Genomic DNA, 57,671 nt, shown 5'->3' on the forward strand with positions numbered 1-57,671 from the left:
TCTGGGACCTGTCTGATGAGTGTGCTATATTCAGATTTTCGCCGATTGTCGGAGATTGTCTGGATTAAAAGTATCAGAACAGAGAAATAGAAATTTTCCCAATCTCCCCATCTGCCCCTCTCCCCATCTTCCACTCTCCTCATCTCCTCATCTCCTCATCTCCCCCTCTCCCCCTCTCCCCCTCTCCTCATCTCCCGCTCTTCCACTCTCCTCATCTCCTCATCTCCCCCTCTCCCCCTCTCCCCCTCGCGGAGAGAATCTCCGCCGGATTTGGTATAAAGGGCTTCAATTCTTTTGGTTCGTACTGAGCCTTTTTTCTCTTGACAAGTAGATACACTTGTATATGCCTGCGGAAGGAACTTTTGCAGACATCTCGGCATCTCTATCCAGAAGTAAGTTATTTCCTAGGACATATGGTAATTTTGTCAAATCATTGTTACCTTTTGTAATATAGACTAAAGCCAGATGGGAAATCGGGCATCCCGAAACCAATGGTCGATCGCTGAAACAACTTACAAATCTGGTTAATCCAGGTGTTCACTTTTAAGTCACCTTTACTTACAGAGGAGTCAAAGTCATGAGCCAACCAGCAGAATTGTCTTTGGAACAGCAATTTAGCCTGTGTTCCTTCAAAACACAGGTAAGTGACATGAGCCGTGAACAAGCTCAGGAGTTTTTGGTCAAGCTTTACGAGCAAATGATGCTACGAGAAACCATGTACCGCCATTTTCTGAAACACCACTGGGGTTTAGAACCTAACCCAGGCGTTGAATAACCAAGAGTCGCAGTCGGCGACCTCCGTCTCTTACTCTGTTCCCTCAAGCGGAAAGGAGTTGGGGGTGATGGGGCGTCACTCGAAGGCAGAAGGTAGAAGGTAGAAGGCATCTGTACAGACGTGAGGAAAATTTGACAATTCCTTTGTGGATTTCACTGAATGTGGAAGTCGAGGTAAGCAGTTTGTCGATCGACACCACCGGAGATCGCAAAGATAATTTATCGCGCCTCGACTCGAAAATTGGATAACTCTTAATAATAAGTGTTAATTTTTTAACCCATTAAAATTTTTAACTATTAAATATATTTGTCTTTAGTTGCAGCGGATAAGGTTTGACCGCAATGGCGCTAGTCGGACATCTGAGCGCGACATCCGACTAGCAAAACCTTCAATTTTCACATCAAACCCTAGAACTCGCAAATGTGGACTCTAGAAAGAGTTATTCCCCCTGACGTTCGAGAGTTGCTTCCATTGTACTCGTCAAGTAATGACCAGACATGATGCCGCTAGATTGGTAGTAGCGGTTGTCATCAACCCGGTGAAGGGTATCAAAACCCGTCCGCCGCTGGCGTTCGTCTCCCAATACCCAATAACGCTGGACGATCGACTGGGGAGCAATCCAACCTTCGCCCTCGACGCGGGCGAGTTCGCTGTGTTGGAGTACAAAAGTATACTGCCGTTCATCGCTGTTGAGGTGTCCTCGGTACTGCAAAATAATCTCTTCGCGATCGCCTCCAGGAAATACGAGCTTGGTCACCATACTGAACCAATCTGTTCGGTTCCAGCTCACTAAAGTTTTGCCTTTAACCGTAATTGGCACGCCATTGCGCTCAATCCAGCTTCCTTCGAGCGTCCATTGGCCAGATTCCATTAAAAACGTGTGAGCCACAGTGCTGTTCCTATGCTTTTCCTGCTGGCTACAATGCTGGTGCAACAACGCACAGCCGTTGTCCCTCAGACTCTATGCTATCACGCCCAACTGTGCCAACAAGAGTTAATTTCTCCTAAAAGTACCGATGTCCGGGCACCAGTCACTTGAGGCAGATTGCCGGGAATGCCCCGAACCCGCCATGCGGCTAAAACCGCGAAAGCGATCGCCTCTTTAAAATCTACATTCAAGCCTGCCTCAGAAGTAGTCAACACTTGCACTGGATGCAATTGAGATTGCAATCGGCGTTTTAAGTAGAGATTGTGGCTGCCGCCCCCGCATAGTAAAACTCGATCGGGCATAGCCGGTAAAAAAGTTTGGTAACTGTGAACGATCGAGGCAACAGTCAGTTCTGTCAGAGTAGCCAGCACGTCAGCAGGACTGAGGTTGTAACCTTCGGCCTCGACCAAACACCTGTCAAAATAGTCTACACCAAATAGCTCTCGCCCCGTTGATTTCGGCGGTGCTTGGCGGAAGAAGTCTGATGCGAGCCAATCCTCGACTAAAGTTTGACAGGGAGTGCCCGATGCCGCCCAAGCTCCACCTGCGTCGATCGTCTTAGTGCCGCCTGAGAAGTGCTGTACTGCCAAATCTAACAGGGAATTCGCCGGGCCTGTATCCCAGCCGGATATGCCATCCCCAAGACTGAAAATCTCAGACTCGTCATTTTTTCCCCTTTTTCCCCTAGCCGGAAGATAGGTAACATTGCCAATTCCCCCCAGATTTTGGATGCAGAGGCTGAGGTTGGGGTCCGCCAGCAGGCAGGCATCAACTATTGGCACTAAGGGTGCTCCTTGACCCCCGGCAGCAATGTCTGCCGATCGAAAGTTACTCACCGTAGTAATTCCTGTCAATTCCGCAATTAGCGCGCCCCGCCCCAGTTGCAAGCTGTAGCCCATTAACGCACCGGCGCTGTCTTTCTGGGCTTTCCCAGGAGGTCGGTGGTAGACGGTTTGACCGTGAGAGCCGATTAATTCGGCTTTATCATATTCTGCTTGAATTGTCAAGGCCGCCGTGGCAAATTCTTGGGCGATGGCATCATCTAATTCCGCTAGTTCAGCCATTGACAAAGCTGAGCCACTGCAAACCGAGAGAATTTGCGATCGCAAATTAGCAGGATAAGAGAAAGTCTTGCCGGCCACCAATTGCACTTTCAAGTCTGTTTGGGAACCGACGACATCCACCAAAGCAGCATCAATGCCATCCACCGACGTGCCGCTGATCAAACCGATAACGCGGGTCATTCAATTTTAGATTTTAGATTTTAGATTTTAGATTTTAGATTGTTCACTTTTTCGATTTTTCGATTTTAGATGGTCGGGTGCGATCGGGCGATCGAATATTATTTGAGGTCGATCGTCACGATCACCACAGTAATATTATCGCGTCCACCTTTATCCTTAGCTGCTTGAATTAAAGCATTTGCAGCGCCCTCGCAGGCGCGAATCGACTTCAGAGGCGAAGCTATCAAAGGATCGGAAAGTTCTTCAGTCAAGCCATCGCTGCAGAGCAGCAAGCGATCCCCAGGCTGCACGTCCACCGGCAAAATATCTATCTCCCGCAAATCATCGCGGCCCAAACACTGGGACAAAACGTGACGCCAAGGATGAGTTCGAGCCTGGTCAGGAGTTAGAGCCTTTCTTTTCACAGCCTGAGCCACCCAAGTCTGGTCTTCAGTAATCTGTTCCAAGCGAGAGCCGTGCAGTCGGTACAAGCGAGAGTCCCCGATATTAGCGCACCAGGGTCGGCCCTCATCCCTAAACATTAGAACCACAGCCGTAGTTCCCATATCAGCACGCTCCGGGTGGTCGAGCTGATCCGTCAAAATTGCTTGATTGGCAATTAAAAAAGCCTTTTCCAACAACAGCGGAGAATCCTCTGGCCCTTCCCAATGTTCGAGCAAATAAGATTGAATCGCCTGAGTCGCAATCCGGCTGGCTTCTTGACCTCCGGCGTGTCCTCCCATTCCGTCGGCCACTATGAAAAATCGCCCGTCAGAGTCTATGTAGTACGAATCCTGATTTACGGAACGAACTAGCCCTGTGTCTGTCTTACCTGCGAAAGAGCGTTTCATAGATTGGGTGATTGGACTCATCGAACTTGAAAGCTTGATTTAATGGGGTGCGATTTTTTATTCCAAAACTTAAATCCCGAACAAACTTGAAATTCTGCAGCCCGCGATCGCGAGTTTTGGAAAAATTGCACTTCCTTGACCTCATATTGTAGATCGATATGATGGTAATCCCGTCTTAAAATTTCGGTAAATCCAGTAAATTCAGCAGCACCTGCAAAAAAAACTGGATTTATACCCAAAATCAGAGGTTTGGCTGGCGAAAAACTTAGGCAGCAACCGGGTTTTTAGCCTCAAAGCGCGTAAGGGTTGTAAATTTTAGCAATCTGTGGTATTGCAGCCAAAACTTAACATTCGATGTCAAATTTTGGCTGGCGAGAAATCTCAAACCTGAAATTTCCAATCCCAAATTGGACAATTATGACATCCTGTCTAAACGATCGATCCGCTTGAACAAACGCATAAGAGCAAACCCTGCACCCGCCGCCAGCACGGCAACAGCGACAGCCGGCCAGACTTGATTGCTGACAAACAAAATTGTCGCCGACAAAGTAAAAGCACTCATCAGCAAAGCATAATTCGTGCCCATTTGAACGCTGGTCATGCGGCGGATCAATCGCTCTGTTTCGGCAGAACGGACGCGAATCCGTAAATCTCCCTGTTCGAGTTTGTCAATAGTCTCCTCAATCCGGCGGGGCAAACCCAAAGCACTCGAACTCACCTGAGCCGCCTGACGGCCGATTTCGTTAAAAATGCTGCTACTTGTATCATGGCCATTTCCATTAGTCATAAGCTGCATGGCAAAAGGTTGTGCCACCTCCATAAAGTTGAACTCGGGATCTAAACCTCGGCCCACCCCTTCGATGGTGGAAAAAGCTCGCATTACAAAAGTAAAAGTAGCTGGGAAGCGAAAAGGTTGGTCGTAAGCAATATCGTAAAGGTCATCGGTAATCGCGCTCACAGACTGATTTTCAAAAGGCTTGTCCATGAAGTTATCCAGCATATACTGGATGCTGCGGCGCACCGGACTCATATCACCCGTAGGCACCAAAGCTCCCAAATTGATCAGAGAATCCATAATCCGCTGTCCATCCTTGGAAGCAATGCCGTAGAGCGTCTCCATCAGTCCTTCGCGGACGTTCGACTGGATTTGCCCCATCATGCCAAAATCGTAGAAAATCAGACAACCGTCAGCACTAACAGCGATGTTGCCGGGGTGTGGGTCAGCGTGGAAAAAGCCGTCGTTGAGCAACTGCCGCAAATAAGCTTTTGCCCCCAACTGAGCGATTAATTTACGATCGATACCGGCCGCTTCCAAAGCTTCGTAGTGGCTGATTTTAATCCCTGGCAGGTATTCCAAAGTCAGCACTCGCGGAGCCGCGTACCGCCAATAAACCCTCGGCACCCGCACCCAGTCACAGTTGCTAAAATTACGGCGAAAAGTATCAGCATTGCGGCCTTCATGGAGATAGTCAATTTCCAGCCACAGAATGCGACAGCATTCCTCATAAATCCCCATCCAATCTCGACCGCGGCCCCACTTAGGATGGTTTTGAAAGTAGCGGGCAATTCCCTTAAGAATTTGCAAATCGATCTCGAACAGCTTCCGCAGTCCCGGTCGCTGTACCTTGACCACCACTTCCGGACCCGAATGCAGTTGAGCTTTGTGTACCTGACCCAGACTGGCAGCGGCCAGGGGCACCGGGTCAAAGCTGCGGTAGAGTTCTTGAACTGTCTTGCCCAAATCTTGCTCAACAATTACCTCTAACTGCTCGTAGCTGAAAGCAGGCACTTTATCTTGCAGCTTAGAAAGTTCCTCGACAAACTCTGCCGGGAACAAATCGGCGCGGGTAGAAAATAACTGCCCCACTTTAATGAAAGTTGGCCCCAAATCCAAGAGTGTTTCTCGAACCCAGATAGCTTGAAAGCGGCGTCTGGCAACTTTCTTTTCTTCAGTCACGCCTCCCCAGTAGCTCCAATTTTTGCTGTCGACCCAGAGGGAAGCCAGCCAGAGCAAGACAAAGGCCCAAATGTCGAAGAAGCGCCGCTTTCGGGAGTATTTTTCGCGATTCCAGCGATAAGCTTTACTTTTGTAGGATTTACTAGCAGTTTTTTGCTCATCGGCTTCGCCAGTGTGCTTGGGGGAGCGCTGGCGATTAACAGAGTCATCAAGGAGAGCAGACACTTGGGTTCCCAAATTGCTTATTTTATGTTGTTGCTTTGATTGAAAGTAGGAGCGCAGGAGCGCAAAGCAATGCGCTCACGTAGTAAATAATAGTTGTGGTCGAGTCGATCGCTAGGGCAAACTGCTGCGGTAACGCTGTAATTCCGATCGCACCAGAGCCACTTCGGCGCGCAGCTCGTCAATAGTCGCTTGCAAATCAGCGGGATGGATGTCTTGAATAGTTGTGGTGCTTGCAGTGCCAGTTCTGGTCTGCATCGCCTCATCCGAAGCACGATTTGCCCGTTCCACAACTCGATCGGTGAACTGCCGCAGGCGTTCTCTTTGTTCGGCGTCAAATTTGCCGAGTTCAGAGAAAGCGTTGGTTGCTGCGCTTTCTAATTGCTCGTACAGTGCTTCGGCAAGTGCTCTGCCTACAAAAAAAGCATGAACTGGGGGTTTACTCATAAAAAGTCTCTGTGCGCTTCCGCAACAAATTATAACTTGCTTGTCCCCGATGATGCTTGCTCCCAAAGGAAGGAATTTTGGGGGAATTGACACTCCCACCCCGAGTGTCGGAGATGGGATTCTTGAGATTTAGAACAGTCTAACGCGCCACGGCGTAGCCCAAAAGGGTCGCTTAGACTGGCTCAAATTCGAGGTTGGGGTTGCTTTGTACCAAAATGTTGGCAGCTTGGCAGCATTAATACGCGACCTCACACCACCTCAGCGCCGCGCACATATTCTAACATAATTTAAATCAAAATAGGAAACAGTCCTGCATTTTTTTGCGGGCATTTGGATTGCAGAGGGAATAGGAAATATTCCCTAAACTCAGACGGCGACTGTTGGGATTTCCAGATTCGACGGAAGTTTTTGGAAGATAGTCGTTGGCTAGGTTTGGCTTTATTATCTCAACTACTGAGCAGATATTTGCTGAGTCATAAAACCAAGTATTTGTCCGCACTTTTAACCAACAAAAACCATACTAATTTGTCGCAGGTTCGGGAAAAGGCACTGTGGGTTCTGCCACAGGGGGTGGTGAATCAGGTGCGATCGAACTATCTGAATTGTTGCCACTGCGGCTTGGTATCGCAGGCTCAGGCGATCGGTCGATCGGCGACGCTATTACTGGCGACGGGGATGCCGACGGCGGCAGGGTTTCAGCGCTAGCACTCTCAGGGGCAGGCGAGGCGGGTGCGGCGGGCGGTTCTGCAGGCAGGGGCGCAACTTCGGGTACTGGTGCAGCTTCTGGTTGGGGTGCTGGCTCGATTTCGGTTTGAGGCTCTGGAATGGGGGACTCAGAAGGCTCCTCTGCGGGTTCGGGCGTCGGGGATGGCTCCGGTTCCGCTGCGGGCTCTGGGGCGGGAGTTTCCTGGTTTGGGGACTCAGAAGGTTCGGCGCTAGTTTCTGAGGGCTCGATCTGTTCGGGAATGTTGCTGCTGTCTTTGGGGGGTTTGGGACGCTTGTTGAGTTCGATGGGGTACAGAGGGCTGCTTTCGACAGACGGCTGCCCGAACATCGGCCCTGACAAATCGCGGGATTTGAGCAAATCTTCGAGAGAGGGGAAGGACTCAATTTTGGGCCGATTGCTGAGACTGGTGGTGTTGTAGTGCGATGCTAGGTCAAAACCCATCCAGCCTGCAATTGCAGCCGTTACGACAAACGCCACAAAAGTCAACTGCGGCGGGGGAGGTGCGGGCAATCTTAGACTTTGCTTGCCTTTTCTTTTTACTGATACTCGCTCTGTTTCTTGCAGCATGGTGAGCCAATTTTCCACTGTCTGAGGGCGGTTGTGGGGGTCGATTTCGAGTCCCTGAAGGATGGCTCGCTCGATTCCCGGGCTGAGGTTGGGCTGAAATTGCCGCAACTCAGTCAGGGGAATACGATCGCGCAGGGGTGCTGCTACGGGCGCCACGCCGGAGAGTAAGTAGTAGAGGGTGGCTGCGATCGCGTAGATGTCAGTGGCCGGTGTACATTTACCGTCATAGAGGTATTGTTCGATCGGCGCGTACCCGGGGGAGAGCAAGTTAGTGTGGGTTTGTTTGGTATCGGCGGTAAAGCCGCGGGGAATTCCGAAATCTATTAACATTACTACGTGAGAATCGGCTCGCCGGATAATATTTTCTGGCTTGATATCTCCGTGCAGCAATCCGCTGTGGTGAACTGTACTTACGGCTGAGGCTATCTGCCGAATATAGTGCAGGGCCTGGGCTTCTGGCAGCGGCCGATCGGTTTCGACTATTTGGGCAAGAGTTTGGCCGGGAATGTAGTCCATTGCGATAAAAGACTGTCCGGCTTCTTCAAAAAAGTCGATTACTCTGACAATGTTGGAATGCTGACACCGCGACAGGCGTTGGGCTTCGGCAATAAACTGCTGCTGAAATTGGGCAGATGCTGGGTGTTGGCGCAGACTTTCGTTGAGGGTTTTGAGTACGACGGTTTGGTTTAAATGGGTGTGGATAGCTCGGTAAGTGATGCCGAACCCTCCTATCCCTAAAGTCGCGTTAATTTTGTATTTGCCCTGTTGCAGGACTGTTGCTGGCGCTAAGTTCATCTTCAGTTGATGCCGTTTCCCAAACTATGCTACCGCCTTTGGGTTATTTCGCAGAGTTAGGGGTGAAGTTCGAGCGATCGGGGCCCTAGTTTGAGCTTTAGCTCTGCTATATTTTTAATCTTGGCATCCCCACGTCATTTTATCGAAAAAATGGGTCTAAAACCCCGTGCTTCTAGCACGGCTTTGGATTAAAATAGAGATGGTTGAAATCCCCAAGGTGGGCGGTTGTGAAGCGACTTTTAGTCGGCACCCTCGAACCTGAAAGCTCTTTAAAAGCACAAAGAAGGGTAGCGAAAACCTTGTAAAACACAGCTAGAGAGTCAACGCATTCTCAATACCAGAAAATCCCTAATTCGGTTCAGTCAATCCAGTAGGGCGGGGCACGCCCGAACTCGCTTGTCGTATCCTAGTACGCTTTTGGAGATAGACCCTAGGCGGGTTGCTGCCGTCGCAAAGTAAACGATTTCTTAGAAATTCTTTGTAAATCCTTGTAAAACCTTATATTATGTATTGAGAACAAAAATACCACCTAGCGATGACCAGATATGTCACACCGCGAGAAGCTTGCAAAATCCTGCAAGTCTCAGACAAAACCCTTAGAAACTGGGAGCTTGCCGACAAAATATCAGCAATCAGAACCCCCTCCAACCAGCGACGCTACGACATCGACAGCGTTCTCGGAACCGGACACGACCGAATTACAGCCATCTACGCCAGAGTCAGCAGCTACAAACAACGAGAAGACCTTGACAGGCAAGTCAGCTACCTCCAAAGTCTCTACCCGCAAGCTAAAGTCTTCAAAGACATCGGAGGCGGACTCAGTTTCAAAAGAAAAGCGCTGCTTGCCCTTCTGGGACAAGTCATGTCAGGAGATATCTCAACAGTTGTGGTGGGACACCAAGACAGACTGTGCCGGTTTGGCGGCGATCTCATCAAATGGATCTGCGAGCAAAACAATTGCCAACTCATGGTTCTGGGCAGAAACGAGCTGTCTCCAGAACGAGAAATGGTTGAAGATATCCTTGCCATCATCCACGTCTTTAGTTGCCGACTCTACGGCTTGCGAAAATACAAATCTGCTATCAAAGAAGATTCGAGTTTACCCGGAAGCCAAGCTAGCAGCCAAATGGAGGACTTGGATTGCAGCAAGTAGATGGTGTTACAACCAAGCAATTGCTATCCTTAAAGACGAAAGAATTGGTAAGTATGACTTAAGAAAAAAGGTAATGGATTCGGCTCCCAACTGGGTTTCCGAGCAACCTTACAATCCGCGACAAATGGCAGTGTTTCAAGCTTTTGAAGCGCATAAGGCAGCTAAAAAGACAATCATGAACGGCAAAATTCAGAAGCCTTTTCGATACATCTGAGACTATCAGGTTTCAAACGTCTAATTGGAAATTGGGGACTTTTTATCCAACTTCTACTAAAGGGCTAACCTTTAAAGCCTCGGAACCTATCATCGAGGTAATGCAACAGGAACCAACACTCAGCTTGATTAACAGGCAATGGTTTATCTGCTATGCAATTGATGTACCAAAAATCAAGCCGATTGATAGCGATTTGGTTATAGCCTTAGATCCTGGCGTTAGAACTTTCCTTACTGGTTTTGACGGCAGTGGTTTTATCGAAATAGGAAAAAACGATATCGGTCGCATCTATCGGCTAGCAAGACATCTAGACAAATTAATGTCCCGCATAGGGGTAAGTAAAGGAAGGCAATTCAAGCGGCTGAGGTATTGCCTGTAAGCATTCTCCCGACATTTGTAGCCCATAGCCATAAATGCTTCAATCGCTGTTCGGGTTACACAGCAAGGCCTGGAGGCAAGCTCAAGTTCTCCGAAGGGGGGAACTTGAGCTTAAGTTGTCACAAATGGGGTCTTCCTAGTAACTAGAAGCGATCGATTAGCAATTAGCAAATTAGTAATTACTTATTCTTTGGTTTGAAAATGTCTGTTAAACAATCACATTACGAGACTTTACTAGCAGAGTACAGCGAATCTTCCGCAGCGATCGCCCTGCTGAAAAAATATCGGGTTTACATGGAAATGATTCCGAGTATCCGCCGCGCCCATGAGAGTTTAATCACAATTCCTTTGCCAATTGCGCGCTTGCGGGACGGGGTTTCTTATGCGGGAAGCAGCGGCACTAGCATATCGCCCGGACAGGCAGTTTGTTTGCCCTGCGATTTGGCGATTTTGATGTGCGATCCTGAATGGAAAGTTAAAATTGGAGTGGAAATTTTGATTTTCATTCATCGTCCGGGCGAAGAGTTTTCTGAGTTGCTCGGCCGCTGGCGGCAGTCTCAGGTTTGGCTGGATAAAGGTTACGAATGGGTGATGCCGCAGCGCTACAGACATATTTACAGCGATGAAGCTGAGGCTGTTCATCCGCTATTTGTTTTGTTTGAGGAAACGCCGGAACTGGTTCAACGGGGTTTGATGGCGGCTGGTTTGCCTTTTGTGGTGGAAAGTTTCGAGTCTGGGAGTGAGGAAGTAGAGGAGGAAGAGTTTCTGGGTAGCGGGGAACTGGGAAGTATTGGTGAAGAGAGTTTTGATTTGTAGGGTGGGTGCGATCGCCTATAGCCATCGTATTGCTTGAAGTAAAGTAGATTTTTTTTAACAAACCGCAGAGGGCGCAGAGGGCGCAGAGAAAGAGAGAAGAGAGAAATATTGATGTTTGCGAATCCCGAATCGGGTTGTTATATGCAGATATTCAAAAATATTTTGGGTGGGGAAAGGAATGTTTCTGCTCCATAGGTAGATCGTATTTCAAACAATCGAATTAATCTATCGCTTTGGCATTTGTGACCCGCCCAAAAACGGATACAAACCCCCGATGTCGTGGAGAAATGAAAATTTTAGACGAAAGTTCAAGCTCCCAAATTCATGGAGTAAATCTCAAATCTCAAATCTCAAATCTCAAATCGAATGACCCCTCTAGCTGGGTTCAAACCTTGACTTTTATGCTGGTTGCGTCGCCTAATGTAAAGGTGTGGGTTGAGATTTAGCCCTCGAATGAATGTGCGATCGGTAATTTGGACGTTCGTGCTCAGGGGTTTTTTGGAATTGCGGGTATGGACGACGCCGAGTGTGACTCGATCGCGATCGCAAATTCCCGCCACTTCCAACATGATATCATCGGCGTGTTCCATATTTTATAGCTTCAATAAATCGCCGGTGCTATCTAACAGTGCTTCCACTTCTGCATCAGTCATTGCTTGGGCTTTTGGTACGTCATTCACGGGGCTTTCTTGAGAGCGGACAATTTTTTATGATCTGTCAATAGGGGACAAGTGAAGAATATATTTAGATTGTGTTTGGTTTTAATATAGCCAGGGCTTACGCAACTGTCACATACGATCGCGCCAATAAGATCAGACCAAAGAGATACCTAGGGAAGGACGTTTGAGTTGTTAAACTAAATAGTTAAATTTTCTAGGTTCACAACTATTGGTCACTAATACCCGCAAAATATAGCACTTCAGTTGTTGTTATTCCTGTTTGGAATCTCAGCTATTGGTAACAACAACGTCTCCTTAATTTCCTCACGCACTTCATGACTTGTATTAACAGAAGCACTATTGAAACATTCCATCAGAAATAGATGAGCTTCGTGATACTGATGCAACACCTCATATTGCTCAGAATTAAACTGCCAATCATTACCTATATTACAGTGCTCAACTATCGCAAGCTTTAAGTCCTCGAACCAGACTTGACCGTGTTCATTCCACCATTCCATTACTCGTTCTAATTCTTCATATTCCCATTCTTGATTAATGCTGTTCTTATTTTCAGATGGTAGTCTATTATTGAGTTGACTTAGTGCTGCCTGTAATCCTTTTGTGTCAGGATGAATACAGCAATCTATTACAAGAGCTATGTCTCTGGGAATAGTGAAATATAGGGAATCATATTCTATAGTTTTAAAAGGTCCTGTCTCCTTTTCAACCGTAGCTAAATATCGAGTATCAAAAAGGAGACGAGGCAGAGTACAATAAATCTCTAGAACAGGAGCAAGCTTACGATCTTGTGGATTGATATCGGCATTTCTAAAGTATGAAAGCTCATGCTTAAAACAGATGTCAATGGAATGACAAAGAGCATAAGCATCAGCCTCATTACGAGTCGGAAAAAAAAAGTCATCACAGTCCAACTCACTAAACAAAGCATGATCAATTAACAGGGCTATTTCAAAATAAAATGTTCTAACAGCATACAGTTTGTGACTTACAGAAATTGCACTTGATTTCTGGCTAACCCAGTTTAATAACTCCTGCAATTGCATATCTTCGGCTATGAGACCATCAATTTCTTGTTTTATCAACTGTAAGAGTTTATCGGCACTTGGCAACTGTTCAGCCACAAGTAAAAAGACCTCCCGCCAACCTGAAGCAAGAATGTGACTTGCCAAACTGTCCAAAGCTGATGTTTCCGAATTTTTAACAATTTCTATAGCCGTGAAATACTCTTGAAATGTCAAATGAGAAAAAGAGTATATTTTCTGCGCCCGTTCCACTAATAATCCATGCTGCGCCTCAATTGATTTTAGCACCGCTTCACTATCTAGCTGCAACGCCTCTAGGTCGTTTTGAGAATCCGGGCGATTGCGGATGTAATCAAAAATATACTGTTCTAGTTGTTTCTGTTTAAAGAAATAGTCTCCCTGCTGAAATGTCGTTAGAGCAATTTGACTGAGTAAATCTTTCTTATGCTGCAATGAGAGATTTTTATAAACCTGCTCTCGCTCAATCTTTCGCGTTTCATCCCATCTTCTCAGCAGAATATCTACTCCTTCTTCATAAAGTTCTGAACGTAAGCCGGGAAATTTGGCTGAGCCTTCAAACACCAAACATAACAGCGTTAGCAGTAACGGATTTGTTGCCAGTTCTCGAATCCGGTTGTTTTCCCTAAGCTGTTGAATAAATTCCTCTGATTTCCCTTCTTCCTTAGCTTGAAACCATTTTCGGGCAAAGGTGGCTATCTGCTTGTCATCAAAATCTGCGACTTCAACCTCTGTAAACTTATCAAAAGTATAATTTTTTGCTGCAATCCGACAAGTCATTACAAAGTGATTCGTGCGAAACTTGTCAGAAAAATCGCGAACTTGCTTGATAACACGGTTGTTATCCTCATCTTTTACTTCATCTAAACCATCGAGTAAAACCAGTGCCTTACCGTGCTTGAAAAGGACAGCTATTTGGTCAGCAGAAACATCACAATCAGAAAACATCTGGGTGATGTATTCCAGTAAGCTAGGTTTTCCTTCAGTTTCTGCAAACTGCTTGAGCGTGAGAAAAATAGGAAGGCGATGAGCTTGAAATTTACCTCGATCGCACTGGATTGCTAAATATTTTAAAAATGTGGTTTTTCCTGACCCTGGCTTACCCAGCACAATCAATTTTGAGTATTTGTCAACCGCTTCTAGTCCTAGTATTCGTTTATCAGTTACTCTGCCAAGTCCGAAGCGATCGAAGTTTTTTGGGTTACAGTCTTGCAACAGTTCATCAATTTCGCGCCGCCGATGACTGGTAATTTTTTCCAGAATATTGACGTTGGTGTAGAGGTCACTTACGTCAATGGGTTGTGACATGGTGAGTAATCGCATTGTACCGCATTGGTCTTGAATCATCTCGCGGCAATTCTGGCGCACCTCTTGCACCAAGTCATTTAACTCATCCTCTGACAGATTAGAAGTTGGAGAGTCCGAAGCCTTGCATTTACGATATTCAGCAGTCAGAAAATTGAGCAAGCGACCATATTTACCAGGGCCTTTACCGTTGATACTGAACTTTTTGTAAACGTGGCTCATGCGAGTGGTAAGCGCACTGTTGCTGATATGGAGTTCTGTTGCTATCTCCAACTCTGTCTTGTTACTGCTAAACCAGATTACAAAAGCATCCTCTTGCTCTGGCGAAAGCGCATACTTACGAGCCATCTCAATTAAAAAGTCACGCGGCATTGACATGGACTAGCCTCTCTATTACCTGAAAGCGAATTCAGTATCTTCTATCTAGCCTTAAATCACAGTTAGGGCTGCTCTTATATTACTTATTCTGGAGCAAAAATGCTATTCAATAGCAGGCTGAAACTGAAGATTGTAGATATGTCAGCCTAAGTCAGTCTAAGTCAGCCTCACCGTGAGAGATATCTCCAAAGCTAAATTGCGAAATTGAATATAGCAATTTTTGGGATATTCTGATCATGAAAAGAACCAGCGCTAATGGACGGTTTGACTACCAAGATGAAAATGGGATTCTGCTACCAGCAGTTACCACGATACTTAAGGCTACACAGCCGCTTGAGTCTGTAGCTGCTCTTTCTAATTGGCGCAAGAAAGTAGGGAACACAGAAGCAAATCGCATTGCTGTAACCAGCCGTCGCCGGGGAGAACTATTGCATCAGTGGGTTAAGGATTATTTGCAAGGGTTATCTCCCGCTTCCAGCCTAATTCAGCCCTATTGTTATAGCGTTCAGCCTGTACTGGAGAAACTTAGCGATGTCCAGTTGGTCGAGACTGTTGTGCCAAATTATGTGGAAGGATACGCCGGGAAAGTTGATTTAGTTGCCCGTTATCAAGGTGTTCCATGCACTATTGAGTGGACGACTGCTGAAGAACCTAAACTGCGAGTAGAAAAACTCTACGACAAGCCTTTACAGTTAGTTGCTTATGGTGGGGCTATTAATCGATGCTATGGTGAAAGTCTGTTTGGTAATAAAATTGTTAATGCTTTGATTGTTGTGGCTCTTCCCTATGAAGATGCGGAAATATTTGTGTTGGAACGCGAACAATTGCTGGAATACTGGCAGAAGTGGTTGCAACGCCTAAAGTTTTTTGGAGAAAAAGCTGCTTGACAGGTTCAGAAATAGTTAGGATAGAACTGGAGTTGGCCTGTTCTATCCCTAACTATGTTTAGGGTCTTGTTTTTGGGCGGATGGTGTGGCTTAGCCGCTAGTGCTTGTGACAGTTGCGTAAGTCCTGATAGAATTTATTAAATTAACCGCAGAGCGCGCAGAGTTCGCAGAGGGAAGAGCCGGGGAGAATTACCATTTTATTATTACATGAGTATAATTTTCTATTAAACGGGAGCTATTGAAATGAGATTGTTAAAACCCTGGCGTTTATTTTTATTAGGTCTAGTTTTTGGGATGGCTGTAATTTTATCAAATTGCGGCACTCCTTCAAACACGGTTAGCAATAATTCTCCAACTCCGACAACTCCTGCTGCGGTTCCGGCTGGGGCTTTAGTTTACGGTGCAGGCGGGCCGCCGATAAATCTGGAACCGGGAAATATTACTGATGGCAATTCGGTGATTGTTATCGACCAAATTTACAATCGCTTGACTGATTTCAAACCGGGAACTGTGGAACTTGAGCCGAGTCTCGCTACTGAATGGTCAAGTTCTAAAGATGGTAAAACTTGGACTTTTAAGTTGCGTTCTGGGGTAAAGTTTCACGACGGTACGGATTTTGATGCGGAAGCTGTTAAGTTTAATGTGGAGCGCTGGTGGGATGCGAAAAATCCTAACGGTTTTCGAGAAGCGGGCAAGACTTATCCGATTTGGAAAAATTTATTTGGCGGGTTTAAGGGAGAAAAAGATTCTTTAGTAAAAGATGTGGCGGTTGTTGATAAGTCTACAATTAAATTTGTTTTGAATCGACCTTTTGCTGCTTTTCCGTCGGCGATTGGGTCGGGTTATTTCGGGATGGCGAGTCCGGCGGCGGTGAAAAAAGCGGGTGCTAAGTACGGCACTCCGGGGTCGCTGGCGGTGGGTACGGGGCCTTTTGTGTTTCAGGAATGGCGATCGGGCGATCGCATTGTTTTGGAGAAAAATCCGAATTATTGGAAAACTGGCACGCCAAAAGTCAATCAATTGGTAATTCGTTTTGTTGACGATCCGGCGGCGAGACTGGCTCAGTTACGAGCTGGACAACTTGATTTTACTGTGGATTTAACGCCGGATCAACTGCAAGAAGTTCAAGGAGATCCTAATTTAGAAGCTGTTGTGCGACCTTCTTTTAATGTCGGTTATTTAGCATTAAATCCGAGTTACGAACCTTTGTCAAAACCGGAAGTCAGGCGGGCGATCGCCCAAACAATTAACAAGCCAGCAATAGTCCAAGCTTTCTGGGGAGAACTCGGAAAACATGATTCGCAATTTATCCCGCCTGCGCTAAATTGGGCGGCGTCTGATCAAGTTAAAGATTATGAATTTAACCCGCAGCAAGCTAAAGCAATGCTGGCGAAAGCCGGTTATCCGAACGGTTTTGATTTGGATTTGTGGTATATGCCCGTCAGTCGTCCCTATTTTCCCACGCCGAAGCCGATCGCTGAGGCTTTGGCGGCGGATTTGAGCGCGATCGGGATTCGGGTAAAATTGCTGACAAAGGATTGGTCTGCTTATTTAGCCGATCGGCTCAAACCTCCCGGCTTTCAAGCTTTTATGTTGGGTTGGACAGGAGATTATGGCGATCCCGACAATTTTTATTATCCTCACTTCGGGCCGGGTTCGACGGCGGATTTGGGAAATTGGAAAAATCCGAAAGTTCTGGAACTTTTGGATCGGGGGAGGGCGAGTGGCGATAAAGCAGCTAGGGCGAAAATTTATGCGGAAGTTAGCGAGATTTTGCATGGGGAAGCTGTGCGTTTGCCGATCGTACATTCGCAGCCGCTTTTAGGGAAACGCAAGAATATTCAAGGTTGGATTCCGAGTCCTTTGGGGTCTGAGTCTTTTGAGGATGTTAGTAAGTCTTGAAAACGGCGGGTTTTCCTTGTATCTAATTGTGTAGGGGCGGGTTTTACCAACAATATAGCCCTAATACCGACAATCTCAAAAACCCGCCCTCTTCACTTCGTGGTTCCCTAAAAAAGGGCGGGTTTATCTATATTTTTAGTCATGCCAAATATTGCTCATAAAAAACCCCCTACCAATCATATAATAATATGTGAAAAAGCCGCAAAATCCGAGACGCTAGAATCTATATTAAAAACATGATTAATTATATTGTAAAACGTTTGCTGGGACTATTGCCCGTCCTTTTCGGAATCACTCTGCTAGTATTTATATTTTTGCATTTGATACCAGGAGACCCAGCTACAGTGCTTTTGGGAGAACGGGGAACTCCCGAACAGGTAGAAATCTTGAGATCCAAATTAGGTCTGAATCACCCTTTACCTTTGCAATATTTGGCTTTTTTAGGGAGTTTGCTGCGCTTGGATTTGGGAAATAGCATTATTAGCGGTATCCCCATAATTGATGAAATTACAAGTCGCTGGCCTGCTACTTTTGAACTGTCTGTGGTGGCGATGTTGGTGGCACTTGTTATCGGAATTCCGGCGGGGATTTTGGCTGCTGTTCGGAAAAATAGCTGGCTGGACAATCTCGCGATGAGTGGTTCGTTAATTGGCGTATCTTTGCCGGTTTATTGGTTGGGATTGATGTTGATTTATTTGTTTGCTGTTTATCTGAAATGGCTGCCTCCTAGCGGGCGAATTAGTGTAGATTTGGGGTTTGGTTTTAAGTCGATTACGGGTGTTTATGTTTTGGATGCGTTGCTGAGGTGGGATTTGGCGGCTTTGCGGGATGCGATCGCCCATTTAATCCTTCCAGCTTTGACTTTAGGAACTATTCCTCTGGCTATTATAGCTCGCATCACTCGTTCTGCGATGCTGGAAGTGCTTTCTCAAGATTACATCCGCACTGCGAGGGCGAAGGGATTGCCGGAATATTGGGTGATTTTGAAACACGCTTTGAAAAATGCCTTTTTGCCGATCGTCACAACTATCGGTTTGCAGTTCGGCACTCTTTTAGGGGGCGCTATTCTGACTGAAACGATTTTCTCGTGGCCGGGAATTGGTTCTTGGATTTACACCGGTATTCTGACGCGGGATTACCCAATTGTCCAAGGAGGAGTAATCTTTGTGGCTGTAACTTTTGTACTGATTAATCTGGCGGTTGATATTTCCTATGCTTTTTTAGATCCGAGAATTCAGTACCGTTAATGAAAAGGAAATCAGACACGAAATGCTTGTTTAACATCCGGCCGCTGCAGGTAGTAAATGCTAGCCACTGCAAAACCCAGAGTTAAAAAATTGACTGCTGTACCGCCGCTGCCCAACATTTTGGCAATTTGCGCGAGGGTAGCGATGATGTGGACAATTAACGTTCCCGTCCAAGCCCATTTTTTGAGTTGAAACAAACCCCAAGTTAAGAGTAAAGAGAGGAGGCCTAAAATAAAACTAATTCCAGCAAAAATTGCAATGAAGCCCCCGATTACAGTGCCAACTTTTGCCCCGCCGACAGCCGCACCGATGCCGCCAAAAATCCCGGCAAAAAGTAAGATGAACAAGCCGTCAAGCAGACTAAAAATGCCGCTAATTAGCTGCAAGATTGCCAAAACTGTAACACTTTGAGGGCGATTCATTGTTTTGATTTTCCATTTTTAACGGATTTGAAAAATATTTTAACCTGTTGTGGGCACAGGGCGAATATGTATTCATAATTTACGCACCGCTACCTGTGAAACCGGGTTTATGAGAATAAGTGTGTCCATACTGTCTCGTTGCGAGATTCGCACTGGCAGATCCCGCAGCTATGGGCTCGCGAGTCCGCAATGACCGAGTTTAGTCGATCGCCCGCTGCCCGATCGGCCTTTGTTGCTGCTGAGGATCACGCCCCGATCTCCCAAAAATGATATTATTTATTAAAATATATTTTTATTTGCCAGCAGCCGGGAGCGATTTTGTTTAGATCCACCTCTTTTGGCTGAAAAAACTTAACATTTTTTAATAAATTGCAAAGATTAGCTATAATTGTTTACAGGTGCGGGTTGGGGAACTTTTTATAAATCACCCGATCGGATGAGTCTGAAAGACGATGCCAAGCATCAGCAAAAATTTTACCTTTAAAGGTAATCCTGAGATTAAATTAGGTGAGTCGGTATGATCGTTAGCCCTAAAAAGGAAACTGCTCAGGTCAAGGTGGAAGATACTCAGATTGTAGACACCAAGGCCGCAGAGACCAAAATTGCAGATAAAAAAACCGCCCAAAAGCAGTCTCCGAAGAAACCCGCGCGCAAACCGCAGCGGTGGGCGATTGGGTTGGTTGCAGCCGGGTTGCTAGCTGTACCGACCACAATATATATAGCAAAAAGTCGATCGCAGCCGAAAGTAGATGCGATCGCTACTATGACAGTGCCCGTGGAAGCGCAAAACCTCACGGTGCGGATCACGTCGAGCGGCACCGTGCAGCCCGTACAGCGCGTGAATCTCAGCCCCAAAGGCTCCGGGCGCATAGCAGAATTATTTGTCGAACAGGGCGATAAAGTCGAAGCAGGACAAATCGTCGCCCGCATGGAAAGCCGCGATGTAGAAGCTCAACTAGCTCAAGCTAAAGCCCGCGAAGCCAGCGTGCGAGCAAAACTCGCCAAAATTGAAGCCGGGAATCGATCGGAAGACATCGCCAGCGCCCGAGCGCGCTTAGAGCAAGCCGAAGCCAGTCTCGCGCAAGTCCAAGCCGGCAGCCGCGTGGAAGAAGTGGCAGGAGCCAGAGCCCGCTTGCAGCAGACTCAAGCAGGCTTGCAGCGACTGCGAGCCGGCAGCCGCGTTGAAGAAGTCAGCCAAGCGCGAGCTCGTTTAGCCCAAGCTCAAGCTCGTTTAGCAGATGCTCAAACCGGCAGTGTCAAACAAGAAATTGCCCAAGCACAAACGCAAATTGACTCGAGTAAAGCCCAAGCGGAACTAACTGCTCAACGGGTGGAACGCAATCGGCCGTTAGTGGAAGAAGGTGCTCTTGCTAAAGATAAACTTGATGAATTAATTAAAGAAAATCGCACTGCCCAAGCTAAATTAATAGAATCTCAAAGACGCCTGCAACAACTACAAGAAAGTCGGGAGTCCCAAATTAAGCAACTGCAAGCTGCTGTCCAAGTCGAGCAGCAAGCATTGAACCAATTGCAAAACGGCACGCGATCGGAAGAAATTGCCCAAGCTGAAGCAGAAGTTGCCGAAGCTAAAAGCAAATTAGCGCAAGTAGAAAACGGCAACCGTCCAGAAGAAATCGCCAAAGCCGAAGCAGCAGTGGCTGAAGCAAAAAGTCAATTGGCCGCACAAGAAAACGGTTCTCGCCCGGAAGAAATAGCTCAAGCTCAAGCTGAATTAGCGGAAGCTCAAGCTCAAGTTCGCTTTCAAGAAGTGCAGTTAGAAGATACGAAAGTTCGCGCTCCTTTTGCTGGAATTATTACCCAAAGATATGCCATCCAAGGAGCTTTTGTAACTCCGGCAACTTCGGCATCGGAAGCTACTTCGGCAACTTCGACATCGATTGTCGCTCTAGCTAGAGATGTGGAGGTTTTGGCGAAAGTCCCGGAGGCTGATATCAGTCAAATTAAACCGGGTCAAGTAGTTGAAATAGTGGCGGATGCTTATCCCGATAAAGTGTTTAAAGGTCGCGTTAAATTAATTGCACCGGAAGCTGTTAAGGAACGGGATGTAACGCTATTTCAAGTGCGAGTTGCCATTGATACGGGCAAAGATTCGCTGCAATCGGGGATGAATGTAGATTTGAGATTTGTTGGTCAAAAGCTGAGCAATGCTTTAGTTGTGCCGACGGTGGCAATTGTCACTAATAAAGGTCAAACGGGTGTGCTGGTTCCTGATGAGAAACAACAGCCGAAGTTTAAGCCTGTTACGGTTGGATCGACTATTGGCAACAAGATTCAGATTTTAGAGGGTGCAAAAGTGGGCGATCGCGTTTTTACCGAACTTCCTCAAGGTAAAAAGCTGGAGGATATTATCAAGAATCAGAAATAGGGCATGGGGCATGGGGCATGGGGCATGGGGCATTATTTATCTCGATCGCTCTAGGGTGTTTTCTTTCCCCGGAGATCCCCCCTAACCCCCCTTAAGAAGGGGGGGACAAGAGCAGTCAAAGTCCCTCTTAAGAAGGGGGGACAACAGTATTCAAAGTCAACCCCTACTCCCCTTATTAAGGGGGATTTAGGGGGCTCTAAACTAGACTACAAGCGAGATTGATTATAGGTTTAAATATTAATTTGACACCAATAATCCCAATCCCAAATCCCCAATCCCCAATCCCCAATCGAAAATCCAATAATTCCCAATCCCCAATCCCCAATCCCCAATCGAATAATCCCCAATCCCAATCCCCAATCTAAAATCCAATAATCCCCAATCTAAAATCTAAAATCTAAAATCTAAAATCGAATTATGGATATTGTTGAAAGCGTCAAAATGGCTGTCACAACTTTGATGGCAAACAAGCTTCGCAGCACCTTGACGATGTTAGGAATTATCATCGGCAATGCTTCTGTCATTTCTATGATCGGTATCGGGGAAGGAGCTCAAACATTTATCGAGGGACAGGTTAACTCTCTGGGTTCAAACTTGCTATTTATTATTCCCGGAAGTCCTGAAGCGCAAAGCCGCCCGGTGATTCCGCCCCAGACTTTAGTAGTGGAAGATGCAGAGGCGATCGCATCTCAAGTTCCTTCTGTCGAAGAAGTCGCACCAACTCTCAATGACAGTCAACTCGTTACCTACCGCAACAAAAATGTCTCATCTTCTATTGTTGGAACTACGCCAGAGTTTCTGACAGTCAGAAGCTTTGATGTTGCCCAAGGTCGATTTTTAAACAAATTAGATTTAGAAAGACAAGAAAATGTGGTGGCTTTAGGATCGGAAGCCGCAGAACAATTGTTTGGCAATACACAGCCAATTGGTCAATACATTCGCATCAAAAACTCGACTTTTCAAGTGATTGGTGTCATGCAGGCGAAAGGCTCAAGTTTTGGCGACAATCAAGATATGAATGTTTATTTGCCATTGACAACAATGGCTAACAGAATTGTTGGTCGCTCGTCTCCCTACGGTACAAAAGTAACATTTATTTCGGTTGCTATCAAAGATGAAAGTATGATGCAAGCGGCCCAATTTCAAATAGAAAATTTGCTCAGGTTGCGTCATAAAATTACTAAAGAAGATGATTTTACTGTTCGCAACCAGAAAGATTTAATGAATACTTTGGGCAGTATTACTGGTGCTTTGACGTTGATGTTGGCTTTCGTGGCGGCAATTTCGCTGTTTGTCGGTGGCATCGGGATTATGAATATCATGCTGGTTTCGGTTACTGAACGCACGAAGGAAATTGGATTGAGAAAGGCGATCGGAGCTTCTCAGCAAGATATCCTGATTCAGTTTATGATAGAGTCTGTGATTTTGTCAGCGGCAGGCGGGGCGATCGGCACTGGATTCGGTATCGGCGGCGTGCTTTTAGTAGCTGCTTTTACTCCCTTGCAAGCTAGCGTTTCCCCAGTGGCGATCGCACTTGCAGTCGGTGTTTCGGGCAGTATCGGCTTATTTTTCGGCATCGTGCCCGCCAAACAAGCGGCTAAACTCGACCCGATTGTGGCATTAAGAAGTGCTTAAGAAGTCATTAGTCATTAGTCAGTAGTCATTAGTTATTTGTTGGTTTCCATTACCAATTACTAATTTCCGATGCCCGATGCCCGATGCCCGATTCCCAATTCCCGATGCCCGATGCCCAATTCCCCATTCCCAATTCCCAAATTATGAATTTTATTGAAAGCGTCAAAATGGCCGGTCAAACGCTACTAGCCAACAAAATTCGCAGCAGTTTAACAATGATTGGCATGATTGTCGGCAACGCCTCAGTAATTGCCATGATTGGAATTGGAGAAGGAGCTCAAAAATTTGTAGCAGGACAAGTTCAATCCCTGGGTACAAACGTATTAATCGTGAGGCCTGGAGTTCCCAACGCTAGGCGAAGTACCATCTCAAGTGCGCCTCAAACTCTCGTATTGCCAGACGCAAAGGCGATCGCAACTCAAGTCCCATCCGTTCAAGGCGTCTCAGCAGAACTTAACAGTTCGGAAATAGTTCGCTACAGCAACAAAAATGTTTCGTCTCTAATTTTCGGCACAATTCCCGAATTTCTAGAAGTCAGAAGCTTTGAAATGGCAAAAGGGCGGTTTTTGACCGAACTTGATGTTAAGCAAAGTAACCAAGTTGTAGTTCTAGGTTCAGAATTAGCCGAGAAACTTTTTGGCAATACAAATCCCTTGGGCGAACAAGTGCGGATCAAAAATGTCAGCGTCAAAGTAATTGGAGTATTGGCACCCAAAGGCACATCTTTTGGTACGAATTTTGATAATTCCGCCACTGTGCCGATCACCACAATGGCCAATCGCATAGTTGGGCGCAAATCTCCCTACGGTTTGGCTGTCACGTCGATATTTATTTCGATTAAAGATGAATCGCAAATGGATGCGGCGCAATTTCAGGTGGAAAACCTGCTGAGATTGCGGCATAAAATTACTACCGAAGATGATTTTACTGTCAGAAATCAAAAAGATTTAATGGCAAGAATGGGGGCAATTTCCGGCGCTTTGACTCTGATGTTAACTGCTGTTGCCAGCATTTCCCTATTAGTCGGTGGCATTGGGATTATGAACATTATGCTTGTGTCCGTTAGCGAACGCACTCAGGAAATTGGGCTCAGAAAGGCGATCGGCGCATCTCAACAAGATATCTTGTTTCAATTTATTGTCGAAGCTGTAATTTTATCCGCCGCCGGAGGGATAGTCGGTACTTGCGTAGGTGTCGGCGGTATCTTGCTTGTAGGTAATTTCACGCCCTTGCAAGCTGGAATATCACCCGTGGCGATCGCCCTTGCTGTCAGTGTATCCGGTGCAGTTGGCCTCTTCTTCGGCGTTGTCCCCGCCCGCCAAGCCGCCAAACTAGACCCGATCGCAGCTTTGAGAAGTGCTTAATCAATATATAGTTACTCAGTTACACAATCCGCGCCTTTGATGCTGGTAAAAATTATCTTGCTCTAAATATTAAAATAAACTGTTTCTTGGGAAAATTTTAACAAAGTTGTAGTATTTGAGGCAGTTTTAATAACAGTATTTTTACGCACATTCAGATCGCAAAACTTCATAAAAGGCCGGTTAAATATTAAAGATTCAATAAAGCTGTGTTGTGGTGTTTACTTCCCAGACAAAAAGTTTAATATTATTAAATGAGGGGTAAACACACCTAAGCATCTACTTACAGTACGAACCGGGCTTTAATCAAAATATTCAATAAATAAACATGGCATCCCTGACCCCTAGTTCTAACTTTGACTATCTCGAAGGAACTACCCAAGCAGACACATTTAACGCCTTGGATGGCAACGACATCATTTATGCCAACAGCGGAGACGACTATCTCGGAGGCGATGTCGGCAAAGACAAAATCTGCGGCGACCTAGGCAACGATACGATTGTTGGCGGTGCAGACGACGACATCCTCTGGGGAGGCAAAGGCAGCGACCTAATTGGTGGCGATTCCGGCAACGATCTCATCTACGCGGGCGCAGGTAGCGATACCATGAGCGGCGGCACAGGCGATGATATATTTGCCATTGCTAAAGGCAGCGGCGGCCCAACTTTAGCCACAGCCGACTACATCGCCGACTTGGGCAACGGCAATGACAAAATTCGATTGCTAGACGGCCTCAGCTTTGAAGATTTAAACATCCAGCAAGGCACCGGAGTCAACAGCAACAGCACAGTAATTCAAGACAAAATTACGGGCGAGTATTTAGCAGTATTGCAAGGAGTCAACAGCAACACAATCAACCGCGACCAATTCACAAATCAGCTATCGGGAAACCCTGTCATTGAGTGGAACGGAGTCCTGCTGAATGCAGTGCGGACAGCCAGCACCGCGCCTCCCCTCGCCTCCCGCAACATGGCAATGGTTCACGCAGCCATTTACGATGCTGTTAACTCGATCAGCAAAAAATACACCCCTTACCTCGTGGAAATAGACCCACCCGCAGGTACATCAGCAGAAGCAGCCACCGCAGCGGCCGCCCACCGCGTCTTAGTCAACCTCTACCCAGCGCAAGCAGCCACATTCAACGAAGTATACGCATCGTCTTTAGCTAAAATTACCGACGGCAAAGCCAAACAAGACGGGATTGCTCTGGGGCAGCAAGTTGCCGACCAAATTATCAGTTCGCGGAGTACAGACGGCATCACGAAAGTAGTGCAGTACACCCCCTCAACCAACCTTGGCAGTTGGGCGCCGACTCCCCCCGCCCTTGCCGCCGCGCTGGCGCCACAGTGGGCCGAAGTTACTCCCTTTGCGATGACTAGCGGTTCTCAGTTCCGCCCGCCCGGCCCGCCCGCCCTTGACAGCGCCAAGTACGCAGAGGAACTTAACTACGTCCAAGAAATCGGCAAAAGTGACAGTCTTACGCGCACCCCAGACCAAACAGCGATCGCCAAATTCTGGGCCAACGGCGCTGGGACGTTTACGCCTCCGGGTCACTGGAACCAAATCGCCGAAGAAACAGCAACTCTCACCGCCACATCCTTAGAAGATAGCGCCCGCTTGTTCGCCCTGCTGAATATTGCTCTGGCCGATGCAGCTATTAGCTGCTGGGATGCCAAGTACCAGTACAATTTATGGCGGCCGGTGACAGCTATCCGCCAAGCTGACACAGACAACAATCCCGAAACGACAGCCGACCCCCTGTGGACTCCGCTGCTAACTACTCCGCCGTTCCCTGAGTACACGTCGGGCCACAGTACCTTTAGCGGTGCCGCAGATCCTGTTATGAGTTCTGTATTTGGTTCGGATTACGGCTTTGCCGATCGGGGAGACAGAACGGTCAACACTTTGCGAACCTATAAAAACTTCAGCGAAGCGGCCGATGAATCGGGCATGAGTCGCATTTACGGAGGCATTCATTTCATGAGTGCTAACGTAGATGGTTTGAGTGCGGGTAGAAATGTGGGGAATTATGTTCTCCAGAATTTCTTAACAGCCTAGGAAAGTTGGGACGGGTTTACGAGATTGCTGAGATGTTGCACCATTTTAAATAATCTTTTTAGGAACAGGCTTTCCGGCCTGTTCCACAAGAAATCAACTCTTTGTGGAACAGGCCGGAAAGCCTGTTCCTAATTATTCGAGCAATTCTACAGTGCCGAGATACCCGTCTACTCGCACTTTTTGACCGTCTCGCAAGCGAGTTGTAGCTTCAGAAATATTCATAACTGCGGGAATTTTGTACTCGCGAGCGATAATTGCTCCGTGAGATAGTTGGCCACCAACTTCGGCGATAATTGCTGTTGCTCCTAATAGCAGCGGTGCCCAACCTGCATCGGTGTATGGGACTACTGCGATCGCATTTTCTCCTAAATCTGTGCTCGCGGTGCGGCAAATCTTGACAAAGCCTTCGACACGACCAATACTTGCTGGAATTCCCTGGATGATATTAGTTTCTGATGTTGCGGAGTCGATCGCCCTTGTCTGAGAATTTGGCAGCAAATTGCCGTACACCACGGGGGGAATCGGGCGATCGCGATCGGCTACCAGGCGATCGCGCCTTTGGCTAATTGTATCCTTAAACGAAACACTTCCACCGCTACGAATCCACTGCTGAATTTCCCCAAATTCCAGATAAAAAATATCCCCGCTTTCCTCAAACACCTGCATTGCCAAGCCGCAAGCTTCAATCTCCAAAAAAGTCCAGCGCAGGTGAGCCAACAACCGCGCGTAAATTTCGCTAATTTCGTTTTTGACAAGCGCTCTTTCTTGACATTTATCTAATCGCCACTTCTGCGAAAAACTCAATCCTATTTCACCTTTCTCAACTAAATTAGTTTCGGCTTTTTGAGCCATATTTATTAGCAACTTTTGATAAACTTCCGGTTGTTCTCGCCAAGTAGGAACAGCAATATCCGTTCCCACCTCGCTCAAATATCCGTAAATATCAAGCCACTTTTCAAAATCTGCTTGTAAAGCCGGATTTTCCGCAAATGTCTGTGCTAAATCTGCGACTGAAACAGTTTCGTCACGCTGCGAAACAGCAGCTTGTCGCAATTTCTGAGCCAACTGCTGTAAAGCTCGCACCGAAGCAATTTCAGGAGCGCTGTCATTGGCTAGCCAGTCATCATCAACGCGAAAAATTGCCTTGCGAATAGCCAGCCCGATCGGCCCTAATATATTGTAGTAAGTAATCGGTTTTAGCCACTCCTGAATTTGCTCCGCTCTGTCTAACAATTCCGTTAAATATTGGTAATCGGGCATTGGGCATTGGGCATTGGACATTAATATTTCTTCTTCGCTCGAACCTCTTCCCTCTTCCTTCTTCCCTCTTCCCTCTTCCTTCTCCAGACTTTGCAGTGCCGGGAGGAAAATAGAAGTACGATCGCCCTTAAATTCTGCATTGAGCGCCCTTTCTCGCTGCACCAGACGCCACAAACCAGGCAAATTAGGCAAAATCTTCCCCAAAGGCGGCTTGCCCATTTTTTGCCCTCTGAGCAAAAATTCCAAACCCTGTTCCGGCAATCCCATCATCCGAAAAATTTCGCCCAACAAAGTCGCATTAAAATAGGCGTGAGAACCCAGCAAAGTTGCTGTTTCATTAAAGTTTAAGCCACTGGCGCGCTCGCCCAAAACCACCTGAAAAATCTCTCCCCAAACCCCGCAAGTCAGCGGCCGATTAATCGACCAAGTTAACGGGCGAATTGCACCGGGAATCACTTCGGCTGCAATAGTGCGCGTCCAAAAAGGCTGCAAATTAGTAATGGGGCGGCTTTGCAAAATCCAAACTTTTTCCCCGTCCCAACTCCACTCAATATCCTGCGGAATTCCGTGAAAAAATGCTTCAATCGCTTGGGCTTGTTTCACCAATTCTGATAAAATGGATGGAGAAATAATTGAATTACTTTTAAGTTCAGTTAATTTTTTTTCTAATGATTCAGGTTTACTAAAATCAATTTCTAAATGAACCGGAGTACATTGTCCGCCGACAACAGACTCTGCTCCTCCCGGTAAAGCTTCTATAATTACCTGGGAACCACCATCTAAAGGATTGCGACTGAACATGACTCCCGCAAATTCGCTGTCAATATAAGGCTGAATTAATACAGCCATTTGGGTGTCGGGCAATTGTCGCTGTCGGCGGTAAGCCACAGCTTCGGAAGTCCAATAAGACTGGCGGCAGCGATTAATTGCATCGAGTAATTCTGCTTCAGTGAAAACAGGGCCAATAGTTTGATATTGTCCGGCGGCAGAACTCGTCTCGCCATCTTCTCCGGCAGCAGAAGAACGCACAATCATTCGATTTTGGATTTTGGATTTTAGATTTTGAATGGAAGCATTGGAAATTGACAATTCATCACTATTTCCTCGATGCCCGATGCCCGATGCCCGATGCCCGATGCCCGCTTCTTGTGATAATACCCAACCAGAAGGTACGTTAAACCCGGCTCGTTTGAGTTGAGACAATTTAGCCGCTTTATCGCCACAGATTGCAGCATCTAACGAATCATCAAGAGAAAACAATTGCTCTGATTTAGATAAAGCCATATCATCACCCTGACGAAGACTAATTGTGAAGAGTAAAAAGGCTAATCCTGCTGCTGCTAAAAATTCGGGCATTGATTGTCGCCACACCCAAACCCAGATTGGGGTACACAGACACCCGCAACGGGAAGCAAAGAGTCTCGCCCGATCGCCCTTACCCCACCACCGCTGTGCCAAACCCCACACCAGCAGCCCCCAAATGCCAGATGATACAGCCACTGGCGGCGAAAATACCAAAAGACCCCAAACCGCGTTGGTCACGCCTCCACCTCGGGCGATCGCATATCTGCCCGCAACTAGAGGAATTAACAGGGCGATCGCGATCGCAGGTGCATCCGGGAAGCAAAATCGCCCCGCCAAAACTGGCAAAATTCCCCTGGCAATTTCCGCCAACACCGCAGCAATTCCCGCTAATTTCCCGCCGTGAATGAAAGCAGCCGACACGCCCACATTCCCCGTGCCCAGGGCCCTCAAATCTCGGCGACTAAACACTCGCACCGCCCATCCCGTTAGCGGTAAAGCACCTAGGCTGAAACTCGCAGCCAACAGCAATGCTATTGTCCCCAACGGCATAAAATCTGCTCTCCTATTTTCAACCTCTAAACATTATGACCTCAATTCAGTTTTTTTTCAGTCTTGAGATATATCTATAAAACGGCATTAGCACTTAAGATAATGTAAAAGTAGAGTAGATAAGGATTTAACTATCATGACAGATGTCAGCTTGACGACCCCAATATTAGTTCTTGTTGCTGGCTTTATTGCCGCAGTTACGATCGGCTCGATCGCCTGGTACAACTCCAAGCGCCCACCCGGTTGGGAATCCAAAGAACGCCCTGATTTTGTACCGAAAGTTGATAAAGACGATTTGATTGCTGATGTTTCTGATTCAAAGAAAAAATAGAACAAAGCTGTTTTAGAGCGAAAAAAGCTTTGAGAGTAATAGGACTTACCCTTGCATATCTATTTTGTAGGGTGCGCTTTGGCGCGCCTTACGCTATGTAGAAAGGCTTTGAGTGAATAGTTTTAACTACCAGCCGGGAAGTCCCGGGCGTATATTTAGAGGGGATTAATCAGAGCGCTACGCCCCTACCCTGTTGGGAATTACGCCCGCGTGATGAAAGGCTTGTCGGGTGTAGGTACCCAAAGCGACAATTATTCTTTTATGCCTATTGATAACCTGGAAATACTCTGATACTATATTAGCAAGTGGGGGTGGAACTACCTCACTATAAAAAGCATGAGAAAAAAAAGGAAAAAGAAGCATGCGGTCTAACTGTACTCAGTTGACCGTCAGGTTTGTTCACTTGACCGAAAGCACTAATGTCAATAAAGGGAGCGCTCATCCCGCGATCGATCGCTTTCTTTAGATTGATGCAAGATATCATTAGATAGATTTAATCATAGAAATTTAGAAGTTGACTACAGGTTTGGAGTTCTCTTGAGATTCAGCCTCTTTTGGGGGGTGGCGTTTGAGATATCTCACCACCTCTTCGTAAATTTGACCGAAAGCATCCAAGATACAAGCCTCCACATTAATTTGTGGAGATATAAAAAATTTTATCCGATAAATAAGCCCCCGAATTTATCCGTGGGGTCAATGCCTCAATCTAAAATCTAAAATCTAAAATCTAAAATCAATTGACTGCTAAGGCGATCGCCCCGCCGACCATTTTCCAGTTTGATGTCATAAGTTTATGGTTTCGAGGTATTGGCGATCGATCTCAACCAATGCGGCTGCTTGAGGCTGTGACTCTGTTTCGAGGCCTAATTCCGTCCGCTTCACAACCAACAAAGTTATGTCATCAAACACTTTTTGATTGCCGATATGTCGCCGCACATCGTCAATCACCGCTTGCTTGATTTCCCCAGCCGATAAATGCCAGTTTTTGCTGATGACTTCACACATCGGCTCAACGCCATATTGTTTTTTGTTAATGTCTTTTGCTTCGGGAATACCATCGGTATATAGCACTATACCATCTCCTAGCTGTAGCTCAATTGAAATATGACTGATGAACTCAGCAATGTCATCGTCAAGGGCAATGGGAAAACCTAAATCCATCGTATCGATACGTTCTACCTGTCCACCGTTTCGCACAATAATTGTTTCTTCATGCTGACCGCTAATGCTGACGAGTCCTTGGGAGTAATTTAAAATCGCTAGGGTGAGGCTTTTCTCAGATTTCATGCGCTGCACGTTTTTGTAAAGGGTGCGGTTGAGCGCATCTAAGAACCGAACCGGATCAGTTTCGTGGATTTCCTTGAGGGTGCGAACGGCGGTTTGCGCCATCAGCATCAAGATACCGCTTTCGAGTCCATGTCCAGTGACATCGCCGATGCCCAGAGTGACAACGCCATCGGTGTTTAAGACATCATAGTAGTCGCCGCCGACTTCATCGGCAGCATCCATATATCCGGCAATATCGAGTCCGTCGATTTCCAGTTCATCAGGATTGGGCAGAATCATTTGCTGCATCTGACGCACAATATCCAATTCCGCACCCATGCGAAGATTGTCTGCCTTGAGTCTCTCGTTGAGGGTATCTAACTTTTGCGCGGATTCCGCCAGTTGCTCTATGGCTTGTTCGAGTCGATCGGATTGTACCGCGATCGATTTATCAAAAACATCAAGCAACTGCCTCAAAGTCGCTACCTGGGATTTAAGCTGCGCTATATCCTGCTCAGTGTTTTTTGTGAATATTTGCTTAGAGGCTCTAGCAGATCCATCTTTTTTTTGGGCGAAAACAGATGCTCGATCGAAGGACAGCAGTGCTGTCTTTACGTTCAGCGCCAGAGTGCTGAACATCTGAACCGTGCTAATAGGAATCTGGACTTTCAAGAACAGGATAATTGCAAACATATTGCCTGAAGGTAATAGACCACCGAACCCCAATACAGACTTGATTCCGAAGGGAATCACAAAGGAGTCCTGGGCGGGAATATAGGGGCTGCCAATCGCTTCAGGTACATAGAAGACGTTGTATTTCCTCTGCTCGATTTCTACCAAAAGATTCGGGTCAGGGTTGATAACTGTTTTTATATCTAAGCCGAGCTGTCTGATGAGTTGTGAGATCATCGGCATCTGAGCGACTACAGATTCGCTTGCCAGCGGAATAGCCTTATGTCCAACAGATGTGTGTCTTGAGTTCCATTCCGTTTGTTCTCCTACCGTTGCGAGTGGAATCATGCACTTCATGGTAGGCCAAGGGGGATAGTCGCCCAACATACTACGGGCATACTCGGCAAGTTCGACTTCTAAGTCTTCATAAGGGTGAGTTTTGAACAAACGGACTAGGGCGCAGGATTTTTCACCAGTTGGTTTAGTACAGAAATTTTCGTAAAGATACCTAACAATGCTGTTACTCGCCTCTTCCATACTTTCAACCCCCAAGCCGAACTGGCGTAGAGCCAACCCGCATTCGGCCATGTCCCTTAAAGTGAATCTCGTCAAGTCGTACATCGGACTTCCTTATAGATTTAGAAATAACGGCAACTAAGAAAGACAGTGCCACAATCCAGCAATTATGGTGCATTTCGGCAGGTACTCGCATCGCCGCCATGCCAATATAAAGCATACTCCCAATGCCTGAACCCATGATAATACCGGGGATTAACAATGAGAACCTGCGTGCAAAACCTCGATGCAAGCTGTAGAAGGCTGTGCCAGATGCAATGACTGCAGCAAGCCAAGACACAATCATAATCGGTAAATCGTAGGCGATCGCTACTGGCAGGTAATAAGCCAGCATTCCTATCAAGTGCATTGCCCAGATGCCCGTTCCCATTGTCAAAGAACCACAAATTAACCAACCTAAGCGAATATTTCCACCGTTTCTTGGAGTCATTATCTCAGTTAATTATAAGGTGGTATAGGAGGCAATAATGGCAATAATGATAAAAAGATGACGAGCAAAAAATCGTATTTAACTACCATTAATAGATTAGTCTCATAAAAATTTAGACTGTGACTATGGCTTGGAAGTTCTCTTGAGATTCAGCCTCTTTTGGGGGGCTGCGTTTGAGATATCGCACCACCTCTTCGTAAATTTGACTGCTAAGGCGATCGCCCCGCCGACAATTTTCCCGTTTGATGTCATAAGTTTATGGTTTCGAGGTATTGGCGATCGCTCTCAACCACTGCGGCTGCTTGAGGCTGTGACTCTGTTTCGAGGCCTAATTCCGTCCGCTTCAAAACCAACAGCGTAATATCATCAAATACTTTTTGATTGCCGATATGTCGCCGCACATCGTCAATCACCGCTTGCTTGATTTCCCCAGCCGATAAATGCCAGTTTTTGCTAAGGACTTCACACATGGCCTGCACGCCATATTGTTTTTTGTTAATGTCTTTTGCTTCGGGAATACCATCGGTATATAGCACGATACCATCTCCTAGCTGTAGCTCCATTGAAATATGACTGATGAACTCAGCAATGTCATCGTGGAGGGCGATAGGAAAACCTAAATCCATCGTATCGACACGTTCTACCTGTCCACCGTTTCGCACAATAATTGTTTCTTCATGCTGACCGCTAATGCTGACGAGTCCTTGGGAGTAATTTAAAATCCCTAGGGTGAGGCTTTTGTGAGATTTCATGCGCTGCACGTTTTTGTAAAGGGTGCGGTTGAGCGCATCTAGGAACCGAACGGGGTCTACTTCACGTATCTCCTTGAGGGTACGAACGGCGGTTTGCGCCATCAGCATCAAGATGGCACTTTCAAGTCCATGTCCAGTGACATCGCCGATGCCCAGAGTGACAACGCCATCGGTGTTTAAGACATCATAGTAGTCGCCGCCGACTTCATCGGCGGCCTCCATGTATGCGGCAATATCGAGTCCTTCAATTTTCAGTTCCTCAGCATTGGGCAGAATCATTTGCTGCATCTGACGCACGATATCCAATTCCGCACCCATGCGGAGATTGTCTTCCTTGAGTCTCTCGTTGAGGGCAATGATTTCTTCGTTAGCGGTTCCTAGTTCTGCGGTGCGTTCTTTAACTTTATCTTCAAGTGTTGCAAAAGACTCCTTTAATTGTCCGCTCATTTTGTTGAATGCAGTTGCTAGATCGTGCATTTCATCAGTCCCTTGGACATGAACAATTTGATCCCAGTTGCCAGTAGACAACGAAGATGCAGCCTCGCTTAATTGCAGCACAGGCTGAGTTAGTCGCCGCGATAACAGCAGGGCAACGATCGAACTGATTATTAGCACCACGGCTGAAACTGTCAGCGACCATAACAGTTGATTCTGAAGCGCTGCCTGCACAGGTTTTGTGGAGAGTGAAACCAGAATTGCCCCTGTTATCTGTCCTGTCTCGTCAATTAACGGCGTGGCAACTTTCAAAAAACCATCTTCTTGATAACTTTGGGTCAGTTTTTGAGCTATACTGTCCTTCAACCTTTGGGTATCTGTTGGACTCAGTTCTTGACTCAATCCCGAATTGTCTGCCACAGCCGTTGCATTGGTGGTGGCGTTGAGACCGACCACCCAGATGCCACCGATTTCTCCACTCGTTAACAATCGCTTGATCAAGCCATTGATTCCAACTTGTTGGCGCAACCGCTCAATAAACGAAGCGTTATACCCAACCTGCACAATCCGGCGACGATCGACCCCTGCTACTGCCACATATTTGTAGATTTGCTTATCGTACTCTCTCACCTGGGCATCCTGAACAACGGTAGATTTTGCTCCTGTTAGGAGGGGCCAAAACATAGACGCCTGGGGTTGTTTAGCCCGATCGGGACTAAACGTGAACGCGAAGGGAGCATTCTTCAAATAAGCCCGTCCAGTTTCATCCGTAATCCAGAACTCCTCCACGACGGATTTTTTGGCGATCGCACTTAACCGTTGATTGATTTGTTGGGGGCTGAGATTGGCTGCTTCAGCTATAGCAACCAGGTGAGCCGAGATCGTGGCTTGGGCAAGCATATGGTCTGCGATCGTATTTTCCACATCTTTGGGAACTTTCTCAACAAACTGAGCACTGCGAGCCAGGGATTGAGCGACTTGCTTACCTTGTGCTTCAGTCTGTGCCAGGAGAGCGTGTCGGGAAGTCCAGGTCAGCAGAGCAACGGTGGGAACCAGGGCAAGGGAAACCAGCCCGATCGTTGTTAAGAGGATTTGTCTTTGGAGTTTCATAAGATTTCCATGAGTGGATGGGCTATTCAAAGGGTCAATGCTGGCTACAGAAAAATTTGCCCATTGCCGAAGGAAAGATAACCCACCAACCCCACCGCCGCGACGATTTGCAAAACGAAGGGAACGACGAGGGCAGTACGAAGCTGGAATTTACGAGAAGTATTTTTCCAAGATTTCACGGGTATAGCGATTAACTAAGAATAATTACGCCTTTAGCATCGCTTCCAGTTGTTGCGTGGCGTTATTAGAAGTTTCTACCTGTTGCTTCAAAACCCGCATTGTAATAAGCTGTTGTGCATTTAAATTGTATATTTTGAGTCCCGATCAAAAATCGTCAAATCCTCTCCCCCTCTCCCCTTCCCCCCCTCTTCCTCTCTAGTACCATAGGCAATCTAGATGCAACACAGCTTATCATCCCTGGCTTAGCGGGACAAAAACTGCGTTTTAAGCCCAAACGAAGCCTAAACAGGCTTTATATGAAGCTGTAGACATCCCTGTTTTCTTGCGACCCAGATTTCTGAGATTCGCTCTCAGCCGTTTACAGACAATATGCCCTGTACTATACAACTTTTTAGGTCGCATAGGAAAAAGTTTTCCCTCGCAAGCGACACCAATCTGTCGGGAGAGATACGGGCAAAACTTGTGATATAGAAAGATTCAATAACACCCTGATGGCAGGGATATCTCGTTATTGTAATAAAAACTCGGTCATTTTATAAAAAGCTTTCCAATCATGTGAGAGCTATCTGGTATTTTATCCATCATTACAATGTTTCTTTACGCCTAAAACTGTTTAGGGTTTTTCCTGGATCAGTAAAATAATCTTAAAATTTAAGCTTTGTAACGGAACTTTCCTGGGCATCTTCAGCTAATTCACTCCGAACAAATGTCGAGTTTAGCACAGTTAGTCGCTGGAGTCGCTCACGAAATCAACAACCCTGTCAGTTTAATTTATGGTAAAATAGTTCAGGTTAATTAATATGTCTGAGAGTTATTCAACCTGAGTGAAATTTACCAAAAATACTGTCGGGCATTCCCATCATAAATCACCTAAGATGTAAAATATATTGCTCTGCATCATATCAAAAAAGCATAAAAAACGTAAATATTGTTGAGCAGATTGCAGATATACAAGCGTTTATCTAGTTTCAATAAATTATATTATTTATGTAGGGGCTAATTTCAGACAGCCCCTACATCATTTTTGGTTCGGCTAGCTTATTTTTGCAGCGGATTGAGTTTCGTAACGGAACTTTCCTTGGCATCTTCAGCGCTATCTTTGAGGAAACCAGAAGCATCCTTAAATGCGGCGCCTACTCTCTCTAAAATATTGGCATCGGGATCGCTGCGATCGAATACGGGTTGAGCCTTAGCCGGCTGTCCGTCTGGCGTATCTAACAGAGTTTTATCTCCGCCGAGTTCGAGGTCAAACTTGTCAGTTTCCATCGGTGCAGAACCCGGATAAAGCAGCTTTGAGGAATTAGATTCAGCGGTAGTCGAGGCCAGGAGACGATCGCCTAAGATCGACAAATCAGCCCGATTCTTTTCTGCTTTAGCAGGCGATTGATTGACTTTAGGGTCAGTAGACATTTGATAATTCGTATATCCATCACCACCGGCCTTGTGAGGGTTATTCATTCCTCCCATTTGGACGGGAGGATTCTCAGGCCGAGCACCTCGAGTATCGCCGGCATTGCAAGCGGTGCTGGTAAACAGCAGCACACCTGCCATAAATACAGTCAAAATTTGACCGATACGCAGTCTTTTAAAAAAAGCAGTTACAGTGTTCACAAAAATTTTCCATTTTTTTACTACTACTTATCAAGAGTAAAAATAAACTCCCCACACCTGCCTCTAACGGCGGTGATATTTTGCCACTAATTGCTATCTATTTTTTTCTAACTTTAGAGGGATTTAAAAATGGCGATCGCCTTCGAGAGATTATTTTTGGTAGGACTTACGCGCAGGTATCTAGAAACCCAGCTTTTTTACCGGGTTTCTAGAGTAAGTTTGGTTGAGACACTCGTACCCGACCGACAAGAAAAGGGCCCAGGTAGTTTCAAAGCGTAGTCTTCGGGTGCGTGCGTTCCAAGAATTGCTTGATGACAAAAGCTTTTCTGTTTTTGACCACGCCCAAAAACGGATACTTGCGAACGAATGCTGTCGTGGAGTTAGAAAAATTTTAGACTCTTGTTCAACATCCCAGATTCATCTGTGGAGTAAACATAACATCTAAAATCTCCAATCCACTGACGCACCCTACCAGCTACTAACCTCAGAACCCTACTGCTACTCTGGGAATTTTTCGACTTTCGCTTCAGCTTGCAAAGTCAGCACACCAGCTTCCACATTTAGCTGCTGAATTCGCAGGGACATTCCCTCAATTTCAAAATTTCGCAAGTTTAAAACCTCACCAGCTTTGTCCGCCAAAGCTGCTGTTAACTCCGGCGAAAATTCCTTGTTTTCGGGATACTCGACATCCTGAAGAGAAATTGCCCAACCGCCCGCTGCGATCTGAGGTTTTGATGTAAAATAAATTTTTTCAGTAGAGGCAGTTTCCTGCACCAATACCTCAGCATTTAAAGCGATTTTTCCAGCTAGCAATTGGCACTCAATAGTTTTAACGTCTATTGTCTGCTGTTGTCCCTCAACAGTAACTTTTAAGTTTTTCAGTTTCCTGCTGATGTATTCGGAATTAAAAGCGCGGTTGATATCGCTTTCTGTTAAAACTGCGCGCGCCGCACCGAAGGCAGGCCCGTTCAGTTCAATTTTGCCAAACATAGCGGTCAGGGGATTGACAGCAATATCCTTTATGTGAATTTGCAAATCTTCCACGCGCAAATCTTGTTGCATTACCAACCCTGTGCCCTCAACCGCAACGGCCTCTACTGAACCCTGGGCTAGCTGGATCGGATCGGTGTTAACTGTGACAGACAAAGTTTCGGATTCGTCTAATTTGCTCGCAATAGCAATCTCGGCCACTTTGTCGATCGCCTGTTCCCCTAAACTTCTATTTTGTTGAAGCACGCTCAGAATTCCTAATATTGTTTTCAAAATAGTAGTTAATACCTAAGTCATTTACCGTCTTCCTCTCGGCTGGTTTCTCGTCTGAAAAAAACTCAGCCAAAGACAGAGGGTTTCCAGAAAATTGCTAAAATTAATCAGGTACTCTTCGGCGCACTCTACATTGACCGAAAGCATCCAGCATACAAGCCCCCGGATTCATCTGTCCCGAAATAAAAAAACTGTATCCGATGAAACTTGCCCCCCGAATTTATCCGTGGGGTCAATGCTTCAATGCTTCAATGCTAAAATCTAAAATCTAAAATCTAAAATCGATTGACTCGGTTGCGAAGCGGGGAAAAATCAAAAACTCGGATTTTTGCCAAAAGTCTTTTCGAGAAGTTCGATCGCCCGCTACAATAAGTAAGAGCAGGCACCGCTTTTTGCAGTCAGGAACCTCAGCTATCAGGCATGAGGCTTGTAAGAGATTCTTGCGAGCCGTCCTGACGGGCCGTATACTTTCGAGGTCTACGTTTTTTGAGTCACGAGACCCGCTTGATGCGAAGCTAGTCCCCTGCTCTGTCATTTGCAGTTAAACAGTTTTAAGGTCACGCTTTACAGTGCTGCAAGTTTAACAAGCTCTCAAAACAAAGGCGCGTGCTAACTTTACCCGTAAGGGAGTTTTGGAGAAGACCACATCTCCACGGAGGGGCAACCATACCCCTCCACCCCAATCCAATGTAAAGCCGTCCTAGAAGGACGGGGTTTCAGGCTCATTTTTCTGATGAATTCAGAATCAACTCTCGCTAGACTACAAGCTACACTTCCCGGCGGAAAACTGCCTTCTAGCTACGGGGTATACTTCAAAAACACCCTCGTAGCCCTGTGTCACGCCCTAGAAGACCACATTTTGCAAACCAGTGGCGGGGACAAGAGCGAACTCCAACCCCTAGTTTTGGTGATGTTTCAGCAGGGAAAATGGTATTTACAGGAAGCCGATCGCTACCTAGATATTGCTAATGCCTCTCGGCGCGTTGTCATAGGTGCAGTAGCCGACAGCGGTTTCGCTACCCACAAAACCGCTCAATTAGAAAATGTATCTTTAATAAATCTCGATGAGAGCGACCCCATAATCCAAGAATGGAATTTAATCATCCTCGCCCCGACATACAAAGCAATGGTGCTTTGTCGCGAACTTTCAGACCAGGAATACTTGCCCGATGGCAAGCCGGAAGTAGATATAGAACGAAAGTTCTACGGTTTGTGGTCGTTTGACCAGTCTTTGGTGTCGGCTGCTGCAGAAATTTTTATAGAACAGACGCGACATTACAACGCCCCCCTAGCCGAAAGTTTGCTGGAAATGCACCACGAAATCCTGGCAACTAAAGGCCCGCCCTTGGCCGACATTAGTGGGGTGGTATCGCGGATCGTCACTTACCTGCAAAGTTCTCAGCAGCAAATGGTGGCAATTAACCGCCAAACCCGCGAGTTGTGGGAATTGGAAGGTCAAGCTTTGCGCGTCAGCCGCAATTTGAACGCTAACAAACTTCAAGCTTTTCTGCGGATCGCCCAGCGCGTAGACGAACGCGATACCTCCAATCCTACAGCGTCTTTGCAGGTGGCGGCTTTGTCGGAAACTTTGGGTCAAATCCTCGATTTGCCGGCTTTGCAGTTGCGGAGGCTGCGGCTGGCTGGATTGCTATTTCGAGTCGGCTTAGTTTCGGCCCCGAATGAGGTGTTCGATCGCACTCCCGATGCTTTTGACGAAGCAACTTTCTCGTTTTGGCGCGATCGCAGTTTCATCGGTTCCCAACTGCTGCAAGCAATGCCGGAACTAGCACCTGTAGCGGAAATTGTCAAGCATAAACTCGAATATTGGGACGGCAGCGGCAGGCCAGAGGGTTTGCGAGCCGAAGCGATACCGATGACTTCGCGGATTTTGGGGTTGGTCGCTTATTTTCAAGAACTGACTCAACCGCGTGGCGATCGTCCGGCTTTGAGTTTGAGCGAAGCTTTGAAACAGTGCCGCGAACTGTCGGGCACTCGCTTCGATCCGGCTTTGCTGGAAACTCTCAGCAACGTCGTCAGAATGACAGAAATTGGTTTGATGGAGTTACCAACTCGCCCGAGCCAACTGCCTAACGTGTGGTTGGAGGATTTGGGCGATCGAACGACCTCGGCCGCTCCGGCATTATAAAATAACTCGACTGTTGACTGTTGACTGTTGACTGTTGACTGTTGACTGTTGACTGTTGACTGTTAACCAACAACTGACAACCAACAACTGACAACTGACTAATGACTAATGACCTCGAAGCCATACGCAAAGGCAAAATTTTGATGTTGGTCGGCACTGATTTAGCCGGCAAAGACTTAGCGGGAGCGGATCTCGCGGGTGCTAACTTGTCTCAAGCCAACTTGAGTGGAGCTAATCTCGCCGGCGCTAACTTGCAGCGGGCAGTATTGCGAGCCAACCTCCGAGGCGCTGACTTGAGCGGCGCTGACTTGCGAGGCGCAGATTTTCGCAATGCCGATTTGCGGGGAGTTTCCTTCGCTAACGCTTTAGTCCGCGACGCAAGTTTTGGGGGTGCTTTTTTGACGGCGGCATCCATCGGCAATTTGGATTTGAGCGGTGTCGATTTGCGCGGTGCCGATTTGCGGGGCGCTGCTTTGGCTAGGGCAATTTTGCTTGGTGCCGATTTGAGCCATGCCAATTTGTCCGGCGCTGATTTGTCAGGAGCTGACTTGGAAGAAGCGATCCTGAATGGAGCCGTACTGCGGGGCGCTAACCTGACGGGGGCTAATTTGCTTTGCGCCATGATGGAAAAAACCCTTTGGGATGGAGCTTTGCTCGATCGCGCTTGTCTCCAAGGCACCCCCCTGAGCCTTTAAATTTCAAGAATGTTGTTTAGAAGACAGACAAAAAACAAGATCTGCTTATGAGGTGAATAAGCACAAGCGATTTTTACATTTCTTAATATAGGGTTATAATGGCGACTGTAGATGAGCAAACGAATAAATGGTAGCAGCTTTGTTTAGCGGTACATCCTTTCAAGGTCAAAGTGGCGATCGCCTTGTTAGTAAAGTAGCAGGAGCTGCGATCGCAGCCTTATTCAAGCGTTCTGAAAAGGCCGAGGCCAACATCCGAGTCGAACCAGTAGCCAAACTCTTGCAGGGAAGCATCGACGGTTTCGACTTCGTTGGCAAAGGTATGTTGATGTACAACGGCCTTCGCATAGAAGTGATGGAACTCTACCTGCAAGCACTCTCCATTGATTTTGGAGCGATTTTTGCAGGTCAAGTGAAATTACGGCAGCCTACCCAGGCAAATATGCGAGTAGTCTTAAGTCGATCGGATTTAACCACCTCATTCAATACACCTTTTGTAGTTGAAAAACTCCAGAAGCTGAAGTACCAAGAGCAATCTCTGCACTTTCAAAACACTGAAGTCAGCTTCGGAACCGACAAATCAATTCGGCTTCAGTCCGAAATTACCGTAGGCGATGCCAGCGAACCGGTCAAAATAGATATTACTGCTCAATTGCAAGTAGAAGACAGACGCAAAATCCAATTTGTCAGCGTTACTTACGGCGGTGACGAGCAAGCAGTAGACTTGGGTCAAGCTATAATTGCCCACGTAAATAACTTGCTAGACTTAGACAAATTTGCCTTAGAAGGCACTCAACTGCGAGTAGACCGCTGCCGAGTTCAGAACGACGAGCTGGTTTTCTACGGTTGGGCTGGTATCGAGCAATTCCCCAAAGGCAAGCGCTAAGCCTCAGCCTGCTGAGCTGGCCAAATCCGATTTGTTTGAGGAATTTTATAGCTTAACAACAAAACCCGCCCAGGCGGGTTTTGCTATTTTAGCGACAGTTTTTAAGCTGTGGCGCTGCTAGCGTAAGGTCGCGCTATAGTCTCGATCGCAAAAATTGGGTACACCGGAACCTGTGTGGCCAAGCTAGATGTCATTGTCAGCTATACGCGAAGCAATCGCCTAGACTATATAGCCTTTCTCACAAAAATTGGATACACCGAAACCTGTGTTGCCAAGGTTATTAAGTTTGATTTCATAGCTCATCTGCCCAAGAAATTCTATATATTCCGGCGTATTGCGCGAAGTAAGCTGTCGCGCATTTAATCGCTCGACTACTGCGTACTTAAACTCTTGTGGGGTCGCCACTCCTAGCCCACCATCAAGCTTAAATTTAAATGCAAAATAGTTGATTCACTGGGATTCTATTCTCGCCTCAAAATCAGCACTCAGGTTGAGGCGATCGCACAAATTACTTTGATAAACTTAGACAATTCTAAACGCAGAAACCGGGTTTGAGGAACGAAATTCTCTGGTAAAGGGCGATCGCCAGGAGTTGAAGAACCCGGTTGATGAGAGTCGCGAGGGCGTAAGTCCTGTGAGAAAATAAATAACCCCAAAAGAGGAAAAATGCTCGGAATTTATTTATTTTGTATCTACGTCGCAGTATTGTCCGTGTTTGCTGGCTCCAGCCCCCGCAGCCCTGAGAAATGGTGGGTAGAAATCGTCACAGATTTGCCCCGCTGTACCTACTATTTTGGCCCCTTCGACACCGACAAAGAAGCCTCCAGCAATATTCCGGGCTACATCGAAGACCTGGAAAGCGAGAAAGCCAAAAGAGTTAGCATCCGCATCAAACGGTGTCAGCCTTCGGAACTCACGATTTGCGACAGTGAATTCTCAGAGGGTATCGCGGCTTAAGAATTTTGATAGTCCAGACTCCAGAAACCGGGTTTTTTGACGAAAATACTCCATCTATCGCCAGGGGTATCTGTTAAATAACCCGGTTTCTGAGCCTCAAGAGAGCCTAAGTTTTGTTTGAGTTTTCAATTACCTCAAGCCTCAACAATAATATTAAGCCTCAGCTTGGCCTAGTCCTTACCTTGCGGACTTGGTATTTGTAGTGGTGGCTGAAAAGTCGGAATCATCTCCATCAAAGTGCAGATTTTATCCACCATTAACTGCCAAAAGTTATCGGGATCAAATCAGCACTGAGGATGAGCCGATCGCTCGGGTTGCGTTGATAAATTGAGAACAGTAAAAACTACTTAAATCTTCCCAGAGGTAAATATGTTTGAAATCTCTATGTTGGGTATGTTTTTCACGGCTTTTTGGGTGCTAGCTCAACCTGCTGGCAGCACTCGCCGCGACGAATGGTGGGTAGAAGTGGATACAGATTCGCCAAAGAGTACCTATTACTTTGGGCCCTATGACAGCAGACAGGAAGCTTCCGACAACTCGAACTACTACATCCGAGACTTGGAGAACAAAGGCTCTAAAAAAATTAGCATCAACATCAAACAAGGTAGTCAACCTACTCAGCTAAGAGCTAGTGAAGAGTCTTGAGAAGGTGGGAAAGTGCAAATTACCGGCGAATAAAATTTGACTTGTTAACAGGGTTTTTTTAAAATGAGATCGCGCTTGCATACTGTAGGGACACAACAATGCTGTGTCCCTGGCGAATATTGAAGAAATGGTATTATTTGCCCCCGATAAATGCACGTTTTTTCAAAGCACCATCTGATTGAGATTACTGCGAGGATTAAAAGTACGATTTGCTTGAATTTTCTCGTAGGCCTCGCGTTCGAGAGTGGTGAGTTCTTTCGGTGGCACGATCGCAATTTTTACTAACAAATCAGTCCGCTCGTCTTTCTTGGGTTTCGGCCATCCTTTGCCCCGCAACCGCAAAGACTGACCCGAACGAATCCCGGCTGGAAATTTCACAGTGATCATACCTTCAGGCGCCGGCACTTCAATTGAAGATCCCAACACCGCTTCGTCGGGAGTTATCGGGACTTCGCAGACCAAATTCTCTCCCTCAAACTGGAAGAAAGGGTGAGGCAACACTTCTAGTTTTAGGTACAAATCTCCCTGCTGCTTCGTGTACTGGTCAACTTGACCTTTGCCTTTTATCCGAATTTTGCTGCCGGTTTTAACTCCGGCTGGAATCGAAACTTCGCCCGTGGCGACTCGCTTAGAAGTTCCCCGAAATGCTTCCCCCAGAGTCAGGGAAATGGCGACCTCGGTGTCGAGAGAGCTTCCTGCGGTGCGGTTTTCGTACCCCGCGAAATCTTCAAATCCGCCAAACCCGGTGGGCCCGCCGCTGGTGCGGTAGTTGCTGTAATTCCACTTGGCGTTGCGGGCACTACCCGGACTACTACCTGCGCGACCTAACAAGGCATTGATAAATTCGTCAAAACTGCCGTACTCGCTGAAGTCAACCCCGCCAAAGTCTACATTCGTACTGCCCCCGCCCGGCCACCCACCTGGAGTTGTGGCAGCTTGCTTCCAGTATTGACCGTATTGATCGTATTTTTTGCGTTTTTCAGGGTCTGAGAGCACTTCGTAAGCTTCGTTTACTTCTTTAAAACGAGCTTCGGCTTCTTTGTTGCCGGGGTTCATGTCCGGGTGATATTTGCGGGCTAGTTTACGGAAAGTTTTTTTTAATTCGTCAGAAGTGGCAGTTTTGTTGAGTCCCAAAATAGCGTAATAGTCTTTAAAATCTGTTGCAGCCATTAAGCAATCCCCTCTTTATTAGTTGTTATTTGTTAGTTGTTAGTTGTTAGAAAGAATAAATCCCAAATTAGCCGCAGGATGGCGCATTAGTATAATGCCAGGAGCCGAAGTGCCTGCGACATCTCATTCAAATTATAGGTTATCAAAGGTTGGGACTCGATCGAGTTCGGTTGTTGCTGGGCGTTCGATCGCAATTTCCGCACTCCGCTGCTGTTTAAGATTTTATAGCATTCGGCTCTCTCGTGCACAAGGCAGCCGGAGCAGTCGGCTCTAGAAATGATTTTGGCATTCGACAGCAAAAACAATGCTTTCCTCAATTAAGGAACGTCCTTACCCTATAGGCCGTTGCTATACCTGTGAGCTTTGAGACGGTGAAACTCCTGCGGCGAAAACTTTTGGGGAGTTATGAGGCTGAGGGCTTTCGGGAGGCGGCAGCCCGATTGAGGTGAGGGGGGGAAAGCTGCTGCTGTTGCGGGCGCGAGCCCAGGAGGGTTGACTTGCGCGGACGATCGAGCTTTTTTGCTCTTTTTTTCCGGGGCGCGGTGCGATGGCTACGCCCCGGCTTACGCCTACGAACTTCTCGATCTGAGCTTGATCACCCAATCCAAATCTTAGCAGGTTTTCATCAGCAAGTTCGGTCAAATCTGGTGTCTGAATTGTGACTATATAATACCCTAAATTGCGCCGTTTTTACACAAAATTTCTAGATATTTTTTATTCACATCAGACCCGTGCTAGAGAATTTTATTTTTACAACCTCTGAATAGATTTTAATCAAACTAATATAACATAATTTCTCCCCTGTCTGTTAGCTACATCACACACTTTTATAAAACATTAAGATAGGATAGTAGAGCGATAAGCTTTTAACTGTACCAGGGTCCTAACATTATGAATTATTTGCTAAGTTGGCCTTGTGGCTGCTGCGACGATTGGAAAGATAGTTCCGAGAGTGCTGTGGTACTCAGAAACGGGCAGCGTATTTGTCAGTCGTGCTACCAGCGCAAATACAAAAATCAGAAGCTATTCGCCAGACGCAGGCGAGCGGACATATCTGTATCGCGGCAGACAGTAACAGAGACTGTCGCTTATTAATAATGCGCGAGCCTTGGAAGAAAGCCAAGTATTTCGACAACCTCGCATCAGCGGTGGGAATTAATAATCAACAAAAAAAAGAATGAATTTCGTCATCAGTCATCAGTCATCGGTCATTGGTGATCTGTCACTAATTTCATTATTTATCATCAGTCACTTGAAAAGCAGGTAACAGATTTTAACTTAAAAAACTAATGACTGACGACTAATGACTAATGACTAATAACTAAATGATAGTTCCATCAGGAATCGTGGCATTTTTCAGAACTACGATAATGCCGCTGCGGATGTAAAAACCTTGGTTTTCGCGGTTGGCTTCTTCCACTCGGTCTTTATTAATTATTTGAACATTGCGGCCGATGCGGGCATTTTTATCCACAATCGCGCGGCGAATTGTAGTATCTGCACCGATACCGAGGGCGACGCCGCCGCTGTCCAAACTCGAATGCCGTTCGGCGTCGGGTTCGTAGAAGTCAGCACCCATCACCAGGGTGTCTTGAATCGTACATCCAGCTTCGATGCGCGATCGAACTCCCAACACAGAATGGTCGATCCGGCACTGTTTGAGAATGCAGCCTTCAGCAATAATCGATTCAGTCACGTGAGTATCTAAAAGCTTAGTCGGCGGCAAGAAACGCGGGCGAGTATAAATCGGCGCATTTTCATCGTAGAAACTGAAAGGCGGCTGAGGCTGTTTTGTCAGAGCCAAGTTAGCATCGTAAAAAGCCTCAATGGTTCCGATATCTTCCCAATAATCGTCAAACAAATAAGCTTGAACGTTGTGGTTTTTTGCATTATTCGGAATAATCTCTTTACCAAAATCAGTTTGGTTGGGAGATTCTTTCAGAAGTTTAATCAGAACTTCTTTTTTGAAGACGTAAATCCCCATCGAAGCAATGTAAGGACTTTCCTGAGCCTGCTGCGCTGTCAGTCCCAGTTTAGTAGTATCCACCTGCATTTGTTTGAGCGCATCGCCTTTTGGCTTTTCGCTGAAAGAAACAATGCGGCCGTTGTCGTCTATTTTCATCAAACCAAAATCCGAGGCCCGCTTCTCGTCCATAGGCAAAACCGAGAGGGTGATATCGGCGTTGGTTTCGCGGTGTCTCTGCACAAACTTCTGGTAGTCCATGCGGTAGAGGTGATCGCCCGAAAGAATTAAGTATTCGTCAACGTCCCACTCTTCTAGCAGCCAGAGATATTGGCGAACTGCGTCGGCTGTCCCTTGAAACCAGTTGGGGTTTTCCTGAGTTTGCTGGGCGGCGAGCACCTCGGCAAATCCCTCGGTGAAGCCGGAAAACTGGTAGGTGCGAGCGATGTGACGGTTCAGGGATGCCGAGTTGAATTGCGTGAGGACGTAGATTTTGACTATTTCCGAGTTGATGCAGTTGCTGAGAGGAATATCGATGAGGCGATATTTGCCTGCGAGGGGAACTGCGGGTTTGGCTCGCAATTTGGTTAGGGGGTAAAGGCGGGTGCCTACACCGCCACCGAGGATGATGGCTAAAACTTTTTTCAAGGAACTTTCTCCCTAGGGTCGATTAACTCTCCAAGTACAGTGTCGGATGGTGAGGGCTTCTTGACAAGGGGGGGGAGCAAGGAAGTTTTGAGTTTTGAGTTATGAGTTGAGTCGCTTACACAGAAACCGGGTTGTTTAATCCAAATACTTCTTCAAACCCTCAATAAGAGTTAAAAAACCCGGTTTATGAGAGTTGGAGTGCGTCCGGGACTGGAGTTAGAAGTTTTGAGTTGTGAGTTAAAATACCCATCAAACCATAATGGATATTTAAAAAAGTTTTGAGTTGTGAGTTAAAATACCCTTCCCTAAATAAAGGCAGTTTAAGGAAAGAATAAGGTTCGGGGTTTTGGCTGTTAATAACAAGTTTTTTGGGTAAATTCCCCGTTTTCACAATTTCTCGATCGAGGCTCATGGCGCTGTTGTTCTTTTTCAAGGCAGGTCGATCGCACCGCCACGGGCGCTGACGCTGTTTATGGGCCCTTCCTCGCGAGCGGGTTCTGCTTGAATTTGATCCGGTTCTTTTTGCTGGCGTTCCTGTTATCTGAGTTTGTGCGAGTCCACAGCACTCAGGAAGCGCCGCCCGTCGGGACGATAAATTTCTAGGTAGAGTCAGTTTTCAATCTTAGATTGACTGCAAAATTGTGTAATATTTTACAATTTGTCGATCGACAAAAAGGGATAAAATGTCTATTCTCTACCAAAAGTTAGATCCCCTAGAAACATCTACTACTGTAGCCTAACCCCTAAAAGCTAGAAAAAGTGTATGCAAATTCAAACGCCGGACTGGGTTAAAAACGCCGTATTCTACCAAATATTCCCCGATCGCTTCGCCAAAAGCAAACAGCCTCGCAAACGCATGCTGCAAAACTTCATGTGGGAAGAATGGCAGGCAATGCCCACCCTGCAAGGCTACAAAGGTGGCGACTTGTGGGGCGTGATGGAACAGCTAGACTACTTGCAAGACTTAGGGATTAACGCAATTTACTTCACCCCCATATTTCAGTCGGCCAGCAATCACCGCTACCACACCCACGACTACTATCAAGTCGATCCGATGTTGGGTGGCAATCCGGCTTTTAAAGAGCTTCTAGACGCAGCTCACGATCGCAATATCAAAGTTGTCCTCGACGGCGTATTCAACCACGCCAGCCGCGGCTTTTTCTTCTTCCACGACATCCTCGAAAACGGCCCCGGTTCTCCTTGGCTCGATTGGTTTAAAATTGAAGGCTGGCCATTATCTGCTTACGACGGCAATTTTCCTGCTAATTATGCCGGTTGGGATGGGAATCGAGCCCTTCCTGTATTCAATCACGACAATCCAGAAGTGCGAGAATACATCATGGAAATCGCCGAATATTGGATTAAATTCGGCGTCGATGGCTGGCGACTGGACGTTCCTTTTGAAATTAAAACCCCGGGATTTTGGCAGGAATTTCGAGACCGAGTTAAAGCAGTTAATCCCGAAGCTTACATTGTGGGCGAAGTGTGGGAAGATGCGAGAGAATGGCTCGACGGTACTCAATTTGACGGCGTAATGAATTATCTTTTTGCTGCGCCGACTATTGCTTTTGCAGCGGGGGACAGGGTAGATTTAACTCAAATTGAAGGTCGTGCTTACCATCCCTATCCGCCGCTTTTTGCTAAAGAGTACGGCGACAAAATTCAGCAGGTTTTGGAACTGTACCCCTGGCCGATACAGCTAACTCAACTTAATTTGTTAGCCAGTCACGATACTGCGAGGTTGTTAACAATTGCAGGAGGCGATAAAGCTAGTGTTGAACTTGCAACTTTGCTGCTGTTAACTTTTCCCGGAGCTCCTAGCATTTACTACGGCGATGAAGTTGGTTTGCCCGGTGCTCTCGATCCCGATTCTCGCCGCAGTTTTCCCTTACAAGCTCGCTGGGAACTTGATGTTTTAGATTATCACAAGCAGTTGATAGGTTTGCGGCACAAATACGCTGCCCTCCGCACTGGTTCGTACCAAGTTCTGTTTGCTGAGGGAACGGTTTACGTTTTTGCCCGAATTTTGGGGGATGAGGAAATAGTTGTTGCTGTCAATGTCGCGACCGAAGAAGCTAATATTAGCTTTGAGCCAGCTAATCTGAAATCTGCTCACGATAAATTGCTGTTTGGGAAAGGCGAGTTTGTGTGGAAAGGTGAAGGGGAAACTCGCCTTTTAGAATTGATGCTGCCGGCGCGATCGGCATTGATTTTAGGTTCGGATAATTAGTTCAGCAATTACGCAAGTGTCACGATTCAATCGACTTGTAGGGTGCGTCAGACCGAGTTATGGACGGATGATCGATGGTTTGGGATCTGACCCACCTTACTAATTGTGACACTTGCGTAATTTCTCTAGTTTAAAATGTAAGGTGCGCCCATAAGCACCCTACTAAATTTAGAGATGCCGCAAGTTTGATTATGCTGAAACTAATGCGGGTATTAGCACCGCATCAATAATATGGATGACGCCATTGTCAGCAAGAATATTGGAAGTGAGAACTTTAGCATCATTCACTTTAAGTCCGTCAGAAGTATCAATTCCCACCACAGAACCTTCAACTGTTTCTGCAGAACTTAACTCAAGCAAGTTCTCAGTTAGTACCTCGCCAAACAGAATGTGATAGGTCAGAATTTTCTTGAGCTTGGGTATGTCTTCCAGCCAAGACGTAATAGTATTCGTAGGAATTTTGGCAAATGCCTCGTCAGTGGGTGCTAAGACGGTGTAGGGGCCCGGACTTTGCAATAAATCTAACAAACCAGCCGCTTCAATAACAGTCACGAGGGTTTTGAAAGAGCCGGCATTGGTGGCAGTCTCGACAATATCAGCCATGATGTTTTTCAGGAGTGCAAATAGCAGAAAATGAATCAGAGGCGACACTCATTTTAGCAATTTACAAATAGCAGAAAATGAATCGGAGGGATGATGATTATTTTAGCCATTATAAGTTAATTCGGTTGCCGACCCTGATGGCGAGGCGCGATCGACCTTTTGGGCTTATACTTGGGTCGCATCCTCCCCCTTGCGGAAAAACTGCTTTAAAATCTCTCCGGGTTCTCGGTCCCAGGTGTCGATATGTTCGTAAATTAAGCCGTCTTTATCCAGTTTATAAGTAGAGTAGCCGTTAAAAAAAATCCGAGCTTTCCAGGGAACCCGCAGTGTCCCGCGAACTGTCCAATTTGCCACAATAGTATCATGGGCTGTCTGACCTACGTCGTGCAGGTCGAAGTAAATCTCGTTAAAGAATAGCTGCCCGTGAAATCGCAGAGTCCAAAAGATAATGCGATAGTTGATTTTTCCTTTAAATTTGTTAACAGGGTCTTGAAAATAAACATCTTTTGTGTAGATGTCGTAGGAGATGTCTTTTTCAAAAAGCGTCGGGAGATCCGCTTTCAGGGTGTCTACTGCTTGTTCTACCTGCATTTGATATTCGATCGCGCTCAAACTACCACCTTGTGACAGTATTAATTTATAACTTTAAATGAATAATCTCGATCGGCAGCGGGAGGAGAAAAAAATTGATACTTCAACCAGCTCTAATCTTACCTCTAATTATATTGTCCGCCTCGGCCTTTCTGCTGACCCGGACTTGCGAAATCGAAACCTTGGCACAGATTTGACAGAACACCCCCACTCCTCTGACATTCTCGCAGAAATCAACAGCGGCAAGCTGTTGATGGTAGATAGCCGTCGCCGGAACGGCCTAATTTTGATTAAACGTTTCCACGCGGAGTTTGCCGGGCCTGGGGCTGCCGTTGGGGGCGCTTTTGATGTTGACTCTCAGCAGGCGATTCCCGTGGGCGATTTTTGTTTGGTTTGCCCTCAATCTCCCGAAGAAATACAGAAAGCTTTGGGAATTCGGCGGCAGTGGGTGCGGTTAATGGAACAGTTAACGGCAAAGCCTACAGCTTTGGAACGCGCACAAATGGTTTTAACTCAGTTTGAACAATATTTGGATTCGGAAACGGTGGCACAAATTCCCGATGAAGCTTTGGCACTTTTAGTAGGCGTATTTCCCCAAACCATTCGGGCGGCGCGACAAGAAAATGATCGAGGATGAAAATATTTTATCTATTTCCCAATTCTCAAATGGGGCAGCCAACTATCGAATCAGACGCCAAATTAAGGACACCCTAACTCTTCTATCATCCGCTGACAATGCTGTGTTATACTAACCGACAAAGCATCAATATCGAGCGGAGTATTCCCTACAGGAAGCTTGGTGGCAAAAGTGCGACCGAGGTGCAATCTATCCCATACAGAACGTTTTTGCCCTGCTCGCCCACTTCCAGGGTCATGTATCCCGAATCCCGATATTTCTCTATTCCAAACAGGGCTGAAGTGACGGATCAACACTGCTTCTCCCCATGAAACTAAATCGATTTCCATCGGCGCGACTTTGAACGCAAAATCCTCAATTTTTAGATTGTCTACAGCTTCAATAGATTTTCTATGCTCTGACAACCGTCCGTAAAGAGTGTTGCCAATAGTTGTACGCCCCGTCCGACGACCGCCCGGAGCTGCTTTACCTACATAGATTGGCAGACAGCACTTACTCAAGTTTGCCTGTTTAATAAGGTTATACATTGAGAAGTCGCCCTGGTAGTACAGCAAATATGCTCCGCAATATTGGATCAAATCCTCCCTGACACGATCCAGTTCCTGAAGATTATAACAATTTTGCTTGCCACAGAAAGCGATTAAGTTTTCTTGTATATCTGGCGGGACTCTAAATACTTCGAGCATGGAGTAAATTCTCAAATCTAAAATCTCAAATTCATTGACTACACTCTCGCTGTTATAACTGTCTCCAGCCGCAATCTAATGCTAGAGGCAATAACTTCTGCCAAAGCGACTGGTACAGCATTCCCCAACTGCTTCATAGTTTCTGTCCAACTGTGAGGAAAGAAGTATTCGTCAGGGAAAGTTTGCAGTCTAGCAGCTTCGCGAAGCGTAAAGTAACGCACCTCTCCCGTGCGCTCAACTAACATATTTTCTCCTCCAGGGACCCCGTGAACTCCTGCTTTTAAAGTTTTAGCTGGTTCATCTAACAAGCTGCCCGTATGGCCTGGATACTTTCTGGCTCCTGGTATAAAAATGTGATTTAGTACCCTGTTTTGGCTTTCTTTATTGCCTTCTTGTGGTAAGTCCGAAATGGCATCCCGCACAGTGCGCCAAGGCTGTTTTTGAGGTGGAAACAAGTTGAACTGAAGATTGAATATGCGCGAGGAAAGCTTGCTAGGTATGTCTGGACGATCGCTTTTAGAGATGTGATTGCGCTCCCAATAATTGCCAGTCACCCATTGCTCCCAATGCAAGGCTTCCTGAGAACAAGTCGGTTCAGGAAAAGACCACTCTAATCCTAAATCCGATCGAAAACCTACAATAAAAACCCTTTCGCGCTTTTGGGGAATGCCGTAGTCTGCCGCGTTGAGTAAGCGAAACACTACACGGTATGATAGTCCCTCACCGCGACCGGCGGTATGATGCTGTTCTAACCGGGACAGGTGATGGGGCCAATCCTCATCCAGTCTTTGTACAACTTCTGGATAAGTGAGTTGTAGGACAATATACTCAAAATATTTAGTGAAGGAGGAACGCAATAAACCTTTAACATTTTCGATCACAAATGCCTTGGGTTTGAGTTCTCGCACGGCCCGAAAAAAGTGCGGAAACATATTTCGATCGTCCTCACTCCCGCAGTGTTTTCCTCCTACAGAAAAAGGCTGACACGGCGGCCCTCCAGTTAGGAGGTCTACCCCCTCTTTGAGTTCTAGGGATGTAAAATCGAATTTAGCGATATCTGTCTCAAAAACAGGCCAGTTTGAAATCGCTTTTACACCCCGCCGCTGATTTTCTCGAATTGTCTCGCAAGCATTTTTGTCCAGCTCGATAACTGCTTTGTGACAAAAGCCTGATTTTGATACGCCTATTGCTAAGCCTCCTGCTCCGCTGAATAGTTCTACAGAGTTCATTATTAGCATTGTATTGAGCAACGGTGGATATTAATTTTAATCTAAAATCGCTGCGATTCGATCGACTGTCCGCTGATTTTCCTCCGGGCTACCCACCGTAATTCGCAAACCTCCCCCGGTGTGCCGAATTAAAGTACCTCGATCTTTTAGCTGCTGCATGATTTGTTTGTGTTCCTGTTCGGCAGATTCGCCCTCACGAGCTTTTACCCGCAGGTAAACGAAGTTAGCCGCACTCGGCCAAACTTGCAATTTTTGATGCTGAGTTAGCGCTGCAATTAATTTGGCTCTTTCTGATAGATTTTCGGGAATGGTTGCTAGCAATAACTGCCGCTGCGCCAGGGCTAACTCGGCTGCGGTTTGCGAGAAACTGGGAAGGTTGTAGGGGAGACGGATTTTTTCTAAGGCGGCTGTGAGTTCGGGATGGGCGATCGCATATCCGACTCTCATTGATGCTAGCCGAAATGCTTTGGAAAATGTCCGCAAAATTATCCAATTCGGGTGATGGTGCAATTGGTCTGCTAAAGTATTTTGGCTGAATTCAAAATAGGCTTCGTCAATTACTACTAATATTTCTGACGGCAAACTTTCCAGCCATTCTATTTCATCTGGTGTCAAAGCATTGGCTGTGGGGGAATTGGGATGAACGACAAAGACGGCGCGCACGGGGGGATTTTGATTTTGGGCGATCGCCCTTTTAGCCGCCTCGATATCGATTTCAAAATTTTCCTCTTTCCGCTGAACACTCACAACGGGAATTCCAAGGGTTTGGGCGATTATTCCATACATCGAAAAGGTGGGATTCGCAACGAAAATAGAGCCGGCGCCGCCCAAGCAAGTAGCTATTAAAAGCGATCGAATTAGTTCGTCGGAACCGTTGCCCACAGAAATATTGTCTGCTGTAATGGCGGTTTTGGGCAGTGTAACGCCACCTAGCGGGGGGATTGTGATTGATTCATTGACGTATTGGGCGATCGCCTCTTTGAGCGCTGCGTGGCCTCCGTCGGGATAGCGATTTGTCTCAATTAACTGCTGGTAAGTCCAAGCTAGCTTTTTTTTTAATTCTTCTGGCAAGTCGTAGGGGCATTCATTGGTATCGAGGCGATCGATCGCACTTTCCGAGTGCGCTGATTCTCCTGATGTGCCGCCCGGATGGGGAGTGTATGCGGTAAGTTCGGCTAAATCTTTTCGGATAAAGGGAAGCATGGTATAATTTACGACTTTTTATTTTAGATTATCTGCTTAGAAGCATCTGAACTTAGCATAGAGCTTGTTCTATCTCGAAAGCAAGAGGAGAGGGGGATTTAGTTTCTGTCGATCGATTGATGCGTCGGCTGTAACAAATTGATTATTTTGATAAAGTAACTGCTGATATTTGGAGACCGAGTATGAAAGTTAAGCCTTCCGATTTATCTAAAAATGCCGCCGCTACCCTCATAGCTTTGAGTTTGGCTGTTCTCCCTTCAGCTATGCCTGCCTCAGCTCAAACGGAGTCAGCTCCGGCACAGAACAATACTGAGTCTAATGGAGTTGTTCTAGACACCACTCCCCTTCAAGAAAGCAAAGAAGACAACAATCATTGGGGTGCTTTGGGTTTGTTGGGCATCCTCGGTTTGGCGAATCTCTTTCGCAAGGATGAACCCAAACGCTACCGCGATCCGATGGGCGAATAATTTTTTAAACGGATCTCGCACCAGCCAAAAACCCAATCAACCGTCGTGGATTCAGAAACCGGGTTTTTTACCTAAAGACTGGATTATTGCCTTTAATCCAACCAAAAAATCCGGTTTCTTTGATATTATTGATGGCCATTTTAGCCACAAAGTTTATTCAATCGCGCCACAAAGCAATCCCGCCCAATAAACCGCTCACATTGGGTACTATTTTAACCTGTGGCGGTAACTCAACAGCAATCTTTTTAGTATTGCCGCCGCCGATGTAAATGCGATCGCAATTAAAGAGATTTTGCAGATAGGTGAGCGCTTTTTCCAGACGGCGATTCCATCTTTTGGAACCCACTGTATCTAATGCCGATCGCCCTAATTGCTGTTCGTAAGTTTCCCCTTTGCGAAACGGGTGATGTCCTAATTCTAGATTTGGCACCAAGATACCATCGACAAATAAGGCAGAACCGAAACCGGTGCCAAGGGTAATTACTAATTCTACCCCCGTCCCAGCAATTGCTCCCAATCCTTGAATATCGGCATCGTTAGCCACTCGCACAGGTTTTCCCAAGCGATCTTTGAGGGTAGTTTCTAGGTCAAAATCTATCCAAGACGGATCTAAATTCACTGCGGTTTTGATGACGCCTAGACGCACGACGCCGGGAAAACCGACGGATACTCGGTCAAATTCCCCTTGTCCGCTTGCTAAAGAGGCGATCGCCTCTAGTACGGGTTCCGGTTTCGGTGGTTGAGGCGTTTCTAAACGGCTGCGTTCCGTTTGGGGCTGGCCTTCATTGTCCAAAACCATAACTTTGATGCCACTTCCGCCAATGTCAACGGCTAGGGTGCGAGTCGATCGATCTTGTTCAGTCATTTGATTTTTAAGACTTGCAAGTTGGTCAAATTTTAATTTTTGAATTGGCAAAACTTTTGAATCGCTTCCCAAATTTCCGCTAGGACATTTCCCAAAGAATGATCGTCTTCTAATTCGATTAATTGCACCCAGGGACGGTTAGCGGCAAAATTTCTGCTAGCTTGAATCGGTATTATTGTATCATGCTTGCCGTGAAGAATTAACGTAGGCACGGAGCGCATTAATTTTTCTTCAGGGTATTGAGCCATATCTGCCACAAACTGATAATTCAGCGGCAGATAACCTTGTTCGCCGTAGTGGTAAACGGGCAAATATTTCTCAGACTGCCATTTTTCTAACTGTTGCTGTCCCAACAGCGGCAGCCAGTGGGAGATAAAGTCAAAAGCCGGTGCTAACAAAACTATTTGTTTTACGGACAATTGTCGATCGGCCAACCAAGCCGCTGTTAGCCCCCCAAAACTAGACCCTATTATTGTAACTCCGCCTAATTCTTTTACCTTTTCTGCCGATTGCGAGGATTGGGTTTGCAGAAAGTCTGTTTCTATTTGCTGCAACTGACGGGTCAGGGTGAGGCCGGAAAAATCGTTTTGATTGAGATCTGGAGTTTTTAGGTCAATTCCTACGGAAGAAAAGCGCTCTCGGAAATATTTTGCCTTAAGGGAATCGGGACTTGATGCAAATCCGTGTAAATAAATGTAACTCCAATCGTTCTGTAGATTCATCCAGAAATTTTTATGAGACTTCTTAACTAATTATTTTAACTTAAAATGAGTTATTAAATAAAAAAATAAGACCCTAAGTAGATGAACATATTTACTGATTATCCCAAGAGAGAAATCCCTCGCATAGACTTGAAATCGCTTACTTTTTAGACGAATTATCCGAAGAGAGAAAGCCATCGCGTAGATTACAGAAAACCAGCGTTTATCGATGCCTGTATTTATTGATTTATACCTGCTTACAATGAATCGCAGAGTGCGTAAGCACCCTGCGATTCACTCTAAACTACTCGTCAATTACTGCGGTTTTTGACCGTTTTGCATCCGGTTTTTAACAGTTTGTCGGCGCTGCTGCATCAGTTGAGCTAATTGGCTACGTTGTTCGGCAGTGAGCACTTCTCGCATTGCGAGTGTAATTTCAAATTGCACCTCTTCCAACTGCTGCCTCAATCCGATTATTTGACGGTGTTTGTCGCGTATTTGGCTGGCATTTTCCGTGCCGGACATCATCGTTTCCAATTCTTGTCTGGCTTGGCGGACTGCTTGCATTCGCTGGGAAACTTGGTCTTTGTAGCGATCGCGCACTGCCTGCATTTGCTGCTTTTGTTCTGCGCTTAAATTAAGTTTCTCGAACATCCCACCTTCCCTGCCAGCGGGTCGATTGGGACGCTGGTTTTGGGCAATTGTTTCGGGTTCTAGGGGATTAGGAACTGCTATTGCTGCGGCTGTGCTGCCGAGAGTCAGCATTAAAACGGCTAGGGCAGAAATACGACGAATTGACATGAAAATTACCTCTTTGATATTACTTATTTGTGGGCGGTTCACTGTCAGCACCAGGGCTGAAAGTCAACCAGTCTGTTTGCGAGCGATCGGTCATACTTTCTTGCGGAGAATCATGGAGGACACCCTCCCAGTTAGTAACTAAAAATGCTTCTAACTTAGCTGTTTCCTCATCTGGCAATTGTGCAGTCTCAAACGGACGGTAGCCAGACCAAAAAACTAGCAGGCTAGCAGCAATCGCAGACGATAAAGCCCACTTATAAACAGAGGATATTTTTAACCTGTCATCAGACTTGGCTGAGGCACTTTCTCGCGTTTTTGTGCGGTGGGTTTCATGGAAAACACTCGCCTGATTACTTTCGATTGCTGCTAGAATTTTTTGCTCTAAATCTGGTACAGCTTCAGGAATATTGGGGCGATGTCGCTTCAAGAAATTAACTAACTCTTGGTCGCTGC

The 57,671-nt window shown here is 46.4% G+C and carries 49 protein-coding genes and 1 pseudogene (1 of these 50 running past the window's edge); 22 read left to right on the plus strand and 28 right to left on the minus strand.

Features of this window, described 5'->3' with window-relative positions; genetic code table 11:
* Positions 1 to 577 precede the first annotated feature (577 nt).
* Positions 578 to 775, plus strand: coding sequence for an NblA/ycf18 family protein (locus QUB04_RS06075; RefSeq protein ID WP_006635253.1), 198 nt, complete (start codon positions 578 to 580; stop codon positions 773 to 775).
* A 439-nt stretch (positions 776 to 1,214) separates the two neighbouring features.
* Here the strand turns inward: QUB04_RS06075 and QUB04_RS06080 are convergent, their stop codons facing one another.
* The 6 genes from QUB04_RS06080 to QUB04_RS06105 all read right to left on the minus strand — a co-directional run bounded on the left by QUB04_RS06080 (position 1,215) and on the right by QUB04_RS06105 (position 8,492).
* A complete protein-coding gene (locus QUB04_RS06080; protein ID WP_445251382.1) occupies positions 1,215 to 1,646 on the minus strand; it encodes a hypothetical protein in 432 nt (143 codons plus the stop codon).
* 98 nt (positions 1,647 to 1,744) lie between these two features.
* Positions 1,745 to 2,947 carry an anhydro-N-acetylmuramic acid kinase gene (locus tag QUB04_RS06085; RefSeq protein WP_333282222.1) on the minus strand — a complete coding sequence of 401 codons (1,203 nt, stop codon included), beginning with the start codon at positions 2,945 to 2,947 and terminating at the stop codon, positions 1,745 to 1,747.
* 98 nt (positions 2,948 to 3,045) lie between these two features.
* Positions 3,046 to 3,777, minus strand: a complete 732-nt coding sequence (locus QUB04_RS06090) for a PP2C family serine/threonine-protein phosphatase (protein ID WP_333064224.1) — start codon at positions 3,775 to 3,777, stop codon at positions 3,046 to 3,048.
* Between the two features lie 415 nt (positions 3,778 to 4,192).
* Positions 4,193 to 5,959, minus strand: coding sequence for an AarF/ABC1/UbiB kinase family protein (locus QUB04_RS06095; RefSeq protein ID WP_333282224.1), 1,767 nt, complete (start codon positions 5,957 to 5,959; stop codon positions 4,193 to 4,195).
* Positions 5,960 to 6,070: 111 nt separating this feature from the next.
* Positions 6,071 to 6,403, minus strand: a complete 333-nt coding sequence (locus tag QUB04_RS06100; RefSeq protein ID WP_190660406.1) for a DUF6825 family protein — start codon at positions 6,401 to 6,403, stop codon at positions 6,071 to 6,073.
* Positions 6,404 to 6,923: 520 nt separating this feature from the next.
* Positions 6,924 to 8,492: a serine/threonine-protein kinase gene (locus QUB04_RS06105; RefSeq protein WP_333282227.1), complete on the minus strand. Its 1,569-nt coding sequence runs from the start codon at positions 8,490 to 8,492 to the stop codon at positions 6,924 to 6,926.
* A 535-nt stretch (positions 8,493 to 9,027) separates the two neighbouring features.
* Between QUB04_RS06105 and QUB04_RS06110 the strand changes: the two genes are divergently transcribed.
* From QUB04_RS06110 to QUB04_RS06125, 4 genes are all read left to right on the plus strand, one after another.
* Positions 9,028 to 9,645 carry an IS607 family transposase gene (locus QUB04_RS06110; protein ID WP_333282231.1) on the plus strand — a complete coding sequence of 206 codons (618 nt, stop codon included), beginning with the start codon at positions 9,028 to 9,030 and terminating at the stop codon, positions 9,643 to 9,645.
* Entirely contained in the window at positions 9,584 to 9,859 is a 276-nt protein-coding gene (locus tag QUB04_RS32490; protein WP_445301039.1) for a helix-turn-helix domain-containing protein, read from the plus strand. Before QUB04_RS06110 ends, QUB04_RS32490 begins: the two co-directional genes overlap by 62 nt.
* Before the next feature lie 100 nt (positions 9,860 to 9,959).
* Positions 9,960 to 10,238, plus strand: coding sequence for a hypothetical protein (locus QUB04_RS06120; RefSeq protein ID WP_333282236.1), 279 nt, complete (start codon positions 9,960 to 9,962; stop codon positions 10,236 to 10,238).
* A 200-nt stretch (positions 10,239 to 10,438) separates the two neighbouring features.
* Positions 10,439 to 11,053 carry a hypothetical protein gene (locus tag QUB04_RS06125; protein ID WP_333282239.1) on the plus strand — a complete coding sequence of 205 codons (615 nt, stop codon included), beginning with the start codon at positions 10,439 to 10,441 and terminating at the stop codon, positions 11,051 to 11,053.
* A gap of 388 nt (positions 11,054 to 11,441) precedes the next feature.
* Here QUB04_RS06125 and QUB04_RS06130 read toward each other — a convergent pair.
* Together QUB04_RS06130 and QUB04_RS06135 are read right to left on the minus strand one after the other, a co-directional pair.
* Positions 11,442 to 11,718 (minus strand): annotated as a pseudogene (locus tag QUB04_RS06130) (saccharopine dehydrogenase-like oxidoreductase); the annotation flags it as partial.
* 254 nt (positions 11,719 to 11,972) lie between these two features.
* Positions 11,973 to 14,453 carry an NACHT domain-containing NTPase gene (locus QUB04_RS06135; RefSeq protein ID WP_333282243.1) on the minus strand — a complete coding sequence of 827 codons (2,481 nt, stop codon included), beginning with the start codon at positions 14,451 to 14,453 and terminating at the stop codon, positions 11,973 to 11,975.
* Positions 14,454 to 14,695: 242 nt separating this feature from the next.
* Between QUB04_RS06135 and QUB04_RS06140 the strand changes: the two genes are divergently transcribed.
* The 3 genes from QUB04_RS06140 to QUB04_RS06150 all read left to right on the plus strand — a co-directional run bounded on the left by QUB04_RS06140 (position 14,696) and on the right by QUB04_RS06150 (position 18,495).
* Entirely contained in the window at positions 14,696 to 15,346 is a 651-nt protein-coding gene (locus tag QUB04_RS06140) for a hypothetical protein (RefSeq protein WP_333282246.1), read from the plus strand.
* A 243-nt stretch (positions 15,347 to 15,589) separates the two neighbouring features.
* On the plus strand, positions 15,590 to 17,248 hold the full coding sequence (locus QUB04_RS06145; protein ID WP_333282248.1) for an ABC transporter substrate-binding protein: 1,659 nt from the start codon (positions 15,590 to 15,592) through the stop codon (positions 17,246 to 17,248).
* 236 nt (positions 17,249 to 17,484) lie between these two features.
* The gene (locus QUB04_RS06150) at positions 17,485 to 18,495 is read left to right on the plus strand and encodes an ABC transporter permease (RefSeq protein WP_333282252.1); all 1,011 of its coding nucleotides are present in this window, start codon (positions 17,485 to 17,487) and stop codon (positions 18,493 to 18,495) included.
* An 11-nt stretch (positions 18,496 to 18,506) separates the two neighbouring features.
* On the opposite strand, the gene QUB04_RS06155 is transcribed toward QUB04_RS06150, so the two are convergent.
* Positions 18,507 to 18,917 (minus strand): hypothetical protein, encoded by a 411-nt coding sequence (locus QUB04_RS06155; RefSeq protein ID WP_333146567.1) that lies wholly within the window; start codon positions 18,915 to 18,917, stop codon positions 18,507 to 18,509.
* 517 nt (positions 18,918 to 19,434) lie between these two features.
* On the opposite strand from QUB04_RS06155, the gene QUB04_RS06160 reads away from it, so the two are divergent.
* The 4 genes from QUB04_RS06160 to QUB04_RS06175 all read left to right on the plus strand — a co-directional run bounded on the left by QUB04_RS06160 (position 19,435) and on the right by QUB04_RS06175 (position 26,358).
* The gene (locus QUB04_RS06160; protein ID WP_333282255.1) at positions 19,435 to 21,303 is read left to right on the plus strand and encodes an efflux RND transporter periplasmic adaptor subunit; all 1,869 of its coding nucleotides are present in this window, start codon (positions 19,435 to 19,437) and stop codon (positions 21,301 to 21,303) included.
* A 417-nt stretch (positions 21,304 to 21,720) separates the two neighbouring features.
* Entirely contained in the window at positions 21,721 to 22,938 is a 1,218-nt protein-coding gene (locus QUB04_RS06165) for an ABC transporter permease (RefSeq protein WP_333146571.1), read from the plus strand.
* A gap of 143 nt (positions 22,939 to 23,081) precedes the next feature.
* Positions 23,082 to 24,302, plus strand: a complete 1,221-nt coding sequence (locus QUB04_RS06170; protein WP_333282581.1) for an ABC transporter permease — start codon at positions 23,082 to 23,084, stop codon at positions 24,300 to 24,302.
* Between the two features lie 325 nt (positions 24,303 to 24,627).
* A complete protein-coding gene (locus tag QUB04_RS06175) occupies positions 24,628 to 26,358 on the plus strand; it encodes a chemotaxis protein CheB (RefSeq protein ID WP_333282257.1) in 1,731 nt (576 codons plus the stop codon).
* Between the two features lie 132 nt (positions 26,359 to 26,490).
* Here QUB04_RS06175 and QUB04_RS06180 read toward each other — a convergent pair whose 3' ends face one another.
* A complete protein-coding gene (locus QUB04_RS06180; RefSeq protein WP_333282259.1) occupies positions 26,491 to 29,472 on the minus strand; it encodes a glycerol-3-phosphate acyltransferase in 2,982 nt (993 codons plus the stop codon).
* A gap of 136 nt (positions 29,473 to 29,608) precedes the next feature.
* On the opposite strand from QUB04_RS06180, the gene psb35 reads away from it, so the two are divergent.
* Positions 29,609 to 29,803, plus strand: coding sequence for a photosystem II assembly protein Psb35 (gene psb35 / locus QUB04_RS06185; protein ID WP_333282262.1), 195 nt, complete (start codon positions 29,609 to 29,611; stop codon positions 29,801 to 29,803).
* A gap of 783 nt (positions 29,804 to 30,586) precedes the next feature.
* Here the strand turns inward: psb35 and QUB04_RS06190 are convergent.
* The 6 genes from QUB04_RS06190 to QUB04_RS06215 form a co-directional block, all read right to left on the minus strand.
* Positions 30,587 to 32,278, minus strand: a complete 1,692-nt coding sequence (locus QUB04_RS06190) for a SpoIIE family protein phosphatase (protein WP_333282265.1) — start codon at positions 32,276 to 32,278, stop codon at positions 30,587 to 30,589.
* 4 nt (positions 32,279 to 32,282) lie between these two features.
* A complete protein-coding gene (locus QUB04_RS06195; RefSeq protein ID WP_333282267.1) occupies positions 32,283 to 32,747 on the minus strand; it encodes an MHYT domain-containing protein in 465 nt (154 codons plus the stop codon).
* 123 nt (positions 32,748 to 32,870) lie between these two features.
* On the minus strand, positions 32,871 to 32,999 hold the full coding sequence (locus QUB04_RS06200) for a hypothetical protein (RefSeq protein WP_333282269.1): 129 nt from the start codon (positions 32,997 to 32,999) through the stop codon (positions 32,871 to 32,873).
* On the minus strand, positions 32,996 to 35,044 hold the full coding sequence (locus tag QUB04_RS06205; protein ID WP_333282272.1) for a SpoIIE family protein phosphatase: 2,049 nt from the start codon (positions 35,042 to 35,044) through the stop codon (positions 32,996 to 32,998). The genes QUB04_RS06200 and QUB04_RS06205 overlap by 4 nt, the downstream gene beginning before the upstream one ends.
* Positions 35,045 to 36,262: 1,218 nt before the next feature.
* Positions 36,263 to 36,835, minus strand: coding sequence for a DUF6658 family protein (locus tag QUB04_RS06210; protein WP_333139375.1), 573 nt, complete (start codon positions 36,833 to 36,835; stop codon positions 36,263 to 36,265).
* A 498-nt stretch (positions 36,836 to 37,333) separates the two neighbouring features.
* The gene (locus QUB04_RS06215; RefSeq protein WP_333139373.1) at positions 37,334 to 38,071 is read right to left on the minus strand and encodes a DUF2993 domain-containing protein; all 738 of its coding nucleotides are present in this window, start codon (positions 38,069 to 38,071) and stop codon (positions 37,334 to 37,336) included.
* Between the two features lie 760 nt (positions 38,072 to 38,831).
* Here QUB04_RS06215 and QUB04_RS06220 point away from each other — a divergent pair.
* From QUB04_RS06220 to QUB04_RS06240, 5 genes are all read left to right on the plus strand, one after another.
* Positions 38,832 to 40,244, plus strand: coding sequence for an HD domain-containing phosphohydrolase (locus QUB04_RS06220; RefSeq protein WP_333282275.1), 1,413 nt, complete (start codon positions 38,832 to 38,834; stop codon positions 40,242 to 40,244).
* Between the two features lie 101 nt (positions 40,245 to 40,345).
* The gene (locus tag QUB04_RS06225) at positions 40,346 to 40,939 is read left to right on the plus strand and encodes a pentapeptide repeat-containing protein (RefSeq protein ID WP_333282278.1); all 594 of its coding nucleotides are present in this window, start codon (positions 40,346 to 40,348) and stop codon (positions 40,937 to 40,939) included.
* 127 nt (positions 40,940 to 41,066) lie between these two features.
* Positions 41,067 to 41,822 carry a DUF2993 domain-containing protein gene (locus QUB04_RS06230; protein WP_333035730.1) on the plus strand — a complete coding sequence of 252 codons (756 nt, stop codon included), beginning with the start codon at positions 41,067 to 41,069 and terminating at the stop codon, positions 41,820 to 41,822.
* A 666-nt stretch (positions 41,823 to 42,488) separates the two neighbouring features.
* Complete coding sequence (locus QUB04_RS06235; RefSeq protein WP_333198949.1) at positions 42,489 to 42,779, plus strand: DUF1816 domain-containing protein; 291 nt, start codon at positions 42,489 to 42,491, stop codon at positions 42,777 to 42,779.
* 369 nt (positions 42,780 to 43,148) lie between these two features.
* Positions 43,149 to 43,424 carry a DUF1816 domain-containing protein gene (locus QUB04_RS06240; protein ID WP_333282281.1) on the plus strand — a complete coding sequence of 92 codons (276 nt, stop codon included), beginning with the start codon at positions 43,149 to 43,151 and terminating at the stop codon, positions 43,422 to 43,424.
* Between the two features lie 162 nt (positions 43,425 to 43,586).
* Here QUB04_RS06240 and QUB04_RS06245 read toward each other — a convergent pair whose 3' ends face one another.
* Together QUB04_RS06245 and QUB04_RS06250 are read right to left on the minus strand one after the other, a co-directional pair.
* A complete protein-coding gene (locus QUB04_RS06245; protein WP_333282284.1) occupies positions 43,587 to 44,594 on the minus strand; it encodes a J domain-containing protein in 1,008 nt (335 codons plus the stop codon).
* Positions 44,595 to 44,942: 348 nt separating this feature from the next.
* On the minus strand, positions 44,943 to 45,236 hold the full coding sequence (locus QUB04_RS06250; protein ID WP_333282287.1) for a hypothetical protein: 294 nt from the start codon (positions 45,234 to 45,236) through the stop codon (positions 44,943 to 44,945).
* Between the two features lie 249 nt (positions 45,237 to 45,485).
* Between QUB04_RS06250 and QUB04_RS06255 the strand changes: the two genes are divergently transcribed.
* Complete coding sequence (locus QUB04_RS06255) at positions 45,486 to 45,689, plus strand: hypothetical protein (protein ID WP_333084483.1); 204 nt, start codon at positions 45,486 to 45,488, stop codon at positions 45,687 to 45,689.
* A 226-nt stretch (positions 45,690 to 45,915) separates the two neighbouring features.
* Here the strand turns inward: QUB04_RS06255 and QUB04_RS06260 are convergent, their stop codons facing one another.
* Entirely contained in the window at positions 45,916 to 47,205 is a 1,290-nt protein-coding gene (locus QUB04_RS06260) for a glucose-1-phosphate adenylyltransferase (RefSeq protein ID WP_333282291.1), read from the minus strand.
* A gap of 763 nt (positions 47,206 to 47,968) precedes the next feature.
* Between QUB04_RS06260 and QUB04_RS06265 the strand changes: the two genes are divergently transcribed.
* Positions 47,969 to 49,435 carry a glycoside hydrolase family 13 protein gene (locus QUB04_RS06265; protein ID WP_333282294.1) on the plus strand — a complete coding sequence of 489 codons (1,467 nt, stop codon included), beginning with the start codon at positions 47,969 to 47,971 and terminating at the stop codon, positions 49,433 to 49,435.
* Between the two features lie 189 nt (positions 49,436 to 49,624).
* Here the strand turns inward: QUB04_RS06265 and QUB04_RS06270 are convergent, their stop codons facing one another.
* Together QUB04_RS06270 and QUB04_RS06275 are read right to left on the minus strand one after the other, a co-directional pair.
* On the minus strand, positions 49,625 to 50,038 hold the full coding sequence (locus tag QUB04_RS06270; RefSeq protein WP_333282297.1) for a fasciclin domain-containing protein: 414 nt from the start codon (positions 50,036 to 50,038) through the stop codon (positions 49,625 to 49,627).
* 165 nt (positions 50,039 to 50,203) lie between these two features.
* Positions 50,204 to 50,629, minus strand: a complete 426-nt coding sequence (locus QUB04_RS06275; RefSeq protein WP_333282583.1) for a DUF2358 domain-containing protein — start codon at positions 50,627 to 50,629, stop codon at positions 50,204 to 50,206.
* A 58-nt stretch (positions 50,630 to 50,687) separates the two neighbouring features.
* Here QUB04_RS06275 and QUB04_RS06280 point away from each other — a divergent pair, with 58 nt between their 5' ends.
* A complete protein-coding gene (locus QUB04_RS06280; RefSeq protein WP_333282300.1) occupies positions 50,688 to 51,266 on the plus strand; it encodes a hypothetical protein in 579 nt (192 codons plus the stop codon).
* Positions 51,267 to 51,328: 62 nt separating this feature from the next.
* On the opposite strand, the gene QUB04_RS06285 is transcribed toward QUB04_RS06280, so the two are convergent.
* From QUB04_RS06285 to QUB04_RS06295, 3 genes are read right to left on the minus strand one after another with little or no spacing between them, the layout of a single operon-like run.
* Positions 51,329 to 51,952 carry an Eco29kI family restriction endonuclease gene (locus tag QUB04_RS06285; RefSeq protein ID WP_333282303.1) on the minus strand — a complete coding sequence of 208 codons (624 nt, stop codon included), beginning with the start codon at positions 51,950 to 51,952 and terminating at the stop codon, positions 51,329 to 51,331.
* A 38-nt stretch (positions 51,953 to 51,990) separates the two neighbouring features.
* The gene (locus QUB04_RS06290) at positions 51,991 to 53,181 is read right to left on the minus strand and encodes a DNA cytosine methyltransferase (RefSeq protein WP_333282306.1); all 1,191 of its coding nucleotides are present in this window, start codon (positions 53,179 to 53,181) and stop codon (positions 51,991 to 51,993) included.
* Between the two features lie 36 nt (positions 53,182 to 53,217).
* The gene (locus QUB04_RS06295) at positions 53,218 to 54,384 is read right to left on the minus strand and encodes a histidinol-phosphate transaminase (protein ID WP_333282310.1); all 1,167 of its coding nucleotides are present in this window, start codon (positions 54,382 to 54,384) and stop codon (positions 53,218 to 53,220) included.
* Between the two features lie 182 nt (positions 54,385 to 54,566).
* Here QUB04_RS06295 and QUB04_RS06300 point away from each other — a divergent pair, with 182 nt between their 5' ends.
* The gene (locus QUB04_RS06300) at positions 54,567 to 54,851 is read left to right on the plus strand and encodes a WGxxGxxG family protein (protein WP_333139346.1); all 285 of its coding nucleotides are present in this window, start codon (positions 54,567 to 54,569) and stop codon (positions 54,849 to 54,851) included.
* 157 nt (positions 54,852 to 55,008) lie between these two features.
* On the opposite strand, the gene QUB04_RS06305 is transcribed toward QUB04_RS06300, so the two are convergent.
* The 4 genes from QUB04_RS06305 to QUB04_RS06320 all read right to left on the minus strand — a co-directional run.
* The gene (locus tag QUB04_RS06305) at positions 55,009 to 55,716 is read right to left on the minus strand and encodes an ROK family protein (protein WP_333282313.1); all 708 of its coding nucleotides are present in this window, start codon (positions 55,714 to 55,716) and stop codon (positions 55,009 to 55,011) included.
* A gap of 32 nt (positions 55,717 to 55,748) precedes the next feature.
* Complete coding sequence (locus tag QUB04_RS06310) at positions 55,749 to 56,438, minus strand: YqiA/YcfP family alpha/beta fold hydrolase (RefSeq protein WP_333282316.1); 690 nt, start codon at positions 56,436 to 56,438, stop codon at positions 55,749 to 55,751.
* A 294-nt stretch (positions 56,439 to 56,732) separates the two neighbouring features.
* Complete coding sequence (locus tag QUB04_RS06315) at positions 56,733 to 57,218, minus strand: Spy/CpxP family protein refolding chaperone (RefSeq protein WP_333282319.1); 486 nt, start codon at positions 57,216 to 57,218, stop codon at positions 56,733 to 56,735.
* Between the two features lie 19 nt (positions 57,219 to 57,237).
* Positions 57,238 to 57,671, minus strand: the 3' portion of a protein-coding gene (locus QUB04_RS06320; protein WP_333282322.1) for a hypothetical protein. The gene runs 13 nt beyond the window's last position; the window shows 434 of its 447 coding nt (coding positions 14-447); its start codon lies beyond the right edge, outside the window; the stop codon is at positions 57,238 to 57,240.

Origin of the sequence: Microcoleus sp. D2_18a_B4 (assembly GCF_036702475.1) — a bacterium.
In the GTDB taxonomy this organism is placed as follows: domain Bacteria; phylum Cyanobacteriota; class Cyanobacteriia; order Cyanobacteriales; family Microcoleaceae; genus Microcoleus.

Coding starts and splice junctions, on each gene's coding strand:
- QUB04_RS06075 (WP_006635253.1), top strand. CDS start 578: ATGAGCCAACCAGCAGAATTGTCTTTGGAACAGCAATTTAGCCTGTGT.
- QUB04_RS06080 (WP_445251382.1), bottom strand. CDS start 1,646: ATGGAATCTGGCCAATGGACGCTCGAAGGAAGCTGGATTGAGCGCAAT.
- QUB04_RS06085 (WP_333282222.1), bottom strand. CDS start 2,947: ATGACCCGCGTTATCGGTTTGATCAGCGGCACGTCGGTGGATGGCATT.
- QUB04_RS06090 (WP_333064224.1), bottom strand. CDS start 3,777: ATGAAACGCTCTTTCGCAGGTAAGACAGACACAGGGCTAGTTCGTTCC.
- QUB04_RS06100 (WP_190660406.1), bottom strand. CDS start 6,403: ATGAGTAAACCCCCAGTTCATGCTTTTTTTGTAGGCAGAGCACTTGCC.
- QUB04_RS06105 (WP_333282227.1), bottom strand. CDS start 8,492: ATGAACTTAGCGCCAGCAACAGTCCTGCAACAGGGCAAATACAAAATT.
- QUB04_RS06110 (WP_333282231.1), top strand. CDS start 9,028: ATGACCAGATATGTCACACCGCGAGAAGCTTGCAAAATCCTGCAAGTC.
- QUB04_RS06120 (WP_333282236.1), top strand. CDS start 9,960: ATGCAACAGGAACCAACACTCAGCTTGATTAACAGGCAATGGTTTATC.
- QUB04_RS06125 (WP_333282239.1), top strand. CDS start 10,439: ATGTCTGTTAAACAATCACATTACGAGACTTTACTAGCAGAGTACAGC.
- QUB04_RS06135 (WP_333282243.1), bottom strand. CDS start 14,453: ATGCCGCGTGACTTTTTAATTGAGATGGCTCGTAAGTATGCGCTTTCG.
- QUB04_RS06140 (WP_333282246.1), top strand. CDS start 14,696: ATGAAAAGAACCAGCGCTAATGGACGGTTTGACTACCAAGATGAAAAT.
- QUB04_RS06145 (WP_333282248.1), top strand. CDS start 15,590: ATGAGATTGTTAAAACCCTGGCGTTTATTTTTATTAGGTCTAGTTTTT.
- QUB04_RS06150 (WP_333282252.1), top strand. CDS start 17,485: ATGATTAATTATATTGTAAAACGTTTGCTGGGACTATTGCCCGTCCTT.
- QUB04_RS06155 (WP_333146567.1), bottom strand. CDS start 18,917: ATGAATCGCCCTCAAAGTGTTACAGTTTTGGCAATCTTGCAGCTAATT.
- QUB04_RS06160 (WP_333282255.1), top strand. CDS start 19,435: ATGATCGTTAGCCCTAAAAAGGAAACTGCTCAGGTCAAGGTGGAAGAT.
- QUB04_RS06165 (WP_333146571.1), top strand. CDS start 21,721: ATGGATATTGTTGAAAGCGTCAAAATGGCTGTCACAACTTTGATGGCA.
- QUB04_RS06170 (WP_333282581.1), top strand. CDS start 23,082: ATGAATTTTATTGAAAGCGTCAAAATGGCCGGTCAAACGCTACTAGCC.
- QUB04_RS06175 (WP_333282257.1), top strand. CDS start 24,628: ATGGCATCCCTGACCCCTAGTTCTAACTTTGACTATCTCGAAGGAACT.
- QUB04_RS06180 (WP_333282259.1), bottom strand. CDS start 29,472: ATGCCGTTGGGGACAATAGCATTGCTGTTGGCTGCGAGTTTCAGCCTA.
- psb35 (WP_333282262.1), top strand. CDS start 29,609: ATGACAGATGTCAGCTTGACGACCCCAATATTAGTTCTTGTTGCTGGC.
- QUB04_RS06190 (WP_333282265.1), bottom strand. CDS start 32,278: ATGGAAGAGGCGAGTAACAGCATTGTTAGGTATCTTTACGAAAATTTC.
- QUB04_RS06195 (WP_333282267.1), bottom strand. CDS start 32,747: ATGACTCCAAGAAACGGTGGAAATATTCGCTTAGGTTGGTTAATTTGT.
- QUB04_RS06200 (WP_333282269.1), bottom strand. CDS start 32,999: ATGACATCAAACGGGAAAATTGTCGGCGGGGCGATCGCCTTAGCAGTC.
- QUB04_RS06205 (WP_333282272.1), bottom strand. CDS start 35,044: ATGAAACTCCAAAGACAAATCCTCTTAACAACGATCGGGCTGGTTTCC.
- QUB04_RS06220 (WP_333282275.1), top strand. CDS start 38,832: ATGAATTCAGAATCAACTCTCGCTAGACTACAAGCTACACTTCCCGGC.
- QUB04_RS06225 (WP_333282278.1), top strand. CDS start 40,346: ATGACTAATGACCTCGAAGCCATACGCAAAGGCAAAATTTTGATGTTG.
- QUB04_RS06230 (WP_333035730.1), top strand. CDS start 41,067: ATGGTAGCAGCTTTGTTTAGCGGTACATCCTTTCAAGGTCAAAGTGGC.
- QUB04_RS06235 (WP_333198949.1), top strand. CDS start 42,489: ATGCTCGGAATTTATTTATTTTGTATCTACGTCGCAGTATTGTCCGTG.
- QUB04_RS06240 (WP_333282281.1), top strand. CDS start 43,149: ATGTTTGAAATCTCTATGTTGGGTATGTTTTTCACGGCTTTTTGGGTG.
- QUB04_RS06245 (WP_333282284.1), bottom strand. CDS start 44,594: ATGGCTGCAACAGATTTTAAAGACTATTACGCTATTTTGGGACTCAAC.
- QUB04_RS06255 (WP_333084483.1), top strand. CDS start 45,486: ATGAATTATTTGCTAAGTTGGCCTTGTGGCTGCTGCGACGATTGGAAA.
- QUB04_RS06265 (WP_333282294.1), top strand. CDS start 47,969: ATGCAAATTCAAACGCCGGACTGGGTTAAAAACGCCGTATTCTACCAA.
- QUB04_RS06270 (WP_333282297.1), bottom strand. CDS start 50,038: ATGGCTGATATTGTCGAGACTGCCACCAATGCCGGCTCTTTCAAAACC.
- QUB04_RS06275 (WP_333282583.1), bottom strand. CDS start 50,629: ATGCAGGTAGAACAAGCAGTAGACACCCTGAAAGCGGATCTCCCGACG.
- QUB04_RS06280 (WP_333282300.1), top strand. CDS start 50,688: ATGAATAATCTCGATCGGCAGCGGGAGGAGAAAAAAATTGATACTTCA.
- QUB04_RS06285 (WP_333282303.1), bottom strand. CDS start 51,952: ATGCTCGAAGTATTTAGAGTCCCGCCAGATATACAAGAAAACTTAATC.
- QUB04_RS06290 (WP_333282306.1), bottom strand. CDS start 53,181: ATGAACTCTGTAGAACTATTCAGCGGAGCAGGAGGCTTAGCAATAGGC.
- QUB04_RS06295 (WP_333282310.1), bottom strand. CDS start 54,384: ATGCTTCCCTTTATCCGAAAAGATTTAGCCGAACTTACCGCATACACT.
- QUB04_RS06300 (WP_333139346.1), top strand. CDS start 54,567: ATGAAAGTTAAGCCTTCCGATTTATCTAAAAATGCCGCCGCTACCCTC.
- QUB04_RS06305 (WP_333282313.1), bottom strand. CDS start 55,716: ATGACTGAACAAGATCGATCGACTCGCACCCTAGCCGTTGACATTGGC.
- QUB04_RS06310 (WP_333282316.1), bottom strand. CDS start 56,438: ATGAATCTACAGAACGATTGGAGTTACATTTATTTACACGGATTTGCA.
- QUB04_RS06315 (WP_333282319.1), bottom strand. CDS start 57,218: ATGTCAATTCGTCGTATTTCTGCCCTAGCCGTTTTAATGCTGACTCTC.